Consider the following 57,671-nt stretch of genomic DNA (forward strand, 5'->3'; position numbering starts at 1 on the left):
GCGGCCCGGCAGGCCATCGGCCTGCCATGAAGGCGGCCTGAAGCCGGGTCTCGCCTGCCGGGTTCGGCCGCGTCCCGGGTCCCGGCGGGTGGGACTCCCCGGGCACGGGGCGCGGTGGACCGGATCCGCCACACCGGCGGGCCGGGCTCAGTTCTTCTGGCCCGTCTCGTGCTCGTACGCGGTCAGCTGCTGTTCGAGGGCCTTCATCAGCTCGAAGACCTGGCTCGGGGGGATGCGGATCCGGCTGACGATCCGGGTCGGCACGCTCACGAAGTGATGCCCCGAGGAGGGGTCGTTGGCCAGCTGGGGTGGTCGGGTGATCACCGCGAAGTCCAGGACGAACCCATCCTGGGTGTGCCACACGGAGGCGAAATTGGCGTACTGCCCCATTTCTACCTCGGCGGAGATGCTCACCTCCAGGCGGTTCTCCGGCTCGTCGTTCACCATTCTCTTTCCTCCGGCCAGGTTGACTCCATGCTGCCCTGGCCGGAGACCGGCCACACAGGGACGCGCCGACGCTATTAAAGGATGGAAGGCAGCCGCTGGGCGCCGCGCTGCCGCAACATGTCGGTCATCAACTCGATCTCGCCTGTCTGGCCGTCGACGATGTGCTGCGCCATGGTGGCCACCTCGTCGCGGTCGGACAGTTTCAGCAGCCCCCGGCCCATCTGCACGCCGCCCTCGTGATGGCGGATCATGAGCTGCAGGAAGAGGATCTCCTGGTCCTTGCCAGTGGCCTCACGGAGCTTTTTGAGCTCGTCGTCGCTGGCCATACCGGGCATCGTGGTAGAGGCTCCCGGCGTTACAGAGTGGCCGCCGTGACCGGCCATCCACGCCATGACCGGTCGCTCCGTCGACTGGTTCAACCCCCACTGCTGCAGCCAGCCCGTGAAGATGCCGCGCTGGGCCGTCTGGGTGACGATGATGTCGTAGGCCAGTCGCCGGAGCGCCTCGTCCTCGCTCCCGTCCCTGGCGACGAAGGACATCTCGACGGCCTGGGCATGGTGGACGGCCATGTCGCGGGCGAATCCCGCCTCTGCCGAGGCGTCGGTCGGGGATGCCGTCCTGCCCAGGACGAACAGCAGCGTGATCGCCACGGCCAGGACACCGAGCAGGACGCCGAACAGGACGCCGCGCCTGGACTTTGCACTGTTTTTCACCGGAGTTTCCATTGCCCGCCCAGCGTACCCACTGCCGCGAATCATCGCTGTATCACGTGTTATGAGCCCTTTATTCTCCACATACGCCGGTAGGGCATAGGGTGACCGGAGTTGTTTGCTGGCTGGAGGGTTGATGACCAAGGAAAAGGCGCAGGCGAGGCGAGAGCACCTTGCCCGGATGCGTGCGGAGCAGCAGCGCAAGGAGCGCAGAACGGCCTTCCTGATGTGGGGGGCCGGAGGCCTCGTCGTCGTTCTGCTCGTCGGGCTCGTCGCCTTCTACATGGTCAACGAGCGGGCCGCGACCTCGTTGGACAACGTCACCAGCGCGAAGTACGTCGGCAGCCAGCACACCCAGACCAAGGTGACGTACAAGGAGAGCCCTCCGCTCGGCGGTGAGCACAACCCGGCCTGGCAGAACTGCGGTATCTACGACCAGCCGATCAACAACGAGAACGCCGTCCACTCCATGGAGCACGGCGCCGTGTGGATCACCTACCGGCCCGACCTGCCCAAGGCCGAGCTGAACACGCTGAAGGAGCTGGCGTCCAAGGACTACATGCTGCTGAGCCCGTACCCGGAGCTGCCCGCCAAGGTCGTGGCCAGTTCCTGGAACAAGCAGCTCAAGCTGGACAGCGCGGAGGACCCGCGGCTGCCCAAGTTCATCACCAAGTACAAGAACGGCCCGGACACCCCCGAGCTCGGTGCCTCCTGCAGCGGCGGCGTGGGCAGCACCACCGCCGAGGCGCCCATCCCGGCGAGCGCGCCGTCCACGGATCCCAGCCAGAGCGCTCCGGCCAGCGACGCTCCGGCCACCGACGCCCCGGTTCCCAGCGCCACCCCGGCGCCCTGACCAGGTCCTGATCTAGGCCCGCAACGCCCACTCCAGGGGCACCGCCTCCAGCCCGTGAGCCTCGGCCACGGGCCGGTTGGTCAGGTGCCCCTCGTGCGTGTTCAGGCCCCGTGCCAGCGCGGGGTCGCCCAGGAGGGCCTCCCGCCAGCCCAGGTCGGCGATCGCGAGGGCGTAGGGGACCGTCACGTTGGTCAGGGCGTACGTCGAGGTGTGCGGGACCGCGCCCGGCATGTTGGCCACGCAGTAGAACACCGAGCCGTGCACCCGGTACGTCGGATCGTCGTGGGTGGTGGGCCGTGAGTCCTCGAAGCAGCCGCCCTGGTCGATGGAGATGTCCACCAGGACCGAACCGGGCCTCATCCGCGAGACCAGGTCGTTGTCGACCAGCTTGGGGGCTCTCGCGCCCGCGACCAGCACCGCGCCGATGACCAGGTCCGCGTCCAGCACCGCCCGTTCGATCTCGTAGGCGGTGGAGGCGACGGTCCTGCAGTGGCCCCTGTAGATCATGTCCGCCTGGCGGAGCCTGTCGATGTCACGGTCCAGCAGCAGCACCTCCGCCTGCATGCCCAGCGCGATGACCGCGGCGTTCATACCGGAGACCCCGGCACCGATCACGACCGCGCTGGCCGCGTGCACGCCGGACACCCCGCCCATCAGCACGCCTCGCCCGCCGCCCTGGCGCATCAGGTGATAGGCGCCCACCTGCGGGGCGAGCCGTCCGGCCACCTCCGACATGGGGGCCAGCAGAGGCAGGGAGCCGTCCGCGTTCTGCACCGTCTCGTAGGCGATGCCGGTGATCCCCGATTCGAGCATGGCCCGGGTGCAGGCCGGCGACGCGGCCAGGTGCAGGTAGGTGAAGAGCACCTGCCCCTTGCGCATCCGGTGGTACTCCTCGGCGACGGGCTCCTTGACCTTCAGGACCAGGTCGCCCTCGGCCCACACGTCGTCCGCGGAGTCCAGGATGGTCGCGCCCACGCGCCGGAAGTCGGCGTCGGGAATGGCGGACCCCACCCCGGCGTCCTTCTCGACGAGGACCTCGTGGCCGTGCCGGATGAGCTCATGGGCTCCGGCGGGAGTCAGGGCCACACGGTACTCGCGATTCTTGACCTCGCTGGGAACAGAGATCTTCACGGCTCCTCCAGGGTGGGCACGTGTCCTCTTCTTCACGTTGCGTTCCCCGAAAGTGAGTAATCACGCGCAAGGTGGCAGGAAAGGGGCGGCGCCGGTGGCATACCGTCAGCGGTCCGTCGACGCCCGGCCTGTCGGTGTCCATCCTGACTTGCGGGGTTACCGGCTTCCCGCGCTGATCGATAGGCTCGCCGCGAACAGATGCGAGGAATACGGGGATATGACGATGGGGATGCACGCGGGGCAGGGTGGGCCGCCCATACCGCAGGGACCTCCAGCAGGGTCTGACGAGCCCGCCGGCGCGTCATGGGGACCCTCATCCTCCTACGACGCCTTCACGCCGCCGGAGCGCCGTGACGCCTTCACGCCGCCCGAGCGTCCCGGCGCCCCAACCGGACGCCATGCCCGTGGCCCCTGGGAACCGGGCGCTGAGCCCCCCGGCGAACCTGGTCCCGGCGGCCCTGATTCCGGTGGTTCCGGCCCCGCTGGTCCGAGGCCCGGCGATCCCGGCTCCGAAGGTCCGGGGCCCGGTGGTTCGGACCCCGGTGACACGAGGTTCGCCGGCCCGGGTTTCGGCGACCGTGGACCGGATGGCCCAGGTCAGGGCGTGCCGGGTCAGGGCGTGCCGGGGCCGGGTGGTCAGGGTCCGGGCGGTCCGGGGCTGGGTGGCCCCGGAGCGGGCGGTCCGGGAGCGGGCGGTCCGGAGGCCGGTGGCAGGCAGGCCGGAGGTCCGCCGAACGGGGCGCCGGGGGTGCCCAGGGCGAGCCGGATCACGACCGCGATCCTGTTGACCACCCTGGTCGTCGTCGTGCTGATCACCGGCGTGCTCGGCACCATCGCGGTGCTCATGACCCGCAACCCCGACATGCCGCTCGGCGCCAAGCCGCCCAGCCGGCTGGCGGTTCCCATCCACTTCGCCCCGGTGACCGAGGCGAAGGCCGGAGCCTGCACGCTTCCGGAGACCTACCCCGACGACCTCGGGCAGAACTGCTACTCGGTCGCCGCCGGGGTCACCGTGAACGCCGTGCGGAAGATCGAGGCGATCAAGGAGAAGAACGGCACCTACTCGGTCAGGATCGCGTTCGCGCCCACCTTCCGCGAGCAGATCACCGACCTGACCGAGGAGGTGGTCAAGGAGGACGACCCGGTCAGGCAGCAGATCGCGATCGTCGTGGGGGAGAAGGTGGTGGCGGCCCCCCGGGTCGCCCAGGCGATCACCGCCGACAGCCTGAGCATCGCCGGCTCCTTCACCAAGGAGCAGGCGGACGCGATGGTCGTCCGGCTGCTCGGCTCAAGCGGCATCGGCACGGAGTCGACCGCCGGCCCCCGGCCGGACGACACGTCGGTCTTCACCCCGCCGGCCGATCCGGCCACGGACCCGCAGCCCAACCAGCCCGTGAGCCCGTCGAACAACGGCGTCCCGGCCGCGACCAATCCGGCGGGGACGGACCCGGCCGCGACCAATCCGCCAGGGACGGACCCGGCCGCGACGACCCCGCCGGGAACGGACGCTGCCGCCACCAACCCCGTCACCCGGAACACCGCTCCGGCCACGTCGGGCGACGGAGACCTCGACCCCAAATACCGCACCTGCAAGGAGGCGAACGACAACGGCTACGGCCCGTACCACAAGGGGATTCACAAGGAGTACGACTGGTACATCGACGGGAACAAGAACGGGATCGCCTGCGAGCTGAACGACAGGTCCTGAGAGCGGCCCCGTGCGATCCGGGCCGGCTCAGAAGAACAGCGTTCCGATGCCGTCGACGCCGAAGTAGACCGCGAAGATCAGGCTGACCACCCAGAGCAGCCACGGGATCCTCCGGGCCCGGCCGAGGGCCGTCTGGACAATGGCGTAGGAGATCACGCCCGCGCCCACCCCGTTGGTGATGCTGTAGGTGAACGGCATCAGCACGATCGTCAGGAACGCCGGGATCGCGATGCCCAGGTCCTCCCAGGGCACCTTCCTGACCTGGGTCATCATCAGCGCGCCCACCAGGACCAGCGCGGGCGCCGCCGCGGCGGCGGGGACGACGGTGGCGACCGGGGTGAAGAGCAGGGTCAGTGAGAACAGGGCACCGGTGACGACGGACGCCAGGCCGGTCCTGGCTCCCTCGCCGACCCCGGCCGCCGACTCCACGAACACCGTGTTCGCCGAGGAACTCGTGAGACCCCCGATCGCCGCGGACACGCCGTCCACGGTGAGGATCGCTCCCAGCCGGGGCACCCGGCCCTGCTCGTCCACCAGGCCCGCCTCGTCGCTCACCCCGATGATGGTGCCCATCGCGTCGAAGAACCCCGACAGTACGAGCGTGAACAGCACGATGGTGGCGGTCAGCGCACCGGCGCGGGCGAATCCGCCGAACAGGTCCACCTGGCCGACCAGCCCGAAGTCGGGCGCTCCGACCACCGCTTCCGGCATCCGGGGGATCACCACACCCCAGAGTTCCGGCGGGACCGTGGTGAACGTGTCGATCACGACGGCGAGCACGGCGGTGATCACGATGCCGATCAGGATGGCGCCCCGGGTCTTGCGCACGAAAAGGGCGATCATCACCAGCAGCCCCAGGCAGAACAGCGCCACCGGCCAGCCCGTCAGGCGCCCGGTGGTGCCGAGCTGGACCGGCGACCCCGTACCCCTGCCGACGAAACCCGCGTCCACCAGCCCGATCAGCGCGATGAACATGCCGATACCCACGCTGATCGCGTGTTTCAGCGCCAGCGGGATGGAGTTCATGATGAGCTGCCGCAGCCCGGACACGGCCAGCAGCACGATCACCAGCCCCTCCAGCACGACCAGCCCCATCGCCTGAGCCCACGTCATGTGCGGCGCGGCCTGGTAGGCGACCACCGCGTTCAGTCCGAGCCCGGTCGCGACCCCGAGCGGTGCGTTGCCGATCACTCCCATGAGCAGCGTGCTCACCGCCGCCGCGAGGATCGTCGACGTGGTCAGCTGCTGGGTCGACAGCCTGGCCCCCGTGACGTCCGTCGCCCCGCCCAGGATGATCGGGTTCAGCAGGATGATGTACGCCATCGCCATGAAGGTGGTTATCCCGCCCCGGAGCTCGCGGCCGACCGTCGTCCCCCTGGCCGAAAGCTCGAAGAAGCGATCCATGGTCTCCCCTCCGGACGTGGAGGGGATGGGCGGTTCTTACCCGTTCAAGGCGATGTCATGGGGGCGAATGGGCACCCGGGGCAGCGGCAGGCCGGTCGCGGCCCGTACGGCGGCGGCCACCGCGGGGGTGGACGAGAGGGTGGGCGGCTCGCCCGCGCCGCGCAGGCCGTAGGGGGCGTGCGGGTCCGGGTTCTCCAGGATCGACACCCGCATCGGCGGCATGTCGAGGATGGTGGGGATCAGGTAGTCGGTGAACGAGGGGTTTCGCACCACCCCGTCCTGGACCTGGATCTCCTCCATGAGCGCCAACCCCAGCCCCTGGGCCGAACCGCCGTGGATCTGGCCCTCCAGCGCGAGCGGGTTCATGATCCGGCCCACGTCCTGGACCGCGGCCAGCTCCACCACCTTGACCAGGCCGAGCTCCACGTCCACGTCCACGACCGCGCGGTGCACGCACAGCGCGAGCTGGGTGTGGGAGTCGCCCTGCCCGGTGAGGGGATCCAGCGGGAAGGTGGGCCGATGCCGGTACTCCCTGGTCTCCTCCACGGCCCCGGCCAGCTCCAGAGCCTGCACCAGCGACGATCCGTCGGCCCGCAGCTTGTCCAGCCGCTCCCGCACGGCCTGGCAGGCAGCCCTGACCGCACCACCGGTGACGTAGGACTGGCGGGACGCCGACGAGGACCCGGCCGACCCGACGGAGGTGTCCGCCCGCGCGACCGTCACCGTGTCGATCCCCAGCTCGGTCCTGGCGATCTGCTCCTGGACCACCAGCAGACCCTGTCCCACCTCGGCCGCCGCCGTGTGCACCAGGACGTGCGGCTCCCCGCCGATCAGCTCCACCCGCACCCTGGCGGTCGAGTGGTCGTCGAAGCCCTCGGAGAAGCAGATGTTCTTGATACCCACGCCGTAGCCGACCCCGCGCCGCACGCCCTCGCCGTGGGTGGTCTGTGAGATGCCGCCCGGCATGTTCAGCAGGTCCGTCCCGCCCGCGTCGTCCGAGGCGGTGGGGGCGGCGGGGGCGGCGGGCAGCGGCATCGCGGCGAGTTCCGCGAGCATCTCGGCCAGCGGCGCGGGTGAATCGATCACCTGCCCGGTGGCCAGCCTCGACCCCTGGGAGACCGCGTTGCGGATTCTGACCTCGACGGGGGAGATCCCGCACGCCTCGGCCAGCCTGTCCATCTGCGACTCGTAGGCGTAGCAGGCCTGCACCGCGCCGAAACCGCGCATCGCCCCGCAGGGCGGGTTGTTGGTGTAGACGCCGTAGGCGTCGATCCACACGTTGTCCACCTCGTAGGGGCCGACCCCCAGCGAGGCCGCGTTGCCGACCACGGCCGGGGAGGTGGAGCAGTAGGCGCCGCCGTCCAGCAGGATCTCCGCCCTGACGTACAGCAGCCTGCCCTCGCGGGTGGCGCCGTGCTCGTAGCGCATCCGGGCCGGGTGCCGGTGGACGTGGCCGTAGAAGGACTCCTCGCGGTTGTAGACGATCTTCACGGGACGGCCCGTGCGCAGGGCCAGCATGCACGCGTGGACCTGCATGGACAGATCCTCACGGGCGCCGAACGCGCCGCCCACCCCGGCCAGCGAGAGCCGCACCTTCTCCTCGGGCAGTCCCAGGCACGGCGCGATCTGGCCCCGGTCGGCGTGCAGCCACTGCGTGGCGACGTACAGGTCCACCCCGCCGTCCTCGGCGGGTACGGCCAGCCCGGACTCCGGGCCGAGGAAGGCCTGGTCCTGCATGCCGACCTCGTACTCGCCGGTGACCACCACCGGGGCCTCGAACGTGGAGCCGACCCGGATCGGCTGGTGGCGCAGCACGTTGCCGCGCTCGTGGACCGCGGGACAGGAGGTGTCGAAGGCGGCCCGGCGCGGGTCGGTGACGGCCTCGCGGACCTCGTACTCCACGATGACGGCCTCGGCCGCCCTCCTGGCGCGCTCGGGGTGGTCGGCGGCGATCAGCGCGACCGGCTCACCCTGGTAGCGGACCTGGTCGATGGCGAGCACCGGCTGGTCCCTGTGGTCCAGCCCGTAGAACCTCTCGCCGGGCACGTCCTCGTGGGTGAGCACCGCGTAAACGCCGGGCATGGCCAGCGCGGGGCCGACGTCGATCGAGCGGATCCACGCCGACGGGTGCGGGCTGCGCAGGGTGACCCCCCAGATCATGTCCGCCAGATACAGGTCGGAGGAGTAGGCGAACTCGCCCGTGACCTTCAGCGTCCCGTCGGGACGCAGGACGCTCTCGCCGATGCCCAGGCTCTGCCGCGTTTCGATGCCGCTCACTCTGGTAGTACATCAGCCGGGTACGGGGCCGGACATGGCAGACCCGGGGGAACGCGGGAGGCGGTCGTTAGCGACTCTTACGGTTGTGCCCGGCCGGGTGCGCGTGATCAGCCCGTTGGGCTCGCGGTCCTCAGAGAGCCATCATCCGGCCCGGGGCGGTGGACGGTTTCTCGCGGGTGGCCCCGATGGCCGCCCGCTCCGCCGACGCCTCCTTCTCCACCTCGTCGTTCCCCGTCGCCCTGGCGGACGCGACGGAACGCCCCAGGTAGGTCACGGCCTGCTCCACCTCGCCGAGGAGCCGCAGGGAGCGGGCCAGGCCGAGCAGCAGGTACGGTTCGGCGACGACCACCTGTGCGGCGCGCGCGCAGTCGAGGCCGGCCTCGAAGGAGGCCCTGGCCGCCGCGGCGTCCCCCAGGTCGAGGTGAACGCCGCCGAGCCTCTCGTGCACGGCCGTCTCCTGATACAGGTTGCCGTCCCTGCGGCACTTGAACAGGGCCTCGTCCAGCATGGCCAGTGCCTGCTCGAACCGGCGCAGGCCGTGGTATCCCGAACCGATCATGGTGAGCGCGTAGTGCTCGCCCGACCTGTACCCGATCGCGTCCGCGACCTCCCGCTGCTTCTCGGCGCAGTCGATGCACTTCTCGTAGCAGCCGAGTGCGAGGTAGTTCATGGCGAGGTTGCCCAGCGCCTTCTGCTCACCATGCCGCTCGGAGAGCCGACGGCACAGGATCAGGTGCTGCCGGAAGTGGCGCAGGGCCTCTTCGAGACGGCCGACCATGTTCAGTGCGAGGCCCACGAGGCTGTGCGCCCCCGCCTCAAGCCGGCGATCCTCCAGCCGCTGCCCGGCCACGAGGGTCCGCCGGCTGATGGTGAGGAGACGAGCGGGAAGGCCGGCGTGGTGGAGGTGCCAGAAGAGCGCGAAGACCAGGGCGACGCCGAGACGCGATGTCCGCTCCCGGGGAGCGGACATCGCCTGGAAGGCGGCGGACAGGAGATTGGCCTGTTCCCGGTTCAGCCACTCGTGGGCCTCCTGGTACGAGCCGAGCGGGAGAGGATCGGCACCGAGATCGACGTCCGCCGACTCCGCGCGAGGGTAGCGGGCCAGCTTCACGGCCAGCCGGGTGGTCCCGACATAGAAGCTCAGCGCCCGGTCCAGCATGGCGTCACGATCCGTCTCCGTCTCCTCGCGTGCGACCTGCTCGCCGGCGAACAGCCGGATCAGGTCGTGCGGCCGGTACCTTCCCGGCTCGTCCTCCTCCAGCAGGTGCGCGTCGACCAGCCGTTCCATCGCGCGCTCCGCGGTGTCCGCGGGGACATCCAGCAGGGCGCCGACGACAGGTGCCGTCACGTCGGCCGTCTGCAGCACGCCGAGCGCGCGCAGCGCGCGGGCGGCCGTCCGGTCAAGGTGGTGGTCGCTGCCGGCGAGCATGTCGTGACTGACCGCGAGGCTGGATCGGACCGCGAGATCGCCCGCCGCCAGCTCCCGCAGCCGCCCCCGCTCGTCCTCCAGCCGGCTCACCAGATCGACAACGCCCCAGCGCGGCCGGTTCGCCAGCCGGGCTCCCGCGATGCCGACGGCCAGTGGCAGGCCTCCGCAGAGGTCGATCAGGCGCGCCGTCGCCTGAACGTCCTCGGCGACCCGCTCCTCCCCGATCAGTCTCGCGAGCATCGTGGAGGACTCGGCGCGCCGCATCCTGGAGATCGGTATACGGGCACAGTCGTCGAGCAGGGTGAAGCTCTCCCGGCTGGTCGTCAGGATCGTGTTGCCCATCGGCACCGACAGCAGCGGGCGGATCTGGGCCTCATCGGCGGCGTCGTCCAGCACGACGAGGGTCTCGCGGCCGTCGAGTTCGCCGCGCCACAGGGCGGCGGCCTCATCGAGGTCGGCGGGAATGTCACGCTGGGGCGTACCAAGATCGCGCAGGAACCTGCTGATCACCTCGATCGGTTCCAGCCGCCTCATGCCCGGCGTCGCCCCGCGCAGGTTCACGTACAGCTGCCCGTCGGGGAAACGGTCGCGGACCAGGTGCGCGGCCCGGAGCGCCAGGGTCGACTTGCCGGATCCGGGTGCCCCGGTGATCGCGACGACGTGCCGGGGCGGGCGGCCGTCCCAGGGAGAGAGCAGCGTTCTCAGCCGCACGAGCTCCTCCGCACGTCCGACGAAGTCGGTGGGGTCGCGCGGCAACTGGTGAGCCACCTTTCCCCGGGCGGCGGCGCGGTGCCGCGAATGCGAGGGCTCCCGGAGCGGGGGAACCCGCTCCGGGAGCGTGGGGAGCGTCGCCGAGGGCAGATCGAGCAGGGGGTCGGCGCGTAAGATCAGCTCATGGCACCTGCGGAGACTCTCGTGCGGCTGGATGCCGAACTCCTCGGCCAGCAGGTGCCGGATCTCCTGATAGACCTTCAGCGCCTCCACCTGCCGGCCGCAGCGGTAAAGCGCGACCATGTGCAGCTCGCGGAGCCTTTCGCGCAGCGGGTGCTCGCGGATCAGGGGGGCCAGCCGGGCCGCGGCCTCCTGGGGGCGCCGGAGCAGGAGCAGCAGGTCCGCGTGCAGCTCCAGCGAGGTCAGGCGTAGTTCGTTCAACCTGTGCCGCTCGAACTCGGCGAACGGACCGGGAATCCCGCCCAGGCACGTGCCCCGCCACAGTTCCGAGGCCCTGTTCAGGGAGTGCAGGGCGGTCTCGTACGAGTCCTTCGCGTGCGACTTCCTGGCCAGGTCAAGGCAGCGCTCGAAGACCAGGGCGTCCACCTGCTCCGGCGCGAGCCGCAGCGAGTATCCGCCGGGGACGGAGACCAGCGGCCTCGAAGGTCTCCGCGGATCCCGGTCCGGGTCCAGTGCCCGTCTCAGCCTGGACACGTACGTGTAGACGCTCTGTTCCGCCGTCTTCGGCGGCCGCTCTCCCCATACTCCGTCGATCAGCCGGTCTCTGGTGACCGGCTGTCCCGCGTTGATCGCCAGGATGCAGAGGACGGCCTGCTGCCTGGGCTCTCCCAGGTCGAGCTCGAGTGAACCCCTCCGGCCGGTCACCGGTCCCAGAACGTCGACGCCGAGTCTCTCCGCGGGAAGGTCTTCGCCGGTGGTGGTAATGGCTTCCGTTTCGTCCACCAGGCCTCCACACGCGGTTGGGCATGACACAGCGAAGTCGAGGAGAACGACCTTATCTGACAAGTTCGCGGCGCGGAGTCCCCCGCTGATCGCCTAGACGATCCCCGCCTTGGCGATACGGACTCCCGCCTGGAATCTGCTCTGCGCTCCGACCCGCTCCATCGCGGTGGCCATGTGGCGGCGTACGGTGCGGGAGGTCAGGCCGAGGTGGCGGGCGATCACCTCGTCCGTCAGGCCCTCCGCGGACATCCTTAGAACGGTCCTTTCCTGGTCCGTCAGCGAGGACAGCGGCTCCCGCTCGCGGCGTGGTGCGGCCTGTGACCAGACGCGCTCGAACAGCTCTCCCAGCAACGTGACCAGTGCGGGGGTGCGCACCACCGCCATCCGGGAGGTGTGGCCGGTCATGGCGACGAGGCCGTCGATCATCAGGAATCTCTCGGAGATCAGCGGATCGACCCTCAGTTCCACCGACTCGGGGAAACCGGCCGCCCCGGACGATGAGCCGATGACGACCCTCGTCCGCACGCCAGGTGGAATGACAGCCGAATTGAAGATGCGGGAAAACGCGACGCCGGTTCTGGGATTGGGCAGGAGAACGGCCACGCTACGCCTCGCGGACGAGCAGAGGGTGTTGATATCGGGCCGGATCTGGTCTCTCCCTCCGGCCGAGGGAGAGGTCAGGAAAGAATGGGTCATGTGCCCCTCGCGAACTGCGCTTGACCGAACACCCGCGTGTTCCTCCCGGCAGGTGACGCCGCTCTCGGATCGGACTCCGATGAATTTCCGGGGTGATTCGCGATGCGGAAGGGGAGGCACGTGGCACGTGTGCTGGATCCACCGTCGTACGCGCGTGAAGGAGAGTCGTCCATCGATCGTCCCTCCGTCCTGTCGTTCCGGTCCGCGATGACGAGAGAGCCGCCAGGAAAGGGATTCTCGGACCGGAGGCCCGGAGCAACAGAATCCCGGCCGGTGGTCCTCGCCGGATCTTTCTGGAATTCCCGCCTTCCGACTGTCGCAGGCGATCCTAGAGATCATCTAGAGATGCCCGGGGACGGGCCGCGTGGGGCCGAGCAGGAGGCCGGGATCCGAGGGGGACGAGGCGAGGGCGGGCACGGGGGGCGGGCCGTCCCGCGACCTCTCCCCGGGCAGGCCGCGCTCGCGGCTTCATCCGGGGGGGCTTTTCCCTGCCTGAAGTGGACAGGCCGCTCCGTCTTCGGGGAAGTCGGCTGACCGGTTTAGGACATTGACTTGATAGCGGATTAGTTCAATGTATTTCTAGAGTAATGGCTGGTTTAAAAGCGGGGTGTCGAGAGACGCGGCCGGTGACACGGGGGGCGGCGACATGGATTCCGTGAGTCGACAAGCCCGCGGACCGGTCGGCGGCACGGGGAGGCGGCTCGAATTCCGCGAGCCGACCGGCCCGCGGGCCGGTCGGCGATGAAAGGCGGGCGGAAAGGCATGGCCGATGAGAGGGGGCGGGTGGGCGCCGCTGCCCCCCTCGGTTCGAGCCGTGACCTGCAATAAAATCTATACGGATGTAATGGGATCTATATGTAGGTGTTGCCTGCGGCCGGGATCCTCCGTGAAGGGTGATGGTCTTCCACGGAAGGGGGCCGGATCCCGGCTCCGCCGCTACCCGCGGGTCCCGTCTCGTGGCGCGTGCACGCCGGAGGCCTGCACGCTCACACCGGTGCGGGCCGCACCGGTTCCGCCAGGTGGAGTGGCTCGCCGGCTGGAAGCTCTCCACGAGGGCGGGAGGGGTTCTTTCCGTTCCCTGTCTTTACGGCGGGCTGAGCCGTCGCTCAGTCCGGGTAGCCCCAGCCCAGGTAGGCCTGGGCGGCGCTCGTCTGCAAAGAATACTTACCGGTGTCCTTCGGGGGGGCAGACGAATCAGCACTCGCGGTCGTAGCATTGCCAGTGACGGCAAAAGCAGCCGTAAATAGCATGGCGAGGGCAGACAAGGCAAGACGTCGGCGCACGGGGAGACTCCTGTCGTAGGTTCTGCTGCTCAAATGATATCTTTCAAGGGGTAACGTGACTGGTCAAGACTTGGTGGGGCAGCGCATCAAAACCGTCCGCCGGCAACGTGGTTTTTCCCAGGCGCAGCTCGCCCATCCAGAACTGTCGGACAGTTACGTATCTCTCATCGAGAGTGGCAAGCGTACTCCGACCCCCGCGGTGCTGGAGCTGCTGGCCGAAAAACTCGACTGTTCCCTTACGTATCTGATCAATGGTGTCACGGCCGAGCAGATGCAGGAGATCGAGCTCGCGCTCAGCTACGCGCAGCTGGCCATGGACAACGGCGAGGTCGTCGAGGCTCGCACCCGTTACGCCGAACTCCTCGCCGACGGCGGGCTGGCGGGCCTGCCCCAGATGCGGCAGGACGCCGAGTACGGCCTGGCCCTCTCGACCGAGGCCTGCGGCGACCTGGAGCAGGCGATCGTCCTGCTCAACGGGCTGCGCGAGAGTGACGAGGCGGCTCTGAGCCCCGAGCGTCACGTCGCGGTCGCGGTCGCGCTCTCGCGCTGTTACCGGGAGAGCGGGGACCTGGCCCGGGCGGTGCACGTCCCCGAGGAGATCCTCACCGGCGCGGTCCGGCCGGCCTGGACGGACGGTCTGATGCGGTTGGGCGGCCAGCTGCTCGCGGCCTACATCGAGCGCGGTGACCTGCTCCGGGCACGTCACTTCTCCGCCGAGATGATCGCCGCCGCCGAGCTCCTCGCCAGCCCGCAGGCGCTCACCCTGGCGCACTGGGGCGCCGCGATCGTCGCCGTCGAGAGCGGCCACGCCGACGAGGCGGTCACGCAGGCCGAGCGTGCCCTGGCCATCCAGTCCGAGTACGGCGACGCCCGAAGGCTGGCCCGGCTGCGCGGCGACTACGCCCAGGTCCTGCTGATCGTGCGGCCCATGGAGGCCGAGGCCTGGCGTGATGTGCTGTTGAAGGTGGAGAAGGAACTGGCGGAGAGCTCTGCCAGCTCGATAGACAAGATGCGCTGCGCGATGAACCTCGTCCGGGCGGAGCTGCTGCTCGCCCAGCCCGAACGGGCCGAGGAGCGGATGCGCTTCGTCTGCGATCTGCTCGACGGCATGCCGAAGGTCATGCAGGCGGAGGCCCGCCTGCTGCACGGTGAGACCCTCGCGGAGCTGGGCCTGCAGGAGCAGGCCTCGCAGGAGCTGCTCGCCGGGACGGAGTGCCTGGAGCAGGCGCCGGAGACCCGCTTCACCGCCCATGCCTGGCTGACCGCGGCCCGGGTCCTGGAACGTATCGACGAGCCGGACCGGAGCGTCGACGCCTACCGGCGGGCGCTGGCCGGCGTCGGGCTGTAGGGCGGGGCAGAGAACCCGCGCCGAAGGTAGATCGGACAGGGGGGTCGAGACCGCGCGGTCACCTGGGTAGCCTTGTGGTTGCCATGAAGACTTCCCCTGTCGCGGTCGCCCTCGCGCTTCTCGTCGCCCTCGTGCTCGGCACGGCCTTCGCCTCGCCGGCCCTCGCCCATGACCGGCTCAAGAGCAGTGACCCCGCCAAGGGCGCCAAGGTCGAGAGCCTGGAGGAGGTGAAGCTGACGTTCACCGCCTCGGTGCGCTTCCCGAACGTCGTCGTACGTTCCGGGGACGAGAACCACCAGGACGGCAAACCCGTCGTCGACGGCACGGTGGTGACCCAGAAGGTCAAGGAAGATCTCCCTCCAGGTGACTATGTCATCGCCTATCGCGTCGTCTCCTCCGACGGCCACCCGATTGAGGGTGAGATTCCCTTCACCCTGCTCGGCTCCGCCTCCCCGTCGGAATCGGCGTCGGAATCAGCGTCGCCGTCCGCCGCCGCCTCCGAGTCCCCGGTGGCGGCCGAAAGCCCGGTCACCGCGGAGACCCCGGCCGAGAACGCGCCGTCCGCCGCGCTCAGCCCGGTCGCCGCGGTCGGCGACGAGGAGCCCGGCTCCTCGCAGGGCGTGCCCGGCTGGATGTGGATCATCGTCGGAGGCGTGACCGGAGTCGGCATCGGCATGTTCCTCAGCATGCGCAACAAGAAGCGGCCATGAGCGGGCCCGCGCGGGCCGCGCAGACGGCACAGAGCGAGACGCCGGGGAACAGCCGGGCCGTGCGGCTCGCCCTGGCGGCCGCGGTGGCGGCCGCCGCCGCCCTGGTGATCGCCATGATCGCCGGAGGCGCCGCGACCCCGCGCATCATTCCCGGCCTGCCCGACCAGGGGGCCTTCACCCGCTGGGGGCTGCCGCTGGCGAAGCTGGCGATGGACGCGGCGGGCGTGCTCACCGTCGGTGTACTCCTGGCCGCCACGATCCTGCTCCCCAACGACAAGGGTCTGCTGGGCAAACCCGCGCTCGGCTACGTCAAGGCCGCCTCCTGGATCGCCCTCGTCTGGGCCGGGGCCGCCGCCGCCACGATGGTGTTCAGCCTCTCCGAGGCGCTCGGGCTGCCGGTGGCCGACGTGCTCGGCGGCAACGAGCTCACCAGCTTCGCCAGCCAGGTCTCCCAGGGCATCGCGCTGACCCTGGTCGTGCTCTTCTCGGTCGCGATCGCGCTCTTCGCCCGAGGGGCGATCACCGCAGGCGCGGCCGGCGGCCTGCTCATCCTCGCGCTGGTCACCCTGCTCCCGCCCGCGCTGACCGGCCACTCCGCCTCCTCGCCCAATCATGACCTGGCCACCACCGGTGTCGCGCTCCACCTCGTCGTCCTCGCGCTCTGGGTGGGCGGCCTCGGGGTGCTCTGCGCGCACGCGCTGCGCCGGCAGCCGTACCTGGAGATCGCCGCCGCCCGCTTCTCGACCCTGGCGCTGTGGTGCTTCGTCGGAGTGGGGCTGTCCGGCCTGTTCAGCGTCCTGGCCAGGCTCACCTCGGTCTCCGAGCTCTTCACCTCCGCCTACGGCCTGCTGCTGCTGGCCAAGACCGTCGCGTTCGCGCTGCTCGGCGCCGTCGGCTGGTGGCACCGCAAGCGGACCCTGCCGTCGCTCGCCGCGGGCGGCCCCGGCACCTTCGTCCGCTTCGCCACCGGTGAGATCGTCGTCATGTTCGCGGCCATCGGGCTGGCCGTCGCGCTCTCCCGCACCGCGCCGCCCCCGGCGGTGCTGCCCGTCGACAGGGCCTTCGAGGTGCTCGGCTACACGATGCCGCCGGAGATCTCGCTGGCCAACCTGGCCTCGCTGTGGTGGTTCGACCTGTTCTCCGGCACGGTCATCGCGCTGCTGGCCGGCCTCTACCTCGCCGGTGTCGTACGGCTCACCCGGCGTGGCGACTCCTGGTCCAAGGGGCGTACGGCCGCCTGGTTCACCGGTGTGCTGATCCTGCTGATCGCCACCCAGAGTGGCGTCGCCCGCTACGCCAAGGTGCTGTTCAGCGTGCACATGGCCGAGCACATGACGCTGTCGATGATGGTGCCGATCTTCCTGGTGCTCGGCGCGCCCGTCACCCTGGCCCTGCGTGCTCTCAAGCCCGCCGCCCGCAGGGGCGACCGAGGGCCCCGCGAGTGGCTGACCACGATCCTGCACAGTAGGTTCGTCCGCTTCGTCACCCACCCGGCGATCGCTACCGCGATCTTCATCGTCTCCACCTACGCGCTGTACTTCACGCCGCTGTTCGCCGCCGCGATGGAGGAGCACCTCGGCCACATCGTGATGACCGTGCACTTCCTGATCAGCGGCTCCCTGTTCTTCTGGGTGATCATCGGTATCGACCCGGCTCCCTACCAGTTGCCGCACGTGGCCCGGCTCCTCCTGCTGTTCGTGACCATGCCGTTCCACGCCTTCTTCGGCATCGCGCTGATGAGCATGACCACCGTGCTGGCCTCCGACTGGTACGACCAGCTGGGCAGGACGTGGGGCGCCTCCGCGGTCGAGGATCAGCAGACCGGCGGGGCCATCGCCTGGGGGTTCGGCGAGATCCCGACGCTCGTCGTGCTCCTCGCGCTGGCCTTCCAGTGGTGGCGCGCCGACGACCGCAAAGCCCGCCGGGCCGACCGCCGGGCCGACGCCGCCGCGGCCCGGACCGGCGGCAGCGGCGACGCCCAGCTCGATGCCTACAATGAATACCTGGCCAAACTCAATAAGCGCGACGGCGTGAAATAGCCGGACGGCCACGGCCTGCTATCTTCCAGCCCTCTCTCGGACGCCTCCCGGTAGCCTGGTGTTTCAGGGGGCTCGTGCTCACCGCAGCGGGCGCAGCGCTTCGTCATCGCGCGCCACGCCCAGTCACATATTCGGTCGGGGGGCCGGTGGCTGCAACGTGCATCAGGAAGGTTGAGCAGTGTCCGAGGAACTGCGCGTACGTGAGGGCCGGAGTCGTAGCCTGGCCCAGGCCCTTGAGGGGCATCTCACCGAATGGTCCGAGCGCACCGGGACCACCGTCGAGATCTGGGCGCTGCCCGCCGGCGACGTTCCGGCCGGGATCACCAGGGCCGTGATGGCCACGCTCGAGGAGGCGCTCGCCAACGTCGAGCGGCACAGCGGCGCGCGGGTCGTGGCCGTCGCCGTCACCCTCGGCCCCAGTGGCCTGCGCATGACGGTCAGTGACGACGGCGTCGGCTTCTTCGGCCCGGCCGAGGGCCGGGGCATCACCGCAATGCACGCCCACTTCGACCAGGTCGGCGGCACGCTCAGCGTCAACGGTGTTCCCGGCGCGGGAACCACGGTCACCGGAGTGGTGCCCCGCCAGGACTAGCCGGCACGAAAACGGGCGCGGCGCCGGGCGAGCGCCCCTAGGGCCTGCCCCGCGGATCTTGCCGTGGCGAGGATCGGCCAGGTGGTGCCTCGCGAGGCGGAGGAGGGAGCCGCAGCGTGCTGCGGTGACCGACGACAACGCGGCGAGGCGCCGCCTGGGCGACCGCAGTAGGCAAAAGATCCAAGGGACAGGGCCTTAGGGCAGTGTCAGGATCTCGTGGCCGGTCTCGGTCACCAGAATGGTGTGCTCGAACTGGGCGGTCCGCTTGCGATCCTTGGTGACGGCGGTCCAGCCGTCGGGCCAGACGTCGTAGTCGATGGTGCCGAGCGTCAGCATGGGCTCGATCGTGAACGTCATGCCCGGCTCCAGCGTGACCGCCAGTGACGGGTCGTCGTAGTGGGGGACGATCAGGCCCGAGTGGAACGTGGTGCCGATGCCGTGGCCGGTGAAGTCACGGACCACGCCGTAACCGAACCGCTTGGCGTAGGCCTCGATCACGCGACCGGCCACGTTGAGCTGCCGGCCGGGGGCGATGGCCTTGATGGCCCGGTTGGTGGCCTCACGGGTGCGCTCGACCAGCAGCCGTGACTCCTCGTCGACGTCGCCGACCAGGAAGGTGGCGTCGGTGTCGCCGTGCACGCCCCCGATGAAGGCGGTGATGTCGACGTTGACGATGTCGCCGTCGCGCAGCACGGTGTCGTCAGGGATGCCGTGGCAGATCACCTCGTTGATCGAGGTGCACAGTGACTTGGGATATCCCCGGTAGCCGAGCGTGCTGGGATAGGCTCCCCGCTCGCAGAGGAACTCGTGGCCGATCCGGTCGAGTTCGTCGGTGGTGACGCCGGGCGCCACGTGCTTGCCGACCTCTTCGAGCGCCTGAGCCGCCAGCTTGCCCGCGATCCGCATCCGCTCGACGATCTCGGGGGTCTTGACGTCGGCCTCTCCGGTCTTCGGGGTTTTCTTCCCGACGTACTCCGGCCGCTGGATGTGAGAGGGAACCCTGCGGAGGGGAGAGATCCGCCCGGGCTGGAGCAGTGTCGTCATGGTTCCACAGTCTAGTTGCGCTTCCCACTGGGCAGGATTGCCGCATGAGTGACCAATGGTGGTTCTGCCTGAAGCACATGGCCGTCGAACCCGACGAGGGTTGCCCGAACAAGGACCGGATGGGACCGTACCCGACGCGCGAGGCCGCGGCCAACGCGCTGAAGACCGCGGCCGATCGGAACGAGGACTGGAAGAAGGAGGACCAGGCCTGGGAGGACGACGACTGAGGGCGGAGCGCGGCCGGTACGCCTAGTCGGTGACCTGCGGGCCGCTGACCCGCTCCAGCAGCCCGGCCAGGCGGTCACGCAGGGTGGGGCGCCGTTCGACCTCGCCCGCGGCCATGCTCACCAGATGCTGCGCCCCGTCGAAGGAGAACGGCGCCCGTTCGGGGACCGTCAGCGCGTCGTGGGCCAAGCCGGTAAGGTCCGTGTCACCGCCGTCCAGGGCCAGGATCGTCGTGCCGGTCCTGCGGGCGTCGCTCACCCGCTCCAGCAGCGCCTCGGGAGCGCGCTCCTCGGCGACCACGAACAGGGTCTCGCCCCGTCCGGCCTGCCGGATCCGGTCCAGCCCGACCCGCAGGTGCGCGGGCGCGTCGGGGGCGGGCGCCCAGCGGACCAGCGTCGGGGAGAGCTGGGGCAGCCCGGAGAGCCTGGCCTCGTCGCTCAGGTGCGCGGTCAGGTGCCAGGGCTCCTCCTCGGGCGTGCCGACCACCAGCAGGCCGCCGGCCGAGCGGGTCGCGCGCAGGGCGAGGCCCAGCTCGCGGGTCCGCTCGATCCAGCCCGTCGAAGCCAGGATCTCGCGCAGCAGTGTCACCGACCCAGCGTCCATGGCACCATCGTGCACCAGCCCCCCCGCAATGATCCTGGGAATGCGCCCCTGAGAGGATTCGGGGCAGACGATATGGTCGATGAAGTCCGATCTTGAGGGTCGGGGATGATGAGGAGCGGTGAGTGAGCACTGATATTCCGGACGTGGGGGGAATCTCGATCGGGATCCTGGGCGGGACCGGGGACCAGGGCAAGGGGTTGGCGCGGCGGTTCGCCCTCGCCGGGCACAGCGTGCTGATCGGCTCACGCAGCGCCGAGCGTGCTCAGGAGGCGGCGGCGAGCATCGGCGGATCGGTGCGCGGCGCCGACAACCCGACCGTGGCGGCCGAGGCCGACGTGGTGATCGTGGCCATTCCCTGGGACGGGCACCGCTCCACGCTGGAGTCTCTCCGTGCCGAGCTGGCCGGAAAGATCGTCATCGACTGCGTCAACCCGCTCGGCTTCGACAAGCAGGGCGCGTACGCACTCGCGGTCGAGGAGGGCAGCGCCGCCCAGCAGGCGGCCGCGGTCCTGACCGAGAGCCGGGTGGTCGCCGCCTTCCACCACGTCTCCGCCGTCCTGCTGCTGGACCCCGAGGTCGACAAGATCGACCTGGACGTGCTCGTGCTGGGCGACGACCGCGAGGCCACCGACACCGTCCAGGCGCTGGCGGGCCGCATCCCCGGCATGCGCGGCGTGTACGGCGGTCGCCTGCGCAACGCCCACCAGGTCGAGGCGATGACCGCCAACTTCATCTCGATCAACCGCCGCTACAAGGCTCACGCCGGCCTGCGGGTCACCGACATCTAGGGCCTGTACGGAGTTGAGGTCAGAGGGATTCACCTGCGCATTGGCCTCCGGTCCTGGTAGGCCGTTGCCATGGCGCGTGGAGACCTCTGTCCACCGTCTACGACCGGTTCCGCTCATGGGCCACGGCGGGCGTCTTCGAGCACCTGATGCAGGCGATGATCACCGAGGCCGTGGCCCGTGGGCAGGCCGACCTTGACCTGGTCAGCGTGGACTCCACCACGCCGCAGGGATGGTCCTGGACGGCGAGCTGGTGAAGGCGCTGGAGGAGGCCGCCCGCGCACCCGCCCACCGCGGCCATCACCGCACCAGGGCGGTTCGCCGACCGGCCTCGACGCCGACTTTCAAGCACCACTCGGCATCACGGCGGACCCGTCAGGATCGCAGGTCGGCGGTGAGTTCATCGGTGCGCGACTTGCTACCCCAAAACCATTCCACATGCGCGTGCCGACGCTGTTCCCGCAGCCATTCGTCTAAGAGCCGCTCTTCGATGAACTTCCGGGTGAACCGATCCAGCACCGCCGGTTCCACGGCCAGCACGTACGCGAAGCAGAAACCACCCTCCAGAGCGGCAGGCCCGATGACCGTCCCCGCCCGCGCTTCCACGGCCTTCGCACCGTAGGAGGTGATGAGATCCTCCCGGTAACCGCCTTCTATCCGAGAGGTGGCCAGTCCAGCCAGGGACTCCTCGGTGGCCATGGCGACCACTTCGGCTCCCCGCACATCCGCGGCGCGAAGCCGGGCCACGGCGGCTTCGGCGTGAGCCTGGTCGGCATACCGTGATCTCACGACCCGCAGCCGGTCGAACGCGTCACGATGATCGGCGAAAAAGTCCTCCACCCGCTCACCGGCCACTCTCTGCCGCAGGGCCGCCACCGTGGCCTCAACGGCGACGATCCTCTCCAACTGGGCATGGCTGACACCGCGCTCCGCCATCCATGCCCTGGTCGCCTGCGCGGTCAGCAATCCCCGAGCCCGGCGGAAGGCGTCCATGGCCTCCTGCAACCGGTCGTCGGGCAGGTCGATGTCCTCGACATCCGCGGCCTGTCCTATCAGGCAGGCGTTGACCAGACGCCGGGAAAGAGCGGCGTCGTCCCACAGGACGTCCAGCAGGGAGATGACCTGCTCGATGAGCATGTCGGTGCCGTTGACCCGGAGCACCAGTTGCTCACCTGCTCGCTGGCTGTTCCGCAGTGGCCATGGAATGGCCCGGTCCGGGGCGAACGCCAGCGAGGTCGTACCCTCTGCCGAGGGAAAAAGCAGATCGTAGTGGTACTGGTCTGTGGCGGCCTCACGCTGCCACACCAATCGCATGGCGATGCCCGGATAGCGGGCGCGTAGCGCGCCAAGTCGTTCGCGTGCCTCCTCTGGCCGTACGTCGCCCAACTCCCTCAACCACTCCAAGGCGTTTTCGAGCAGCTCGGCGGTCACGATGAGGCTCCTTCCAATAGCACGTCACAGATGGCCTGGCTGATCGGCAGACCGGTCAGCCGCTCGATCCACAGCCATTGGCCGTTGGGGTTGACCTCCAGGAACACGTACTGGTCGTCGGGGGTGAGGATCAAGTCGAAAGCCCCGTACAGGAGCCCCAGGCGTTCTGTCATATCCAGGCAGCGCCGAGCCACCTTGTCCGGAAGCCGGTGTATGCGGTGTGGGGTGGTCTCGATGTCGTACCGGCGCCAATCCAAACTGGACCGGTTGGCCACCTGGGAATGGATCTCCGCGGCGAACACCTGTTCACCGACGACCGTGACCCGCAGTTCCAGGCGTTTGGGAACGTACTGTTGAACAATGACCGGGCAGAATCGCAGAGCGGCCGCGTACGCCACGTCACGAGCGGAGACCGGCTCGCAGAACCGGGCGATCGTGCCGCCCCCCACCAGGTTCTCCGCCCACGGCTTGCCCAATGGCTTGGTCACGACATGACCGTCATGGCGCTCATGGAACTCCCAGAACGCCTCGGCCTCGGTCGCGATGAGGGTCTCCGGGATCGCGAATCCCAGTTCCGCCGCGAGGAGAAGCTGGGAGGGCTTGCGTCCGGCCCGCCGGATCACCGAATCGTCCGCGGGCATCTTGCGGCACGGCAGGTGCTCCCACAGATCTGTGAGCAGGTCCTGACACTCGCGTGCGGCGTAGTCGGCCACCGCGGGATCGGTAAGGTCGGGATGCGTCGCAGGTGGTGTCGGACGCCGCCACCACAGGGCTGTCAGAGTGTCCAGATCGAGTGTGCCTGTTTGAGTGCGCAGAAGGCGCCGGGCAAGACCACGAGCGGTGTACGCCAGTTCCACGCGCGCCTTGACGGGGTAGTCACCGGGATCGAAGATCGTGATCTGGGCGCCGCGGTCGGCGAGCAGGGCGCGGACATGTAAGGCGTGCGGATCCTCTTCGCTGGTGAGGATCAGGACACCCGGTATCGGCATGGGGGGCGCTCCAGGAAAGCGAGACGGCGCGGGAACGCCACGACGGCATCCCCGCACCAAATGATCATTTAGCCGTAGACATCTGTTTTGCAGACGCCGGGCGGGTCTTGCCAGGTCTGCAGCTCGGCCGGGAGACCGCCGTTGATGGTGCGCAGCGTGCTCTCCTCGAGCTCCGCACCGACCGGCGCGATATCACCGATCTGGGTGCGCGGTTCGTCGCTCATGCGGGTCCTCTCTTCTTCGGAAGCCCGGGAAGGGCTACATGTGGGTTCACTCTCCGGCATGGGGCTATTGATTCCCTTGTGATTCGCTTGGGGGATCACGATGCGCGCGTGGTCGAGCGCGACCACCTCGACGACGGATCCAGGCGGTCAGGACTCGTCGAACGGAACGGCGTTCGGAACGGGCCAGGTAGTGGCCCGGCTCCAGGCGGCGGCGGTCCGGCTCCAAGTGAAACGCAAGGAGAGCACCCGACACTGATTGTTCTGTGAGAGTTCCGATCATCCTTCAGCACAGCGCGGTCGAGTGCGGAGCGGCCTGCCTCGCCATGGTCCTCAGCGCTCACGGGCACCGTACCTCCGTGCGCGCCCTGGCTGAGGAGATGGACATCGGACGGGACGGGGTGAGCGCGCTGACCCTGGTCCGCACGGCTCGGGCGCGTGGGCTGACCACTCGTGCGCTGTCCACCCCAGCCACGGAGATGGCCTCGATTCCGCTGCCCGCCGTGGCCTACTGGCGTAACAGTCATTTCGTGGTGGTCGAGCGCGTGAGCGAAACCCGCGTCACCATCGTCGATCCGGGGCCGGGCCGGGTACGCCTCACTCATGAGGAGTTCGCTCGAAACTACAGCGGTGTGGTGCTCACCCTCGAGGCCGGGGCGGACTTCTCTAGAGGGCGGTTCGGCGAGCGCGGGAACTGGTGGGTACGGTACTCTCGCGTCCTGCTGTCACGTCACCGCGGCGTGCTGGTCCTTCTCGCGCTGCTCAGCGTTGTCATGCAAGCCCTGGGGCTGGTCCTGCCCGCCGTGACCGAGCTGGTCGTGGACCACGTGCTGGCCGCCGGCGAGATCGACCTGCTGTCCTTGCTCGGGTACGGCGTGGCCGCGGCGGTATGCGCTCAGCTCGTGGTCGGCGGGGTGCGGACATGGGCACTGGTCAGATTACGCACCCGAGCGGACACCGCGCTGCTCGACGATCTGGGGAAACGTCTGCTCGCGCTCCCTTTCCGGTTCTTCGCCCATCGAAGCTCGTCCGACCTGGTCTCGCGGATCTCAAGCGTCAGCGTTCTGCGGGAGATGCTCACCGGTCAGGCCCTGACCGCTCTGCTCGACGGGCCTCTCGCGGTCGGCTACATGGTGGTGGTGACCGTGCGCTCCCCGCTCCTGGGTGGAGTGCTCATCGCCTTCGCGGTGGCACAGATCCTTCTGCTCGTCGGCACCCACCGGTGGCTCTGTGAGCTGGCCCATCGGGAGCACGAGGCACGGAACGACGCCCAGGGACAGTTGATCGAGGCCGTCCGGGGAATCGAGACGATCAAAGCGTCGGCGGTCGAGCCTCATATCCTTGACCGCTGGGTGCGTCTGCTCGGCGTTCAAATGCGGCAGGTATGGCGGAGTGGAGTCGCCCAGGGAGGCCAGGACACCGCCCTGGCCGCGCTGCGGTTCGGCGCCCCCCTGACCCTGCTGTGGGCCGGCGCCTGGCAGGTCGTCACCCACCACCTCAGCCCCGGCACCATGCTCGGCCTCCTCGCGCTGGCCGCCGCGACCCTGGCACCGCTGGCATCGCTGACCGGCAGCATACGAGCCGTCCAGATGGCCCGCGTGCAGGCCGAACGACTGGCCGACATATTGGACACCGATCCTGAGTCCCCCTCATCAGGTGTCGCTCTCCCGCCCCGTCAGGCCGATGGCGCGGACAGCCCGATCGAGCTGCGTCAGGTCGGTTTTCGGTACACGCAGGAAAGCCCATGGATCGTGCGGGGCGTCGATCTGAGAGTTCGCGCCGGGCAGAAGATCGCCCTGGTCGGACGGTCCGGGTCGGGGAAAAGCACCCTCGCTCGCCTGCTGCTCGGGCTGTTCCCGCCGACCGAGGGAGAGATCTCCTACAACGGAGTCCCGGCCGGCCGCCTGGATCCAGGCCTGTTGCGCCGCCGGTTCGGAGTGGTGACCCAGGAACCCGCCCTGTTCACCGGAACGATCTTCGACAACATTTCCCTTGGCTCGCCGGAAGCCTCCCTGGACGAGGTGGCGGAGGCGGCCCGACTGGCCTGCGTGCACGAGGACATCGCGGCCATGCCCATGAGGTACAAGACGCTGCTGACCGAAGGCGGCGGTCTCTCCGGCGGACAACGGCAGCGCATCGCCCTGGCCCGGGCGCTACTCGCCAAGCCGGAGATCTTGCTGCTCGACGAGGCCACCAGTCACCTGGACACCATGACCGAGGCCGAGATCGAGGCCAACCTGACCGGGTTCGAGCAGACACGCATCGTGATCGCACACCGGCTGAGCACCGTCCGGGACGCCGATGTGATCCTTGTAGTGGATCGGGGTCGCGTCGTCGAGGCGGGCCGCCACGAAGAACTCCTGGCAGCCGCCGGGCCGTACGCCCGGCTGGTCGACGCGCAGACCCTGCCGGGCGACCTCCAGGCGCGCCGGTGACGAACAGACCCTGTACGTCCAGCGCCGCGCCGCGAGCTGACGGCCTGCCCACGCCGATCATATCCGGATGGGGAGAACAGCCTCGACCACGATGCCGCCGTGCTCGCCGCCACGGTGGCCTTTCCGGTGTCCTGGGCCAGGGTGACCTGTGCTTTTGATGACGAACATCGCACCAACCAGATCTGACAAACAGCCTGTTAACCGGACATTCTTATCTCATGACTGATTTTCGCCCGGAGACCCGCACCGTCCACCTTCCCCAGCCGCAGCTGAACGGCAGCCGTTCCATCACGGTGCCGCTCTACCAGACCTCCGGCTTCGTCTTCGACGACCCGGCCGTCTTCGCCGACGGGATGGGCCGCCCGGACGGGGCCTTCGTCTACGGGCGCCTGTCGAACCCGACGGTCCGCTCCCTGGAGGAGGCCGTCGCCGGCCTGGAGGGCGGTGCCGGGGCCGTGGCCACCGGTTCCGGAATGGGGGCCATCAACTCGGTGCTGCTCGCGCTGCTGGAGCCCGGTGATCACCTGATCGCGCAGCAGGCGCTCTACGGCGGCACCGCCTCGATGATCAACGACCTGGAGCGGCGCTTCCGGATCTCGGTCTCCTACGTCCCCGAGGACGACCCGGCGGCGCTGCGCGCGGCCGTGCGGCCGGAGACGAAGCTGGTCTACCTGGAGACCATCGCCAACCCGGTGACCCAGGTCGCCGACCTGCCGGGCATGTGCGCGGCGGCACGCGAGGCCGGACTCGTCTCCGTGGTCGACAACACCTTCGCCTCACCGATCCTGTGCCGGCCGCTGGAGCACGGAGCCGACATCGTGGTGCACTCCACGACCAAGTACCTGAGCGGGCACACCGACGTGCTCGGCGGGATCGCCGTCTTCGCCGCGGAGGAGATGTACCGCAGGGTGTGGGCCTACAACGTCAAGCTGGGTGCCACCGCGGATCCGTTCGCCGCCTGGCTCACCCTGCGCGGCATCCAGACACTGCCGCTGCGGATGGAGCGCCACTGCTTCAACACCCGCGAGCTGGCCACCCGGCTGAACGACCACCCCGCGGTCTCCGTCGTGCACTGGCCGGGCCTGCCCTCGCATCCCTCGTACGAGCTGGCGGCCAAGCTCCTGCCGGACTTCGGGGGTGTCTTCTCGTTCGACCTGGTCGGTGGCCAGGCGGCGGGCGAGCGGTTCATGAGCTCGGTGCGGCTGGCCCTGCTGGCCCCGTCCCTCGGCGGTGTCGAGACGCTCATCCTGCACCCCGCGACCACCTCCCACCGCTCCCTGACGGCCGAGGAGCTCGCCCGGCACGGGGTCGGTGCGGGCACCGTACGGGTGGCGGTCGGCATCGAGCACATCGAGGACCTGTGGGCCGATTTCGAGCAGGCGCTCGCCTGAGGGATCCACGCTGTCTCCTAGACTGCGGCACGGGGCCGCAGGAAGGGTGGCCGCTTTCCGAGCCGCTTTGTGGGAAGGGGACGCGCGTGAGCGTGTCGATCGGGGACGTGCGGCGGGCCGCCGAGCGCATCGCGGGGTACGTCCGGCGCACACCGGTGGTCGAGGTGTCGCCGGGGCTGTTCTTCAAGCTGGAGGGGTTGCAGCACTCGGGGTCGTTCAAGGCGCGAGGAGGTTTCAACCGCGCCCTGTCCATGGGAGAGATCCCCGAGGCCGGGTTGATCGCGGCGAGCGGGGGCAACCACGGCCTGGCGGTGGCGTACGTGGCACGCGGTCTCGGTGTCCCGGCGGAGATCTTCGTGCCCACGGTGTCCAGCCCGGTGAAGGTGGCCGGGCTGCGCGCGCTGGGCGCGCGGGTGGCCCAGGTCGGTGCCGTCTACGCCGACGCCTACGAGGCGTCTGTCAAGCGCGCGGCCGAGACCGGTGCCCTGGACGTGCACGCCTACGACCAGGCGGAGGTGATCGCGGGGCAGGGCACGGTCGGCCTGGAGATCCTGGAGCAGACCGGGGGAGTCGACACGGTCCTCGTCGCGGTCGGCGGCGGCGGGCTCGTCGCCGGGATCACCGTCGCACTCGACGGCCACGCCCGCGTGGTCGCCGTCGAGCCCGAGCTCATCCCGACCCTGCACCGGGCGCTGGAGGCCGGTCGGCCGGTCGGGGTCGAGGTCGCGGGGGTGGGGGCCGACGCCCTGGGCGCGAGCCGGGCGGGCGAGATCGCCTGTGAGATCACGGGCGCGGCGGGGATACGGAGCCTGCTGGTCTCCGAGGAGGCCATCGTCGAGGCACGGCGCGAGATGTGGCGGGAGCACCGGATCGCCGCCGAGCACGCGGGCGCCACCGCGTACGCGGCTCTGCTGTCCGGCGTCTACACCCCGGCCGAAGGGGAGCGGGTGGCCGTGGTCGTGTGCGGCGCCAACACCGACCCCGCCACGCTCGCCTGATCTCGCGCCGCGCCTGAACGCCCCAGCGCCGCCAGGGTTTCCTGGGACGCCGGGGCCCGGAGTCGTCAGCTGTAGCTGTGCTCGGGAGCGGGGAAGGCGCCGGTCGACACCTCGTCGGCGAAGCTGCGCACCGCCCGGTCCATCTCGTGGGCCAGGTCGAAGTACTTCTTGACGAACCTGGCCGGGCTGGCGGTCAGGCCCATCAGGTCCTGCCAGACGAGGACCTGCGCGTCGGTGCCGGGCCCGGCACCGATGCCGATCGTCGGGATCGACAGGGAGGAGGTGACCCGCTCGGCCAGCTCGGCGGGAACGCACTCCAGGACCACGGCGAACGCTCCGGCGTACTCCAGGTCCTTGGCGTCGGCCATCAGCTCGTCACCCGACTGGCCGCGGCCCTGCACCCGGTAGCCGCCGAGCGCGTTGACCGACTGGGGGGTCAGGCCCAGGTGGGCCATCACCGGAATGCCCGCCGAGACCAGCGTCTCGACCTGGGGGAGCACCCGCCGCCCACCCTCAAGCTTGATCGCGTGGGCACCGGCCTCCTTCATGAACCTGGCGGCCGTCTCCAGGGCCTGCTGGGGAGATGCCTGGTAGGAGCCGAACGGCAGGTCGGCCACGACCATCGCGCGGGAGGAGCCGCGCACCACGGCCGCGGTCAGCGGCATGAGATCGTCCACCGATACGGGGAGCGTCGAGTCGTAGCCGTACACGACCATGGCCGCCGAGTCGCCGACGAGCAGCACGGGGATGCCGGCCTCGTCGAAGACCCTGGCGGTCATCGCGTCGTACGCGGTGACCATCGGCCACCGCTCGCCGCGCTCCTTGGCGGCGGCGACGTCGCGTACGGTGATCCTTCGGCCGGCCTGGCCGCCGTAGAGCGAGGTCGGCCGGCTGGGGGAGGAAGAGGACATGGGACCTCCAGTGAAGTCTCGAGGCGCCCCTGATGGCGTCCCCGGACGGTTCCGATGATTGCACGCGTTCGGCAGGTTCAACAGCCCCGACCGGCCGGGTAATCCGATGGCGGGGGTGTGGGTGGCGTACCGCACACCCGCGAGGTAAATCCGGTGGCGGAAGTGTCGGGTGCGTACGGCACAATGCTGGCGGAGGTAAGTAATCAAAATGGCTGTAGAACCTTACCGCCGCCTGCTGGCACTGCCGGGCGTGCGGTCGTTGCTGCTGGTGGGGCTGCTCGCCCGCATTCCCTCGACCGCGGTCGCCCTCACGTTGACGATGCACGTCGTCGACCCCGGCGGCCTCGGCCTCGGCTTCGGCGCGGCCGGTCTGGTGGCCATGACGAGCACCATGGGGATGGCCGTCGGCTCACCGCTGGCGGGCAGATTCGTCGACAGGCACGGCCTGCGCCCGGTGCTGGCGGTGACCACGCTCGCCCAGCTCGTCTTCTGGTCGACCGCGTGGGCGATGCCGTTCCCGGTGCTGCTCGCCGCCGCGGTGCCCGCGGGCCTGCTCGCCCTCCCGGTGTTCAGCGTGATCAGGCAGTGCCTCACGGCGCTGGTCCCGGTCGAGCAGCGCCGGATGGGTTTCTCCCTCGACTCCATCATCGTGGAGCTCTCCTACATGGCCGGTCCCGCCCTGGCGATCGCGGGGGTGACCCTCCTCGGCAGCATCCCCACCATGGGCCTCGTCGCGGCCGGCCTGGTCGCGTCGGGGACGACACTGATCGTGCTGAACCCGCCCGTCCGCTCGGCTGAGGAGCTCCGTGAGCCGGCGGAGAGGGTCGCGCGGCGCCAATGGCTCACCCCGGGCATGTTCGGACTGCTCGGCACCGTCATGGCGGCGATGTTCGTGCTGGCCGCCACCGAGCTGTCCCTGGTGGCGACCATGAAGCAGGGCGGCGACACCGCATGGATCGGGCTGGCGATCGCCCTGTGGTGCGCCTACTCGCTGATCGGCGGTTTCGTGTACGGCATGCTGCCCCGAGGTCTGTCGCCGCTGGTTCTCATCGGTGCCATGGGGGTGCTCACCATTCCGGTAGGGCTGGTCGGCGGCGACTGGCACTGGCTGGTCCTGGCCCTGCTGCCGGCCGGTGTGCTCTGCGCCCCCGCGCTGTCCTCCTCGCTCGACACCGTGAGCCGCTGGGTTCCCGCGGCGGCCCGTGGTGAGGCGATGGGCCTGCACGGCACGGCGCTGTTGATCGGCGGCGCCTCCGCGGCGCCCATCGCGGGTGTGATCATCGACGGCCCCGGTCCCGGTTGGGCCTTCGCCGCCGCCGGGCTGGGCTGCGTGCTGATGGTCCTGGTCGCCGTGCCGTTCTGGCGGCGCGCCGAGAGCTCGGCCGAGGAGCCGCTCCCGATCGCCGCCTGAACCCCGGCGCACTCCCAATGGTGCGTGTATCACGATATGTCCTGATAAATACGAAACGACACGGTTGCGTATCGAAAAAGGCGGCGCTACGGTAGTGTTTCGAAACTCATACGTATCGAAAAACGGGGCCTTCGTGGAACAACAGCTTGGTCACCCGAGACGGTGGCAGATCCTGGGAGTGCTGGTCTTCAGCCTCCTGGCGGTCGTGCTCGACAACACCATCCTCAACGTCGCGCTGAAGACGATCGCCGACCCGAAGGTGGGCCTGGGAGCCAGCCAGAGCCAGCTGGAATGGGCGATCAACTCCTACACGCTCGTCTTCGCGGGCCTGCTGTTCACCTTCGGGGTGATCGGCGACCGTACCGGCCGCAGGCGCATGCTCATGGTGGGCATGGTCCTGTTCGGCCTGGCCTCGCTGGCCAGCGCCTACGCCCAGGACCCCATGCAGCTGATCGTCGCCCGGGCGTTCATGGGCATCGGCGGTGCCGCGATCATGCCGGCCACGCTGGCCATCATCTCCAACGTCTTCCCCCCGCAGGAGCGTGGCAAGGCGATCGGTGTCTGGGCCGGCGGCGTGGGTCTGGCCGTGGCGATCGGGCCGATCACCGGGGGGCTGCTCATCGAGCACTTCTGGTGGGGGTCGGTCTTCCTGATCAACCTGCCGATCGTGCTGGTCAGCATGGTGCTGATCGGCCTGGTCGTGCCCGAGTCGCGTGACCCGCACCCGTCCAAGCTCGACCCGGTCGGTGTGATCCTCTCCATCGTCGGTCTGGTCGCCGTCACCTACGGCATCATCCGGGGCGGCGAGCTGGCCACGATCGCCAGCGCGGAGGTGCTCGTCCCGACGATCCTCGGCGTCGTCGTGCTCGGTGTCTTCGTCTGGTACGAGCGCCGCATCGACCACCCGGCCTTCGACGTCCGCTACTTCCGCGACCCGCGCTTCGCCACCGCGGTCGGCATGGTCGGCATCGTGTTCTTCGCGATGATGGGCGCGATGTTCTTCCTGGTCTTCTACCTGCAGATCGTGCTGGGCTTCAGCGCGCTGCAGGCGGGCGCCCTGATGATCCCCTTCGCCGCCGCCCAGCTGATCTTCGCCCCGCTCAGCCAGCAGATGGCCACGCGCTTCGGCGGCAGGCTGACCGCCACCGTCAGCATGGTCATCGTGGCCGGCGCGCTGGCCTCTTACTCGCTGATGGACCAGCACACCCCGATCCTCGTACTGGAGATCGTGTTCTTCGTCCAGGGTGCGGCGATGGCCAACATCATGCCCCCGGCGACCACCGCGATCATGGAGGCGCTCCCCAGGGAGAAGGCGGGCGTCGGGTCGGCCATGAGCAACACGGTCCGCCAGGTGGCCGGCGCGCTCGGCGTCGCGCTGCTGGGCTCGCTGCTCTCGGCCACCTACCGCGACCAGATCGCCCCCGCGCTGACCGGTCTGCCCGATCCGCTCAGGCACATCGCCGGGGAGTCGCTGACCGGAACGCTCGGTGTGGCCCAGGGCCTCGGCGAGCGGGGTGCGGCGCTGATCGAACCGGCGAAGCTCGCCTTCGTCGAGGGCATGCACGTCACCGCCCTCGTCTCCGCGGCCATCGCGCTGGTGGGAGCCCTGGTGGTGCTCAGGTGGCTGCCCGGCAGGTCCTCCGGGACCCCCGCCCCGCGGGGCATAGATCGCGATAAGGAACCGGCAGTAGTGTAGGTGTGCGATGACGACCACCGACGAGACCCAGATGGCCGAGGCTCGGACAGCCCAGGCTCAGACGACCCGCCCCGCGGGCCGTCCCCGCAGCGCCAGGGCGGAGAAGGCCATCATCGACGCGACCCTCGATCTGGTCGGGGAGAGCAGCGGCCTCTCCGAACTGTCGATCGAGGGCATCGCCGCTCGCGCGGGGGTCGGCAAGACCACCATCTACCGGCGCTGGTCCAGCAAGGAGGACCTGCTCGTTGACGCGCTGGCGACCCTCAAGAGGCCGTTTCCCGCGCCGGGGGGCGTCTCGGTCCGTGAGGATCTGATCACCTACATGCGGGTCTTCCAGCAAGACGCGTGCGACGCGCGCAACCGCTGCGTGATGAACATCGCGATGAACGAGGCCGAACGGCACCCGCGCCTGGTGGAACGCATCCGCCAGGCGACCATCGAGCCGCGCAGGACGGCGATGGCCGCCCTGCTGCGGCGCGGCATCGCCACCGGCGAGCTCCGGGCCGACCTCGACGTTCGCATCGCGATGGCGACGGTGGTCGGCACCATCATGTGGTACATCCGCACCGAGGGCCCGGAAGAGAACGGCGAGCTCCCCTCCGACCTGGCCGAACGGATCGTCGACCAACTCCTGACCGGCCTCGGCCCCGGCTGAGACCCGGCGCGGCTCTGCCTCGCCCGGTGAGACACACGACGTCGGACCGGACTTCCGCCCCCGCCCGCGTTCTCCAACCCCACCACGCCGACGTCCGGCCGGTCGCGAAGGGAGCCACGGTCGCGGGCCGGGACCGTGGGAGATCCCGGTCAGCCGGTGGTCTCGCGCCAGCGGTTGGTGATGGGGAGGCGGCGGTCGCGGCCGAAGTTCTTGGGGGTGATCTTGGGGCCCGGGGGATACTGGCGGCGCTTGTACTCGGCCAGGTCGACCAGGCGGATCACCCGGGCGACCAGCGCGGGGTCGTGTCCGGCGGCGATCAGCTCGGCCGAGCCCATGTCCTTCTCGACGTAGTCGCCCAGCAGCCGGTCCAGGACTTCGTACTCGGGAAGGGAGTCGGTGTCGCGCTGGTCGGGGCGGAGTTCCGCGCTGGGCTCCTTCTCGATCGAGTTCTCCGGGATCGGCGGCACCGCGAAGGGGTGCAGGAACTCACCCGAGCGGCCCGCCTGGGCGTTGCGCCAGCGCGACAGCTCCCAGACCAGGGTCTTGAGCACGTCCTTGATGGGCGCGAAGCCGCCCGCGGAGTCGCCGTAGAGGGTGGAATAGCCGGTGGCCAGCTCGCTCTTGTTGCCGGTGGTGAGGACGAGGTGGCCGTGCTGGTTGGACAGGCTCATCAGGAGCATGCCGCGCACCCGGGCCTGGAGGTTCTCCGCGGCCAGGCCGGAGAGCTCGATCTCCTTCTCGAAGCCGTTGACGATGTCGGCGATCGGCACGGTGCCGGCGTTGATCCCCTGCCGGTCGACCAGCTCCTGGGCATCGCTCAGCGAGTGGTCGGAGGAGTAGCGCGACGGCATCAGCACCGCGTGTACCCGGTCGGGGCCGAGGGCGTCGGAGGCGATCGTGGCGGTCAGCGCCGAGTCGATGCCGCCGGACAGGCCCAGGATGACCGACCCGAAGCCGTTCTTGGCGACGTAGTCGCGGACCGCGAGGACCAGCGCCGAGTAGATCTCGGCGGTGTCGTCGAGCTGCTCGGCGAGCATGGGGGGCTCCGGCTCGTACGGCTCCAGGGGGTGGGGCGACAGCTCCAGCCGCTCCACCGTGATCACGGTGTTGTCCCCGGCGTCCACCTGGAACTCCCCGAGTCCTCCGTACCTGGCCTCGGGCAGCTCCAGGTCCGTGACCAGCAGTTCCTCGGAGAAGCGCGCCGCGCGCGCGATGAGCTCGCCGGAGGCGGAGACGATGAGCGAGTCGCCGTCGAAGACCAGCTCGTCCTGGCCGCCGACCTGGTTGACGTAGGCGAGGACGCAACCGGCCTCGCGGGCGCGCCTGGCCACCAGCGCCAGCCGTACGTCGTCCTTCTCCTTCTCGTAGGGTGAGGCGTTCGGCACCACCAGCAGCCCGGCTCCGGCCTCGGCCGCCACGGCGACGGGGCCGCCCTCCTGCCAGAGGTCCTCGCAGACCGCGATCGCCACGTCGACGCCGTGCAACCGGAAGATCGGCAGCCGGTCGCCGCGGACGAAGTAGCGGTACTCGTCGAAGACGCCGTAGTTGGGCAGGTGGTGCTTGGCGGTCTTGACGACCACCCGGCCCCGGTGGAGCAGCGCCGCCGCGTCGAGCGGGGCGCCCTTGGGCTGGCCGACGCGCGGGGCGAGATTCGCGCGGTCCACGTAGCCGACGACGACCGGGATCTCGCCGAGTCCCGCCTCGTCCAGTCGTCGCGCGGCCTTCTCGATCGCGGAGATCGACGCCTCCACGAACGAGGTGCGCAGCACCAGGTCCTCGACGGGATAGCCGGTCAGGAACATCTCGGTGAAGACGACCAGGTGCGCGCCGCGGTCCGCGGCGCGCCGGGTCCACTCGACGAGCCTGTCGCTGTTGGCGGCCAGGTCGCCGACGGCGGGATTGCTCTGGGCCAGGGCGATACGGAGTTGAGCCACGTGCCCATCCTATTGGGACGTACCAAGAGATCACCGTTCAGGTGATCCCTCTGGGCGCGTTTTACCCACGTAACCTGCCGTATCAGGATGAAAGGCGCAGCCCAGGTCCGGCGGCCGCCCGGGAAGTCCGGTGAGGTGCGACGAGAACGGCACGTTCCGGGCTCTGCCGGCCGGTTGCCGGCCGGTTGCCGACCGGCGGGCAACGCGCGGGTCATCAAGATCGTAAAGTAACCTGCCGGCAGCGTCGTCTCACGCGGGGGGAGGCGTCAGTCGAGGACCCCGACCAGTCCGAGGTTCCTCGCCCCCGCCGGCTCGGCCACCCGCTGGAGCTCCTTGCCCGCGCGGGAGAGGATCACGATCGTGTTGGCGGTCGTGCCCTTGACGCGGACCGCCAGGCGGCCGTCGCGCAGGTAACGCGCGCCGAGCAGCCGTCCCTTGACCGGGATGGCGATCTTCGCCCCGGTCTTGGTGTCGTAGATCGACGGGGAGAACGACAGCGGCCAGGAACCGTCACCGCCCGGGGCGTTCGGGCCGATGGCGTTGACCACCACCCTGCGGCTGTCGGGCGACAGGCTCTCCACGTGGTTGGCGAGCTTGATGCCGGGGTTGCGGTTGGCGACACGCCGCCTGGTGTCCAGGAGGTAGACGCCGTTGACGTCGCCCGCGTACCCGGCGAGAGTCCTGCCGTCGGCCGACCAGGTCAGGTGACAGGGACCGAGGGTCTTGCCGGCGTTGAACCGGCCCTTGCCGTCGGCGCCGACCACGGCCACGGTGGTGGCCTCGGCAGTGCCCCGCACCGGGTAGGCGATCCGCCTGCCGTCGGCGGTCCAGGCGGGGGTCAGGCAGGGGCCGCCGTAGGCGGCGTTCTTGGCGATCACCTTGTCCCCGGCGGCCGACTTGACGTGCAGCCTGCTCTTGTCGTCGATCCAGGCGATCTTGCCGCCGTCGGGCGCGACCGCGAACTGACCGGCGAAGGCCCCGTCTCCGGCGGTCAGGCGGCTCCAGCCTCCCCGGTGGGTCAGCGCCTCGACCCCGCTGCCGGCGTAGCGGAAGTAGACGGCGCCCGCTACGGGAGCCGTCTGAGGTGAGGCAGTCCGGGGTGAGGCCACCGCGGGGGTGGCGGTGGCAGACACGGCGAGTGCGGCGCCGGCGGCCAGTGCCCAGTACTTCAAGGAGATCTCCTCGGGTCAATTCCTTAACGGAGTTAGAGTCCCGAAAGGGGCAAAAGGTTTACAAATGATCAACTGTGATCGGCAGCACGGCCTCCACGACCGTGCCGCCGCCGGGGGCCGCCCCGATCACGCAGGTCCCGCCCAGCTCGGCGGCGCGCTCGCGCATGGAGAGCAGCCCGACTCCCGAGCGGGGGCCGGTGGGCAGCCCGTGCCCGTCGTCCTGGACGCGCACCACCAGCGACTCCCCGCGCCGCAGCGAGATGACCGCGGAGCTGGCCCTCGCGTGCTTGCGGACGTTGGTGAGCCCCTCCTGCGCGATGCGGTAGGCGGCCACCTCGGCTGCCGCGGGCAGGTCGGAAAGGTTGCCCTCGGTCTCCACGGCGACCCTCGGTGTGCCTTCCTGGGCGAGGGCCCGCACGGCCCCCGCCAGGCCCAGATCGTCGAGGGTGGGCGGTCGCAGGCCGTACACCAGTTCCCTGATCTCCTCGCTGACCGCGTCCATGCCGTCGCGCAGCTCCGTCAGGAGCCGGTCGGCGGAGTCGGGGGCGGTGCGCAGGCTGATCCTGGCCATGTTGATGGCCATCGCCATGTCGGTCAGCGCGTGGCCGAGCCCGTCGTGCAGGTCCCTGCGCAGGCGGCGGCGCTCCTCCTCGCGGGCGGCGAGGATACGCTCCCGGGAGTGCTGCAGGTCGGCGGTCGTCCGCACCGCGTGTACCACGTCGGCGACGTACGGCGTGGCCACCGCGATCAGGCGGTCGTTGTACGCCGCGGCGAACCTGCGGGGGCCGGGGGAGCCCAGCAACAGCAGCCCGACCGGCTCGCCGTGCCAGACCAGCGGTACGCCGCGTGGCGCCGGGCCCAGCAGGCCGACCTGTACCTGCCTGGCGCCGGGGTCGTACACCTCGACCGCGACCCCGGTGACGCTCAGCCCGTCCTTGACCACCGCGGCGACGGCGGCGAGCGCGTTGGTCGGCTCGGTCTCGCGGACCTCCCTGGCCAGGCGCGCGGCGAACGCCCGCGGGTCGCCGTGCGTGCCGTACATGAGCCGGTCCACCAGGCCCCTGAGCCTGTGCCGGAGCGGGTGGAAGATCACTCCGGCGAGCAGGGCCGCGATCAGGCCGCCGATCCGGTCATATCCCGACAGGGCCAGCCCGGCGACCGCGCCCACCGCGTAGATGACGCTGATCGCGGCGATCAGCCCGGCGGCGACGAAGGCGCGGCTGACCACGGTGTCGATGCCGTAGAGCCGGTAGCGCAGCACGGAGAAGGCGATGGCCACGGGGACCAGCCCGGCCCAGGTCGCGGCGGCCGCCCACCAGTCGGGTCCGGCGAGCAGGCAGGCGACATGGATGGTGAACGCGAACAGCGGCCAGGCGATCTGGCGGCGCAGCACAGGATCGGCCCGCCGGAAACGCAGCACCAGGGAGACCAGCGCCAGGACCACGAGGGCCGAGAACAGGGGAGAGATCACCTGGCGTGTCGCCAGGTTGTAGGGAGCCAGGACATCCACTGCGAGCGGGTTGGGGATGATCCGCGGCCAGGGGTAGCTCGCCGGGTCCGGTGCCGGACGGGTGAGGTTGAGCAGTGTGTCCGCCACCAACACGACCACGGCGACCACCATCACCGGCCGCCAGCGCCGTGAGGGCAGCCGGCCGTCGGGTGAGTAGAGCGGGAGCAGGACCGCCAGCATGAATGGACCCGCTCTTCCCGCGGTCATGAACCAGCGGAGGTAGCCGGCGCCGGCCAGGTCGCCCGCCGCCGCGAGGGTGAACATGGCCGACCCGGAGAAGAAGCTGACAGCGCACATCAGGCCGCCCACGCACATCAGCCATGCCGTGGCCGGACGCGAGCGATGGGCCAGCAGGAAGGCACTCACCACGGGAAACATCAGCCCCGTTGTAAACTGGGACACGATGGACGGCTCCGGCTGCCAGTCGGGCGGCAGATCGAGGTAGAGCACGACCCCGCCCGTGATGAGTCCCACGGCGAGGGCGGCGCTCGCCACGGCGGCGAGCCGCCGTGGCGAGCGCAGCAGAGTGCGCGCGAGCGGCACGGCGGGCTCGACGGGGAGGCCCGCGGTCACGGTGAGCGCGTCGACGGCCCGCCTGGGCACGCCGCCGACGCCGTCGAGCACCCGGCCGTGCTCCCGTGCCCGCGAGTGCATCGCTATCTGCCCACGTCGCCGGGGTTGACCAGCCCGGACTCGTACGCGGTGACGACGAGCTGGGCCCGGTCGAACAGCCCGAGGTGGTCCAGCAGCTTGATCACCGACTGTGAGACCGACCGTTCGGAGACCGCGAGGGTCGCCGCGATCTGCCGGTTGGTCAGCCCCCTGGCGACCAGCTTCATCAGGTCGAGGTCCGCGTCCCCGAGACCGGCCAGGCCGGGTGGCGCGGACGGGTTGGTGCGCCCGGCGAAGGCCGCGATCAGGCGGGTGGTGACGGCGGGGTCGATCAACGCGTCCCCTGCCTGCGCGGCTCGTATCGCGGTGATGAGCTGCTCGGGCGCCGACGTCTTGAGGACGAACCCGCTCACCCCCGCGCGCAGCGCCGCGTAGAGGTTGTCGTCCGTGCCGAAGGTGGTCATCATGACGACCTTCGGCGGTGCCTCATCGGCCAGAATCCGTCGCGCGGCGGTCAGCCCGTCCAGCCTGGGCATCTGGATGTCCATCAGCACCAGGTCCGGAGCGGTCTCCCGGACCACGGCGATCGCCTGCTCGCCGTTCTCCGCCTCCCCGACGAGCTCGAAGCCGGGCTCGCTGTCCAGCACCACGCGCAGGCCGGTGCGGACCAGTGCCTGGTCGTCCACCACCACGATGCGCAGCCCGGGCAGCGCCCGCGCCCGCTCCTCGGTGGCCGTCGGGCGCGGTGCCGCCGGTTCCGCCGTGCGCGCGGCGACCGGCTCCGCGGGCGGGTCGAGGTGAACGGCCTGGGCCAGCATGTCGGACTCCAGGCGTTGCAGGGCGGCGCCGAGGTCGAGGCCGAGCTCGTCGCGGAGCATCCCCCTGGCCCGTCGGAGCGCTCCCAGCGCGTCCCCCTGCCTGCCGTTGCGGTACAGGGCCAGCGCGAGCAGCCGCCAGGCCTCCTCCCGCAGCGGGTGCGCCGAGGCGTGCGCCTCCAGGTCGGCGACCAGGGCACCGGAGTGACCGAGGAGGAGTCCCGCGTCGGCGCGGCGTTCGACCGCGATCAGCCGCAACTCCTCCAACCGGCCCGCCTCGGCCACCGCCCACGGCAGGTCGGAGAACTCGGCCAGGGCCGGACCACGCCAGAGCGCGAGGGCGGTCTCCAGGCGCCCCCACACCTCGGCGGGTTCGCCACCGGCCTTGACCGCGCTCTCGAACATCCAGGAGTCCACCTGGTCCGCTGAGGCGCGCAGCGCGTAGCCCGGCGGGGCGGAGACCAGTACCTCGGCCTCCTCCCGCGGCGCGCGGCCGGGTTCCAGGGCGCGCCGCAGCCGCGACACGTATCCCTGGATGGTCGACAGGGCCTGGGTCGGAGGCTCACCCGGCCACAGCTCGTCGATCAGCATGGTCACCGGGACGGCGCGGCCACCGGCTACGAGGAGCCGGGCCAGCACCGCCATCTGGCGCTGGCCGCCGAGATCGAGCAGCGTGCCGTCGTGGCGCGCCTGGAACGGTCCGAGAGCACGAAATGTCAGCATTGCAGGCGTAAGGCTAGAGCTACCTGGGCCAACGTCATAGGGCAATACTCACCATCGTTCGCAGGCTGTAAGAAATCATCGGTGGTCACATCTCCACATTCAAGTTCACCGGAAGAACAGCTTCGACCGTGGTGCCCCCCTCGGGCGGTGCCGTGATCATGCATGTCCCGCCGAGTTCGGCGGCCCGCTCGCGCATCGAGGCCAGCCCGATCCCCGCGCGACGCTCCGCGGGAATGCCGATCCCGTCGTCGTGCACCCGGATGCTCAAGGAGTCCTCGCCGCGTTCCAGCGACAGCCGCACCGTCGCGGCACCGGCGTGCTTGCGGGCGTTGGTCAGTGCCTCCTGTGCGATCCGGTACGCGGCCACCTCGGTGGCGGCGGGCAGCCCCGACAGCTCGCCCCTGACCTCCACGGTGACGCCGGGGCCCGCCATCTCCGCCAGCGCGCCGGCCAGGCCCAGCTCGTCGAGGGTGGGCGGTCGCAGGCCGTACACCAGGTGCCTGATGTCGCTGGTGACGCTGTCCATGCCGGATCGCAGCTCGCTGAGCATACGCTCGGCCGTCTCGGGGGAGACGCGCAGGGAGTGCCTGGCCGCGTTGATGGACATCGCCATCCCGCTGAGTGACTGGCCGAGGCCGTCGTGCAGGTCACGGCGGAGGCGGCGGCGTTCCTCCTCGCGGGTGGTGACGATCCGCTCCCGGGAACGCCGCAGCGCGCCGACCAGCCGGACCGCGTGGGCCGCGTCCGCCACGTACGGCGTGAGCACGGCGATGACCCGCTCGTTGTGCGTGGCCGGCAGGCGCCTGGCCCCCGGCGGGCCGATGAGCAGGCGGCCGACAGGCTCGCCGTGCCACACGAGCCGGATGTCGCGCGCCACCTCCTCCAGTGTCCCCGCCGTCGCCTCCTCGGGCCAGCCGCCGGAAAAGCGCACGCCCGTACCGGTGACGGCCAGACCGTCGCGCAGCACCTCCAGGGCGGCGGTCAGCCCGCCCGCCGGATCGGTGTGCTGCAGCCTGCGCCCGAGTTCGGCGGCCAGCGTCACCGGGTCGCCCTTGCTGCCGTAGAGCAGGCGATCGGCGCCGCGCTGGAGCACCTGCCGTATCGGGTGGAAGAACGCCCCCGCGCAGAGCGCGGCGACCAGGCCGCCGATCCGGTCCACGTCCGACAGGAACAGGCTGGAGGCGGTACCCACCGCCACGTACACCCCGCCGATCACGCCGACCAGGCCCGCGCCGACCAGAGTCCTGGTGATCAGCGTGTCGATCCCGTAGAGGCGGTACCGCAGTACCGAGAAGGTGATCGCGAGCGGGACCAGCGGGATCGTGAACGACGCCAGCCACCACACCGGGTTGCCGAGCACCCAGGGGACGACGATCGTGGCGATCGCGACCAGCGGCCACAGGATCTGCCTGCGCTCTTCGGCGTCCGCCCGCCGAAACCGCATGGCCAGCGAGGCGAAGGCCAGGAGGATCACCGCGTTGGTGAGCATGTCCAGGGAGAACCTGAGGGGGTACGTGTCCCCTCTCCCCGGCAAGGACATGAAGTCCGTGACGAGTACGTCGAGCGCCAGGAGGGCGACCGAGGCCCAGATCAGTGGCCGCCAGCGCGGGGAGGGCAGCCTTCCGTCCGGGTAGAGCAGCGGCAGCAGCACGACCAGGAACAGGATGGTCAGTCTCCAGTTCAACCCCGCGAGCGTCCAGATGGCCTCGGACGGAACCGCCCACTCCCGTGCCGCGCCCAGGAGGGCGAGGTTCATGGTGAGGCTGTTCAGCGCGGAGAACAGCCCGCCCAGGCAGAGTAGCCAGCCGATGACCAGCCGGGGCCGCTGGAACACCAGCAGCGCTCCGAGGATGGGGAACGCGGTGCCGGCCACGTCCTCCGGCGCGAACGGCAGCGGCGTGTAGGAGGGCTGTGGGAGCAGCGCCGTGGCCCAGACGTTGACGCACACCATCGCGACGGACGCGCTGGTGATCAGCACCGCCGCGACCCGCCCCCGGACAGGCGTCACCCTTTGGATCAACAGGTTCAGCCCGCGCATGGTGGTTCAGGCCCTTCATTTGGTACTTGGAAGGACTTTAACCGGCTTGAGGCGCAACCCAATCAATAAGCGATCAAAGCAGGGCGTATCTCGTACGGAGCCCTAGAGCCGGTCCGATCGCCGGCGGGGCTTGGGGCAGGACACGCTCCCACCCGGGCGGGCTCGCCCGGGTGGGCCCGCCCGGGTGGGAGCGGGCCGGTCACGGCACGTCGTACCGGCTGGACTCCAGGAGCCATTCCAACTGTGCTCTCGGCGCCGCGAGGAACGCGCACGCGACCTTGCTGACCTCCCTGGCCTGGCCGATCGACAGCTCGAACCGGTCGAACAGCGCCGGCAGCCGGCGCGCGGAGATCCGCAGGTCCTCGGCGCGGGCGGCGATCCGGTCGTTCACCCAGGTGACGGCGGCGCCGTCGGAGAGCCCGAACGCGGTCGCGGCGACCGTCACATAGTTGTGCACGTCACCGTTGGCCCGCTCCTTGTGATGCGAGGCGACGTCGTTGCACCACGCGGTGACGTCGTTGCAGGCGTCCACCAGCGTCCGCCAGGTCGTGCTCTCGCGCAGTCCCGCGGGCACCTCCACCCCCAGGCAGGGCTCCACCAGGTCGAACAGGTAGGGGCCCGCGGTGCCCCGCCGCAGCCGCGGATACTCCGCGGGGGAGGGCACCCGGCCCGCGCACCGGTTCTCGGCCTCGGTGCGGCATGCCTCGCCCTGCGCAGCCAGCCCCGCCAGGAATCGGTGCCGCCACCGGGTGCTCATCCGCCCCGCGGTGATCTCCCAGAGGTCGGCGAAGGCGATCTCGACGGGCGAGGAGGCGTGGACGGGAGCGCGCGCGACGAGGTCGAGCCTGGCGAAGGTGGCCTCCACGATCTCGGCCGCGCGCCCGGCGGGCTTCTCGTCCCACTCGTCGTCGAAGTGGAACAGCCAGGTCAGCCATTTGGCGAACAGCAGCGCCGCCTCCACGCCGAACCCGGCGAAGGCCCGGCCCGCCATCCGCTCGAACCCGGCGCGCGGGGGAGCCTCCAGCCCGGCCTCGCGGGCCCAGCCGGTGAGCTCGGCGCCGATCAGGTCGACCGAGGGATGCATCCGGCACGGTGCCGACATCGCCGGTACGAGTTCGGCGAGGGGGAGCAGCGAAGCCGCGGCCACCCCGGAGGGGGGTGGCGGCTTCGGGCATCCCGCGGTCCCGGGGGGCGGGGCGGCGAAGGGACGCGTGACGGGTGAGGGGGACGGGTGCAGGGAGTGCGACAAGGGTTGTGAGTGGGGTCGGGGAAAGGTCAGGGGATCGCCGAACGTTGGGGTGAGAGCCACTACAGCGGACCGAACAGCCAGTTGCCGGCCACGTCCGGATCGGTGCCCGTGTAGAACTGCCGGGTCGCCTCGACCAGTTCGCCCACGGACACCGCGCCGTCGCCGTCGCCGTCGAGCCGCTCGAAGGCGGCCGTCACGTCCTCGCGGGAGGTGCCGAACGCGGCCATCATGACCCAGAACTCGTCCAGCCCGACGGCGCCGTCGCCGTCGGTGTCGCACAGCCAGGCCACCGCCTCGGCCGCGGGTCCGAAGACCGCGTCGAACCGGTCGCCCTCGACGAACGCTGAGGTCATGCCGGCGCGGAACTCCTCCGGGGAGATCGCCCGGTCGCCGTCGGTGTCGATCTCCGCGGCCAGTGTCCGCCAGATCCCCTCGAAGCCCTGGGCGAGCCTGCTGCCGGCCGGGGAGGTCGGCGACTCACCGAAGCCGACGAGGATCCGGGCTCCGAGGCCGAGAAGGTCCTCGCGCTCGATCGATCCGCTGCCGTCGACGTCCATGTGCTCGAAGGCACGGTCAAGCTTGCGATTGAGGAGCCTGGTGCTCATCGTTTACTCCGTCGTCACTTGATGAACTCGAACTGTTACCCTAAGTGACGATAGCGGGGTGTTTCCAGGAGCCACTCCAGATAAGCCCTCGGAATGGTCAAGAAAGCACATGCCACCCGCGTCACCTCCCGGGAGGCGGCGAAGCCGAGATCGTGCCGCTCGGTGAGCGCCGGGATCGCGCGGGCCGCCGTCCACAGCTCCTCCATCCGGGTGGCTACGCGGTCGATCACCCACTCCTCCGCCATCCGGTTGGAGCGTTCCAGAAAGGCGCCTCTCGCGCCGTCGTGTTCGGCCGCCGCCTCCGCGCACCAGGTGGTCACGTCGCCGCTCGCCTCGACGAGCGCCCGCCAGCGCGGGCTCCGCCGTACCGGGGCGGGCACCTCCACCCCGTAGCAGGGCTCCACCAGGTCCAGCAGCCGGCGGCCGAAGGCGTTCGCGTGCTCGCCGGCCGGATGCGCGCCGGCGGCCAGTCCGGCGGTGAAGCGCTCGCGCCACGCGTCACTCATCCGGGGGGCGCACGCTCCCCAGAGACCGGCGAAGGCCCGCGTCAGCGGTGCCGTGCCCGGCTCGCCGCCCGCGGCCACGGCGAGGACCGAGGTGAGCGCCGCAGGCTCCTCGCGCAGGCGTGCCTCCCAGGTCAGCCAGCGGGCGAGCAGCGTGACCGCGCGGGTTTCGCAGCGGGCGAAAGCCCGCCCGGCCAGCCAGGAGGCGGCGGGGTCGGGGGTCAGCCCGGCCGCGTGGGCCCAGTCGGACGCGGCGGCCTCGACCAGGTGTATCGACGGGTGGACGGGGCAGGGCATCGTCAATGCCGCGAGGCGTTCGGTGAGCCTGACCGGTGACGAGACCGCGTACGGTGGTTCGTGAACTTCAGTGCGCATCATCGTTTCCCCCCCGGATCGAACTTCCAGCGGCTCCGGTCGCACACTGTAAGAGGAGACGGGGTCTGTCGAGCGGAGGCGCGACGCGCATCTCACTGTTCTTCCTCGTAACGTGTGCGAAACACTTAGCGGGCAAACTGATAGACCACCAGGCGTGTCGCAGCACGTCAGCAATGAAGGAGAAGCCTTGGACCGCCAGCAGGAGTTCGTTCTCCGCACCCTTGAGGAGCGCGACATCCGGTTCATCCGGCTGTGGTTCACCGATGTGCTCGGGTTCCTGAAGTCGGTGGCCATCGCCCCGGCCGAACTTGAGGGAGCCTTCGCCGAGGGCATCGGCTTCGACGGTTCGGCGATCGAGGGCTTCGCCCGGGTCTACGAGTCGGACATGCTCGCCAAGCCCGACCCGTCGACCTTCCAGATCCTTCCGTGGCGCAGCGAGACGCCGGGGGCGGCCCGGATGTTCTGCGACATCCTCATGCCGGACGGCTCGCCTTCGCACGCGGACCCGCGCTGGGTGCTCAAGCGCACCCTGTCGAAGGCCTCCGACATGGGCTTCAGTTTCTACACCCACCCGGAGATCGAGTTCTTCCTGCTGAAGAACCGGCCGGAGGGCAGTGAGCGGCCCGAGCCGATCGACGGCGGCGGCTACTTCGACCACACCCCGCACAGCTCCGGCCACGACTTCCGGCGTAACGCGATCATGATGCTGGAGTCGATGGGCATCTCCGTCGAGTACAGCCACCACGAGGGCGGTCCGGGCCAGCAGGAGATCGACCTGCGCTACGCCGACGCGCTCACCACCGCCGACAACATCATGACCTTCCGCCTGGTCATGAAGGAGGTCGCGCTGGAGCAGGGCATCTGGGCGAGTTTCATGCCCAAGCCCTTCACCGAGCATCCCGGCTCCGGCATGCACACCCACATGTCGCTCTTCGAGGGCGACCGTAACGCCTTCTACGAGCCGGGCGCCGACTACCAGCTCTCCAAGATCGGCCGCTCCTTCATAGGTGGCCTGCTGGCGCACGCCGCCGAGATCACCGCGGTCTGCAACCAGTGGGTCAACTCCTACAAGCGGCTCTGGGGCGGCGCCGAGGCGATCGCCGGAGCCGGCGGCGAGGCCCCGAGCTACATCTCCTGGGGCCACAACAACCGCTCGGCCCTGGTCCGGGTGCCGATGTACAAGCCGCACAAGGGCGGCTCGACCCGCATCGAGTTCCGCTCGCTCGACTCCGCCTGTAACCCCTACCTGGCCTTCGCCGTGATCCTGGCGGCCGGTCTGAAGGGAATCGAGGAGGGGTACGAGATGCCCCCCGGAGCCGAGGACGATGTCTGGGCGCTGACCTCGGTCGAGCGCAGGGCGCTGGGCATCCAGCCGCTGCCCCAGTCGCTGGACGAGGCCATCGCGGTCATGGAGCGCAGCGAGCTCGTCGCCGAGACCCTCGGCGAGCACGTCTTCGACTACTTCCTGCGCAACAAGCGCGCCGAGTGGAACGAATACCGCCGCCAGGTCACCGAGTTCGAGCTCGGCCGCTACCTGCCGGTTCTCTAGCCGCTTCCGCGTTGCCGGCACGGCGGGCGTCGTGGGCTCCCGTCGTGCCTGGAACGACCGCGCGGACCGTGCCGCACGGTCGTTGCCGGCGGCGTGCCGACACGCCGCGGAGGCGGGTAATCCGACGCCGCCCGCCGAACGTCATACCGGTGTTACCCGCTGCTAATCGAGGCGTCATCGACCCCGAGTTGGCTGTATGTACAAGCAGTCCGGTAAAATCGGCTAGTCCGAATACCGTTATTTTTGAGGATTAATCGCCATAAAAGGCGACAGGAGGTGCGGCATGACGACGGCTGCCGAGCTGCAGACCGTGCTGACCGTTCCGGCGCGTTTCCGCGGCCCCGAGGGCTCCGCGAACGGCGGATGGATCGCGGGCACGGTCTCCGAGGCGTTGCACGGCGCCCGGCACGACTCGGCTGTCGAGGTCACGCTGCACGCGCCCACGCCACTGGATACCGAGCTGTCCCTGCGCCACCTCGCCAACACCACGACCCTCACCGACGGTGAGAGGCTCCTCGTCGAGGCCATCACGGTCACCGAGGAGTTCGACGTACCGGCCTTCGTGCCCTTCAACGAGGCGGCGCGGGCCGAGGGCGGCTTCGCCGGCCTCGTCGAACACGCCTTCCCCGGCTGCTTCGCGTGTGGTCTGCGCGATCCCGGCGACGGCCTGCGGATCTTCCCCGGCCCGGTGTCCGGCACCGGCCTGATCGCCGCCGGCTGGCGGGTCCCGATGACCGTCACCGACGAGGACGGCGCCGTCCCCGACGCGATCGTCTGGGCCGCCCTCGACTGCCCCACCGGCTGGGCGCACTTCCAGCCGGGCGAGTTCGCCCTGCTCGGCCGGCTGACCGCGCGGCTGCACCGCCGGATCTATCCCGGCGGCACCTACTCCGTCGTCGCCCGCGCCAGCGGCCGCGAGGGACGCAAGCTCTTCGGGGAGAGCGCCATCTACGAGGTCGACGGCACCCTGGTCGCCGCCGCCAAGGCCGTTTGGATCGCTCCCGCCTAGGTCCTGCCCCCTGGGTCCTTTGCCCGCGGCCGCCTTACCAGGCCCCGCTCGACCGATCCTCGCCACGGCGGGATCGGCCGGGCAGTGCCTGGTACGGGTGCCCGTCGTTCCCTGCGGTCAACGGGTGAGATGATCGGCGATCAGCGAGGCGCAGCGGTCGTCGAAGAGGATCGTGTAGTGGTTGCAGTCCTCGACCACCTCGTCCTTCAGCGAGGGCACCCGCGCGGTCCACTCGGCGGCGAGCTCGTCGGGCAACATGCCGACCGGCTGGTTCAGCAGCCCCCTCGGGGCGCGCAGCAGTGACAGGGGCGAGGTGATCGCCCGCAGCGCGGCACCGATCGCCTCGCCCTCGGTGAGCATCCACCGGCCGTCCTCGCGGACCGGCTCCTGCCGCGCCCGCGAGCGCACCGCGCCTTCCGGCCCCGAGGCGTCGTAGCGGACGTACTCCTCCGCCTCCTCGGTCCACGCGCCGACGAAGGCCGGGTGGGCCTTGAAGAAGTCCACGTACGCGTCGACGCTCGGGAAGGTCTGGGCCAGCCGGGCGATGGCGGGCCCGAGCGTGGCCTCGATGACCGCGTCGGGGTCCGCGCCGGGAGGCATCGGCAGCGGGAGCCCGCCGTCGACCAGCACCACCTTGGCGTAGTCGTGGCCCGCCGCGGCGAGCGCGGTGACGTAGGCGCCCATCGAGTGGCCGGTGAGCACGATGTCGGACTCCGCGCCCACGGACCGGGCGACGAGGTTCACGTCCTCGGCGTGCCCGGCCAGGCCGTACGGGCCGGGGAGCCCGGCGCTGTGGCCACGGCCGCGCAGGTCCATCGCGACCAGCGACCATTCGGCGGGCAGTCTGCGGGCGACGCCGGTCCAGGACATGAGCGAGGCGGTGATGCCGTGCACGGCCACGATCACGCGCGGCCCGGTTCCGAACCTGGCGACGCGCAGCGCGCCGCCGGGGACCTCGACATCACTCAGGACGGGATTCATGGCACTCCTTGGAACTGGAGACCTCCGCCTGCTTCCGGCGAAGGGGGGAACGCGGCCCTTCGGCAATGTATCTGGATCCGGTCAGGTCACCGAGAGCGTGACGGCGGCGGGTGCTCCGCTCAGGGGCGGCGGTTCTCCGGTTTCTTACGTCCGCTCTTGTGCCTGTTTGAGCCCATAATTGCCGTATGAGAATTACCGTCATCGAGCACGAGGCGGATGCGGGCCTCGGGTTCCTCGCCGAATGGCTGTCCGGAGCCGGGGTCGCCTGCGAGGTCGTCCGGCCCTACCTGGGCGAGGCCGTGCCCGAGCGGGCCGCCGGCGGGCTGATCGTCCTCGGCGGCGAGGCGGCGGCCTGGGAGGACGAGCAGTACCCCTGGCTGCCCGCCACCCGAGACCTGATCCGCGGCTGTGTCGAGGCGGGCGTGCCCACCCTGGGGATCTGCCTGGGAGCCCAGCTCATGACGCTCGCCTGCGGTGGCGCCGTCGAGCGCGGAGAGCACGGGCTGGAGGTGGGCGCGACCGAGGTCGTCCCGCTGCCGGCCGCCGGGGCGGACCCGCTGTTCACCGGCCTCGCCCCCGCTCCCGCCATCCAGTACCACCGCGACGCGATCACGCGGCTCCCCGCGGGCGCGGTGCCGCTGGCCACCGGCGACCCCTACCCCAACCAGGCCTACCGGCTGGGGGAGAACGCCTGGGCGGTGCAGTTCCACCCCGAGGCCACCCCGGAGATCTTCGCCGGCTGGACGGCCGGCTCGGCCGACCGCCTGACCGACCTGGGCCACCCGGTCGAGGAGCTCAACACGCAGGTGAAGGAGGCCAGAGAGCGGCTCGTCGCCGCCTGGAGGCCGCTCGCCGAGCGATTCGCCACCGCCGTCCAAACCGCGTGACTGAGCGATTACGTTCCGAATCCGCTAACGACGCCGCACAGTTTCAGGATTAGCCTGTGCGGCGACGCTCCGAATGCCCGAGGTGCGCGCCGAGGCCGACGCGACCGTGAGGGGCGTGCACCTTTGATCGCTCGGGGTAAGGATTGAGGAAGGGCACCCGTGCCTGTGATCGAGGACCATGGAGGGTCGGTGGAGACCGTGCCCCGGATGCAGACGACTGCCGGGCGTCTGGCCAGGCTCGGCTTCGCCGACGGGGCCAGGGCCGAGCGGCTGCTCGACGAATTGGGGCCGGAGGCCTTCGGAGACATCGACCTGCTGACCTCGCTGGTCGCCACGGCCGATCCCGACCTGGCGCTCACCTCGCTGAACCGGCTGGCCGAGCAGGACCCCAGCGTTCTTGGAGCGCTCCGATCGGATTCCGGGCTGCGTGCCCGGTTGCTCGGCGTCTTCGGCGTCAGCGCCGCGCTCGGCGACCATGTCGTCAGGCACCCGGAGCACTGGCGCCTGCTCTGCGGGGTGTCGGCGATGGAGCGCCCGGGCGAGGGGGAGCTCCGCGCGGAGCTGCTGCTCGCGGTCGGCGCCGAGCCCGACGACCCCGAGCCGAGGGCCGCCGACGCCTCCACCGCCACCCTCTCGGCGCTGCGCGTCGCCTACCGGGGCCGCCTGCTCCACCTCGCCGCGCGCGACGTCGCCGGGGCCGTCTCGCTGTCGGAGGTGACCGCCGAGCTGTCCGACCTGGCCGGGGCCGCGCTGGAGGCGGGGCTCGCCGTCGCCAGATCGGAGCACCCGGAGGCGGGGGCGGTGCGGTTGGCCGTCATCGGCATGGGCAAGTGCGGGGCACGCGAGCTCAACTACATCAGCGACGTCGACGTCGTCTTCGTGGCCGAGCCGAGAGAGGGGGCCGACGACTCCCTCGACGAGCACGGGGCCATCAAGCTCGCCACCCGGCTGGCCCAGGGCATGATGCGCGCCTGTTCGACCAGTACCCCGGAAGGGGCGCTGTGGGAGGTCGACGCGGCGCTGCGCCCCGAGGGCAAGGCCGGGCCGCTGGTCCGCACCCTCGCCAGCCACCTGGCCTACTACCGGCGCTGGGCCAAGACGTGGGAGTTTCAGGCACTGCTGAAGGCACGGCCGATCGCGGGTGACACCGAACTCGGAGAGCAGTACGTCGCCGCGGTGAACGAGATGGTCTGGCAGGCCGCCACCCGGGACAAGTTCGTCGAGGACGTGCAGGCCATGCGCCGCCGGGTGGAGGAGCACGTCCGCGGCGGCGAGGCCGAGCGCCAGCTCAAGCTCGGGCCGGGCGGGCTGCGCGACATCGAGTTCGCGGTGCAGCTGCTCCAGCTCGTCCACGGCCGTCTCGACCCGCTGCTGCGCCGCCGTGCCACGCTTCCCGCGCTCGCCGCCCTCTCCCGCGGCGGCTACGTGGGCAGGGACGATGCCAAGGCCCTCGCCGAGGCGTACACCTTCCTGCGCCAGGTCGAGCACCTCATCCAGCTGCACCGGCTCCGCCGCACGCATGTGGTGCCCGATGGCAACGCCGACCTGCGCCGCCTCGGCAGGAGCCTGGGCATGACCGCCGACCCGGTGGGAGAGTTCACCACCAGGTGGCGGCGGCACGCCATGGAGGCACGGCGCCTGCACGAGAAGCTGTTCTACCGGCCGCTGTTGCAGGCGGTGGCCCGGCTGCCCGAGTCCGAGGACCGGCTCTCCACCGCCGCGGCCAAGGCCCGCCTGGAGGCGCTCGGCTACACCGACCCGGCCGGGGCGCTACGCCACATCAGCGCGCTGACCACGGGCGTCTCCCGCCGTGCCGCGATCCAGCGCACTCTCCTTCCGGTCATGCTCGGCTGGTTCGCCGACGCCCCCGACCCCGACGCCGGCCTGCTCGGCTTCCGTCAGGTCTCCGACAAGCTCGGCTCCACCCCGTGGTACCTGCGACTGCTGCGCGACGAGACCGCGGTGGCCTCGCAGCTGGCCCGGATGCTCGGTACCAGTCGCTACGTGACGGGACTGCTGATGAACGCACCGGAGTCGGTCGCGATGCTCGGCTCGGACACCGAGCTGGCCCCCAGGCCCGCCGAGGCGCTGCTGTCGGAGGCGCGGACCGTGGTCGCCCGCCATCCGGGGGACGCCGAGGGCGCGGTGGCCGCGGTCCGGGGGCTGCGCCGCAGGGAACTGCTCCGCACCGCCGTCGCCGACCTCGCCGGGCTCATCGACATCGAGGAGGTCGGCCAGACGCTGTCCGGGCTCAACGACGTGACGATCCAGGCCGCGCTCGACGCCGCGATCGACAAGGTCGAGATGGAACGCCGCACCCCGCTGGGCACCAGGTTCGCGGTGATCGCGATGGGTCGCCTGGGCGGGATCGAGTCCTCCTACGGCAGTGACGCCGACGTGATGTTCGTGCACTCTCCGCTGGCGGGGATGGCCGAGCGCGAGGCCACCGAGATGGCGTTCGAGGTGGCCAACGAGCTGCGCCGGCTGCTGGCCCTGCCCGCCCCCGACCCGCCGCTGCTCATCGACCCCGGCCTGCGCCCCGAGGGCAAGGCCGGGCCGCTGGTCCGCACCCTGGCCTCGTACGCTGCCTACTACGAGCGGTGGTCCTCGCCGTGGGAGTCGCAGGCGCTGCTGCGCGCCCGCTTCTCCGCCGGGGACGCCGAGCTCGGGGTCGGCCTGCTGCACCTGGCCGACCCGCTGCGCTATCCGCCCGAGGGCATCTCCGAGGCGGCGGTGCTGGAGATCCGCAGGCTCAAGGCCCGGATGGAGGCCGAACGGCTCCCGCGCGGCACCGATCCCGCCCTGCACACCAAGCTCGGCCCCGGCGGGCTGTCCGACGTGGAGTGGGTGGCCCAGCTCATCCAGCTCCGCCACGCCGGGCGCCTCCCGGCGCTGCGGACCACCCGCACCCTGGAGGCCCTGGGCGCGGCGGTCGCCGAGGGCCTGCTCGCGGAGGCCGACGAGGCGATGCTCGCCGAGGCATGGCGGTTCGCCTCCCGCATCCGCGACGCCATCGTCGTGGTCCGGGGCCGGGCCTCGGACACGATCCCGGTGGACGTCCGCGAGCGCATGCTCATCGCCCGCGCCCTCGGCTACCCGCCCGACGGTACGGAGGACTTCGTGGACGACTACCGCCGAGCCACCCGCCGGGCCCGCCGGGTCGTGGATCGCGTCTTCTACGAGGGCTGACCGTTCTCGCGGCCGGATGGGACCGGCACCTGTTCCGGCCACGCGCGAGGAGGCGGCGACCCACCCCCCGGGGTGGAGTGGATGCCTGTCACCCGACCTGGATCGTCACGAAAACCGACCCGTTTTGGTGATCTCGTTGCGCCGCCGGGGGCGGGCGTGTATCAACGGTCCGGGTGATCCTTTTGATATCGGTTTACATTGATCTGGCCATCGGCCTGATCCTGGCCTTCCTGCTCCTGTCGCTCCTGGTGAGCGGGATCAACGAGGCCATCGTCCGGCTGCTCGGGATCCGCAGCAAGTTCCTCTGGGCCTATCTCAGGGACACCCTGGACGGCTCATCAGAGGACGGCAGATCGTGGATCCCGTCGAAGGTGGCCGACGTCTTCGCGAAGCTGCCCTTCTCCGGTAACGATCCGCGCCCGGCGCACAGCCCCGATCCGGCGCCCGCCGTGGTCGAGCCGATGCGGGTCGACTCCGCCACGGTCCTGGCCACCGAGAACGCCGAGGAGAAGGTCTCGGAGGAGATCGCCGAAGGGATCGCCCCGGAGGGCATCGCGGGAAAGACCGCCGAGGAGATCGGATCCGACGAGACGGGCGTCGGTGGGCCCGCAGCCGAGGACCGCGCGGAGCCGCCCACGCCGGCGGTCGACATGACCGCGCGGCTGTACGAACGGCTCCAGGAGATCGACCACCCCAAGGGCACCCGCACCAGCATCGCGAACATCCCGCCCGAGCGGTTCTCCGGTGCCGTCATGGAGCTGGTCGCCGCGGAGGAGGGTGGGGTCGACGGCCTGCTCGCCAAGCTGGAGGCCATCCGCAGCCCGCTCGCGGGCCATCTCAAGGGCGTCTGGCAGGGTGCCCAGCGGGACGCGCAGAAGTTCCGGCAGGGCGTCGAGGACTGGTTCAACGGGGAGATGCAGCGCCTGTCCACCCTCTACGCCCGCTACGTCAGGTGGGTGGTGTTCGCGCTGGGTCTGGTGCTGACCCTGCTGTTCAGCATGGACGCGCTGGAGTACGGCAAGACCCTGCTGCGCGACAACGCCTACCGCGCCGGGGTGGCCGCCATCGCGGGCGGCGGCGGGGAGGGGTACGCCGCGCTGAAGGACAAGTGCGCGGGAGCAGGGAGCGGTCTCGCCGAGCCGTACCAGTGCGTGACCGAGTCCCTCAGCTCCCCGGCGCTGGTCAAGATCTTCGACCACGCGATCGTGAGCATCACGATCCCGCCCGACGGCTCCGACGATCCTTCCTTTCACTGGAACGGCGGAGCCTGGTGGGATCGGCTCGTCACCCCCGGCCACTGGCCGGGTTACCTGCTCACCATGGTGGCGCTGCTGTTCGGCGCCTCGTTCTGGTGGGACGTGCTGCGCCGCCTGACCGGCGTCCGGGGCAACCGCTCCTAGCCCTGGCCGTGCCGCTGTCCGGTGCCCGGGGCGACCCACCTAGCGGAGCTCGGCCAGCAGCAGGTCGACCTGGGGGAGCGGGTCGGGTCCGAACGGGCGGACCACGACGGTGCGGGCACCCGCCTCCCACAGTGACCTGACCTGGTCGGCGGCCTCCTCGGCGGAACCCACCGCCATCACCACCTCGTCCGGGGCGACCTTCAGGAACTCGGCGGAACCCTCGGCCAGCGCGGTGACCGTCGCGGCGTCGTCGCCGATGTAGAGGTTGACGAAGACCACCAGCTCGTGATCGCCCCCGCCGGTCAGCGTGAGGGCCTCCTCGATCTTCCCGGAACCGACCCCCTCGGGCAGGATCGTGCCCTGCGCCACCCGTCCCGACAGTTCCAGCGAGCGGGGCCGCAGCACCCCGGCCAGCAGCGGCGGCACGACGGTGGGGGGATGCACCAGGCGCACCCCGTCGAGCCGTACGGCCTTGCCCTCCAGGGTGACCGTCTCACCGCGCAGCAGCTCGCGTACCGCCGTGATCGTCTCCTCCAGCAGTGCCAGCGGGGAGGGCGCGAGTGCGCCCACCTGGCGCATCCAGTCCTGGACGCCGTGCCCGATGCCGGCCGCGAGCCGGCCCGGGTGCAGGCGGGCCAGGTTGCCCAGCTCCATGGCCAGCAGGGCGGGGTTGCGCAGCGGCGCCGGGGTGATCCCGATGCCCACCCGCAGGTGCTCGGTGACGGCGAGCGCGGTGGCCGCCGACGAGATCGCCCCGGTCCAGCCGAGATCCTCCACCACCCAGACGTCGTCCACCTCGGCCGCGTCCAGATGGCGGCAGAAGGGGATGAGCGACTCGGGGGGAAGGTCGCGATCGAACATGACGCCCAGACGCATGTCTCTCCTACGGTTGATATGTCTTTCCCGGTGCGGGATCCCGGGTGTTCCTGCCACGCGGTTTCCGCGGCACCTCATCTTCGCGGCATCCCGCTTTCGAGGCACCTCAGAGGGCTCCCGCGTAGCGGAAGTAGCCGGCGAGGTCGTCGAGGGCCGCGACGCGATCGATCCGCACCTCGGTCCCGGTCCTCCGTGCATTGATCATCTTGCCCTGGCCGACGTAGACGCCGACATGATGGGTGCTGACCTTACGCTTGCCGATCTTGCCGTAGAAGACGAGGTCTCCCGGCCTGGCCACGGCGGCGGGGACCCTCTTGAGTCGCTTCACGTGGTCGTCGGTGTTGCCGGGCCCCAGCACGTCGCGCCCGTAGGCGAGATGGTAGACCCAGCGGGTGAGACCGGAGCAGTCCAGGCCGAGGGTCCGGGTGGCCGGGCAGGGCCGGATCGCCCCCGTGTAGCCCTGGCAGGTGCCGAGGGAGGGGCCAGGCCTCTCGCCGTGACCGCCGCCCCAGGAGTACGGGATCCCGCCGCCCTTCCAGCCGGGTTGGTGCCATCCGGCCTCGATCGCGTACGCGATGGCGGTGATCCGGTTGAGGGCGACCGGCAGGGTCGGCACCGAGGCGCTCAGCAGCAGGAGCATTCCCAGCAGCGCGGCCGCCGCGGCCTGCCGCCGGTGTCCGAGAAGATCGCGAAGTCGGTGAGGGCCGGCCTCTGTCACGTCACCTCGCCAGACTTGTCGATATAGGTCATGACAAGTCTGCCCAACAATCCGGCCCCGTGCTGGGGGCGCCACTCCTGCGGCAACGGCGCCGAAGGAGTGGCGTTGCCAGGTCCGGCTCTATCCGGCCTGGTGGTGGTACGTGACCCTGACCATGCTCGCTCGGCCTTCCTCCGGCGGCCTCAGCCCCCGATCGCGGGCATGCTCCCGGGAACGGTCTCCGCCGCCGCGTCCGGTCTCGGAGTCGTGAGAAGCCCCACTAGGTGGTCCGCGATCGCGGAGATGGTGGGCTGCTGCCACAGCAGGGTCGCGGGGAGACGGCAGCCGAAGCGCTTCTCCAGGCGCCGCCGGACCATGACGGTCATCACCGAGTCCAGCCCCTGCTCGACAAGGGGACGCCGGGTCGCCAGGTCCTCGGGGGCCAGCCTCATCACGGCCGCGATCTCCGCGCGGATCTCGGGCAGGACGCGCTCGCGCAGGTCCTCGGGCGCCAGGCCGGCGAACGCCTCCGCGGGCCCCCGGAGATCCTCCTCGGCCGAGGCGGGCGCGTCGATCACCGGATAGCGGAGTCCCGTAAGGTGTCCCACCACCCGGCCGTCCACATCGGCCAGGAGCGCCCGAACGGTGTCGTCGGCGGCCGGGTCCACGGCCGCGTTGATGATCACCGTCGAGGGTGGCGTGCCGGTCAGCACCATCTCGTCGATGTGCACGACCATGCGCAGCACCGGATCGCCGGGGAACACGCAGGGCGCCACGGACATCGCCGCGTCCAGCGCCGGCGCCCAGCTCCCCGGTTCCTCGGTGCGGACCGTGGCCCGCAGCACGCCGTCTCCGCTCAGCAGCGTCTCGATCGTCCAGTCGAAGCCCGTCGAGGGCACGCCGACGGTGGCCAGCCGCTTGTGCACGAACCCGGGATCGATCGGGGTGAGAGCGCCGGCGTCCGGCAGCACGTCGGGTTTCACCTGGCCCGGAGCAGCCACGTCCGCGGTGACGTGCACCAGCCAGGCGGGTTCGGGCTCGTCGGGGCCGGCCGGTGTACGGGCCGCGAGCCGTACCACTGGAGGCTCGTGCACGACCTGGATCTGCCTGCGTTCCGCGGTCATCAGCGGATGCATCATCTCCACGTCGGTGAGCGTGACGTCCTCGTCCTCGACCGCGTGCAGGAACGTGTTGACCAGCACGGCGGCGGGCACGATCTCGACCCCGTTGAGGGCGTGGCTGCCCGGGTAGGGCCGGTTGGCGTCCTCCAAGCTGGTCCGCCACACCCGGGTCCGGCTGCCCGCGAGGCTGGTCCCGGCTCCGAGCAGGGCGTGGGAGTGCACGTCGTGCCCTCGGTTGTCGTCCTCGGTGTACGCTTCGCGCCAGTGGCGGCGGTGCTGCCAGGCGTACGGCGGCAGATCGGCCAGGCCGCCGGACGGCTGCAGCCGGCTCCAGTCCACATCGACGCCGTGACAGTGCGCCGTGCCCAGCGCGATGAGGAAGGTCGGCGACTCCGGCTGGTTCCGGCGCAGTGACGTGCCGACGAACACGTCCTCGAACCCGTTCTCCGCGAGCGTCTCGGTCACTGAGTGCGCGACCACGGGGTGGGGGGAGATCTCCAGGAACACGCGGTAGCCGTCCTGCGCCGCGGCCGTCGTCGCCGCGGCCAGCCGCACGGGGTCCCGGAGGTTCGCCGCCCAGTACGCGCTGTCCAGGACGGGCGTCGACCGGGGGTCCGCCAGCGCGGTCGTGTACATGGGGATGCGAGGCGCCCCGAACGAGAGATCGGCGGTGGCGGCGGCCAGTTCGACGGCCAGCGGCTCCATGTGCGGGCTGTGGAAGGCGACATCCGACGCCACCCGCCGCACCACGATGCCCTCGGCCGGCCACTCGTTCACCACCGCCTCGACCGCGGCGACGTCGCCGGACAGCACGGTGGAGCCGGGTGCCGACGAGATCGCGGCCACCAGGTCGGTACGGCCGGCCAGCCTCTCCGCCGCCTCCTCGAAGGACAAGTCGACCATCACCATGGCCCCCTTGCCCTCGGCCTGGCGCAGCAGCCGGGAGCGGCGGCAGATCAGGCGGGCGCCGTCGGCGACGGTCATCGCGCCGGCCGTCACCGCCGCCGCGATCTCGCCGACGGAGTGGCCGATGACGGCCTTCGGAGCGACCCCGTAAGCGTTCCAGAGCCTGGCGAGGCCCAGCTGCATCACGAAGATCATGGTTTGCACGCGGTCGATGGTGTCGAGATCGCCGTCGGCCAGGACCTGCCGGGGAGAGAAGCCGATCTCCTCGACGAAGATCGGCTCCACCTCGTCGACCAGGGACGCGAACTCCGGCACGGCGAGCAGCTCCCGCCCCATCCCGCGCCACTGGCAGCCCTGCCCGGAGAAGACCCAGACCGGCCCGGGACCGAGCTCGGGCAGCACGTCACCGGTGAGGACGGCCTCG

General features: G+C 70.5%; 45 protein-coding genes (2 of these 45 cut by a window edge). 20 read left to right on the forward strand and 25 right to left on the reverse strand.

What is annotated here, in order from left to right:
* Window positions 1-30, forward strand: partial view of a tryptophan--tRNA ligase gene (trpS, locus tag ACWD3H_RS10355; protein WP_355564598.1) — the 3' end only. It extends 936 nt beyond the left edge of the window; 30 of the gene's 966 nt are visible here — the last part of the coding sequence; the start codon falls outside the window, past its left edge; it ends in the stop codon at window positions 28-30.
* A 117-nt stretch (window positions 31-147) separates the two neighbouring features.
* On the opposite strand, the gene ACWD3H_RS10360 is transcribed toward trpS, so the two are convergent.
* A complete protein-coding gene (locus ACWD3H_RS10360; protein WP_030921269.1) occupies window positions 148-447 on the reverse strand; it encodes a DUF3467 domain-containing protein in 300 nt (99 codons plus the stop codon).
* A gap of 74 nt (window positions 448-521) precedes the next feature.
* Window positions 522-1,160 carry a DUF305 domain-containing protein gene (locus ACWD3H_RS10365; protein ID WP_451954724.1) on the reverse strand — a complete coding sequence of 213 codons (639 nt, stop codon included), beginning with the start codon at window positions 1,158-1,160 and terminating at the stop codon, window positions 522-524.
* A 133-nt stretch (window positions 1,161-1,293) separates the two neighbouring features.
* On the opposite strand from ACWD3H_RS10365, the gene ACWD3H_RS10370 reads away from it, so the two are divergent.
* Entirely contained in the window at window positions 1,294-2,010 is a 717-nt protein-coding gene (locus tag ACWD3H_RS10370; protein ID WP_451954725.1) for a DUF3105 domain-containing protein, read from the forward strand.
* A gap of 12 nt (window positions 2,011-2,022) precedes the next feature.
* Here ACWD3H_RS10370 and ald read toward each other — a convergent pair whose 3' ends face one another.
* Window positions 2,023-3,141 carry an alanine dehydrogenase gene (gene ald, locus ACWD3H_RS10375; protein ID WP_451954726.1) on the reverse strand — a complete coding sequence of 373 codons (1,119 nt, stop codon included), beginning with the start codon at window positions 3,139-3,141 and terminating at the stop codon, window positions 2,023-2,025.
* 604 nt (window positions 3,142-3,745) lie between these two features.
* Here ald and ACWD3H_RS10380 point away from each other — a divergent pair.
* Window positions 3,746-4,849 (forward strand): excalibur calcium-binding domain-containing protein, encoded by a 1,104-nt coding sequence (locus ACWD3H_RS10380; protein WP_451954727.1) that lies wholly within the window; start codon window positions 3,746-3,748, stop codon window positions 4,847-4,849.
* A 27-nt stretch (window positions 4,850-4,876) separates the two neighbouring features.
* Here ACWD3H_RS10380 and ACWD3H_RS10385 read toward each other — a convergent pair whose 3' ends face one another.
* The 4 genes from ACWD3H_RS10385 to ACWD3H_RS10400 all read right to left on the reverse strand — a co-directional run bounded on the left by ACWD3H_RS10385 (window position 4,877) and on the right by ACWD3H_RS10400 (window position 12,158).
* The gene (locus ACWD3H_RS10385) at window positions 4,877-6,253 is read right to left on the reverse strand and encodes an NCS2 family permease (protein WP_451954728.1); all 1,377 of its coding nucleotides are present in this window, start codon (window positions 6,251-6,253) and stop codon (window positions 4,877-4,879) included.
* 36 nt (window positions 6,254-6,289) lie between these two features.
* Window positions 6,290-8,530 (reverse strand): xanthine dehydrogenase family protein molybdopterin-binding subunit, encoded by a 2,241-nt coding sequence (locus ACWD3H_RS10390; RefSeq protein ID WP_451954729.1) that lies wholly within the window; start codon window positions 8,528-8,530, stop codon window positions 6,290-6,292.
* Between the two features lie 130 nt (window positions 8,531-8,660).
* Complete coding sequence (locus ACWD3H_RS10395; RefSeq protein WP_451954730.1) at window positions 8,661-11,633, reverse strand: BTAD domain-containing putative transcriptional regulator; 2,973 nt, start codon at window positions 11,631-11,633, stop codon at window positions 8,661-8,663.
* Window positions 11,634-11,726: 93 nt separating this feature from the next.
* Complete coding sequence (locus tag ACWD3H_RS10400; protein WP_451954731.1) at window positions 11,727-12,158, reverse strand: helix-turn-helix domain-containing protein; 432 nt, start codon at window positions 12,156-12,158, stop codon at window positions 11,727-11,729.
* Between the two features lie 1,509 nt (window positions 12,159-13,667).
* On the opposite strand from ACWD3H_RS10400, the gene ACWD3H_RS10405 reads away from it, so the two are divergent.
* From ACWD3H_RS10405 to ACWD3H_RS10420, 4 genes are all read left to right on the forward strand, one after another.
* Window positions 13,668-14,960, forward strand: a complete 1,293-nt coding sequence (locus ACWD3H_RS10405; protein ID WP_451954732.1) for a helix-turn-helix domain-containing protein — start codon at window positions 13,668-13,670, stop codon at window positions 14,958-14,960.
* An 83-nt stretch (window positions 14,961-15,043) separates the two neighbouring features.
* Window positions 15,044-15,670, forward strand: a complete 627-nt coding sequence (locus ACWD3H_RS10410) for a copper resistance CopC family protein (protein WP_451954733.1) — start codon at window positions 15,044-15,046, stop codon at window positions 15,668-15,670.
* Window positions 15,667-17,709 (forward strand): cytochrome c oxidase assembly protein, encoded by a 2,043-nt coding sequence (locus ACWD3H_RS10415; RefSeq protein WP_355569223.1) that lies wholly within the window; start codon window positions 15,667-15,669, stop codon window positions 17,707-17,709. Before ACWD3H_RS10410 ends, ACWD3H_RS10415 begins: the two co-directional genes overlap by 4 nt.
* 178 nt (window positions 17,710-17,887) lie before the next feature.
* A complete protein-coding gene (locus ACWD3H_RS10420; RefSeq protein WP_350914935.1) occupies window positions 17,888-18,301 on the forward strand; it encodes a sensor histidine kinase in 414 nt (137 codons plus the stop codon).
* A 195-nt stretch (window positions 18,302-18,496) separates the two neighbouring features.
* On the opposite strand, the gene map is transcribed toward ACWD3H_RS10420, so the two are convergent.
* Window positions 18,497-19,345 carry a type I methionyl aminopeptidase gene (map, locus tag ACWD3H_RS10425; protein WP_451954734.1) on the reverse strand — a complete coding sequence of 283 codons (849 nt, stop codon included), beginning with the start codon at window positions 19,343-19,345 and terminating at the stop codon, window positions 18,497-18,499.
* A 44-nt stretch (window positions 19,346-19,389) separates the two neighbouring features.
* On the opposite strand from map, the gene ACWD3H_RS10430 reads away from it, so the two are divergent.
* Window positions 19,390-19,572: a hypothetical protein gene (locus ACWD3H_RS10430; RefSeq protein WP_355570007.1), complete on the forward strand. Its 183-nt coding sequence runs from the start codon at window positions 19,390-19,392 to the stop codon at window positions 19,570-19,572.
* A 22-nt stretch (window positions 19,573-19,594) separates the two neighbouring features.
* Here ACWD3H_RS10430 and ACWD3H_RS10435 read toward each other — a convergent pair whose 3' ends face one another.
* Window positions 19,595-20,173, reverse strand: coding sequence for a hypothetical protein (locus tag ACWD3H_RS10435; protein ID WP_451954735.1), 579 nt, complete (start codon window positions 20,171-20,173; stop codon window positions 19,595-19,597).
* 122 nt (window positions 20,174-20,295) lie between these two features.
* Between ACWD3H_RS10435 and npdG the strand changes: the two genes are divergently transcribed.
* Complete coding sequence (npdG, locus tag ACWD3H_RS10440) at window positions 20,296-20,961, forward strand: NADPH-dependent F420 reductase (RefSeq protein ID WP_451954736.1); 666 nt, start codon at window positions 20,296-20,298, stop codon at window positions 20,959-20,961.
* Window positions 20,962-21,333: 372 nt separating this feature from the next.
* Here npdG and ACWD3H_RS10445 read toward each other — a convergent pair whose 3' ends face one another.
* The 3 genes from ACWD3H_RS10445 to ACWD3H_RS10455 form a co-directional block, all read right to left on the reverse strand.
* On the reverse strand, window positions 21,334-22,389 hold the full coding sequence (locus tag ACWD3H_RS10445; RefSeq protein ID WP_451954737.1) for a TIGR04500 family putative peptide maturation system protein: 1,056 nt from the start codon (window positions 22,387-22,389) through the stop codon (window positions 21,334-21,336).
* Window positions 22,386-23,378 (reverse strand): MvdC/MvdD family ATP grasp protein, encoded by a 993-nt coding sequence (locus ACWD3H_RS10450; RefSeq protein ID WP_355552237.1) that lies wholly within the window; start codon window positions 23,376-23,378, stop codon window positions 22,386-22,388. The genes ACWD3H_RS10445 and ACWD3H_RS10450 overlap by 4 nt, the downstream gene beginning before the upstream one ends.
* A gap of 68 nt (window positions 23,379-23,446) precedes the next feature.
* Window positions 23,447-23,602, reverse strand: a complete 156-nt coding sequence (locus tag ACWD3H_RS10455) for a hypothetical protein (RefSeq protein WP_451954738.1) — start codon at window positions 23,600-23,602, stop codon at window positions 23,447-23,449.
* A 263-nt stretch (window positions 23,603-23,865) separates the two neighbouring features.
* On the opposite strand from ACWD3H_RS10455, the gene ACWD3H_RS10460 reads away from it, so the two are divergent.
* The 3 genes from ACWD3H_RS10460 (at window position 23,866) to ACWD3H_RS10470 (ending at window position 28,423) form a co-directional block, all read left to right on the forward strand.
* Window positions 23,866-26,034, forward strand: coding sequence for a peptidase domain-containing ABC transporter (locus tag ACWD3H_RS10460; protein WP_451954739.1), 2,169 nt, complete (start codon window positions 23,866-23,868; stop codon window positions 26,032-26,034).
* A gap of 218 nt (window positions 26,035-26,252) precedes the next feature.
* Complete coding sequence (locus tag ACWD3H_RS10465; RefSeq protein WP_451954740.1) at window positions 26,253-27,425, forward strand: trans-sulfuration enzyme family protein; 1,173 nt, start codon at window positions 26,253-26,255, stop codon at window positions 27,423-27,425.
* An 86-nt stretch (window positions 27,426-27,511) separates the two neighbouring features.
* The gene (locus ACWD3H_RS10470; RefSeq protein WP_451954741.1) at window positions 27,512-28,423 is read left to right on the forward strand and encodes a threonine/serine dehydratase; all 912 of its coding nucleotides are present in this window, start codon (window positions 27,512-27,514) and stop codon (window positions 28,421-28,423) included.
* 65 nt (window positions 28,424-28,488) lie between these two features.
* Here the strand turns inward: ACWD3H_RS10470 and panB are convergent, their stop codons facing one another.
* A complete protein-coding gene (panB, locus tag ACWD3H_RS10475) occupies window positions 28,489-29,334 on the reverse strand; it encodes a 3-methyl-2-oxobutanoate hydroxymethyltransferase (protein ID WP_350955344.1) in 846 nt (281 codons plus the stop codon).
* Window positions 29,335-29,542: 208 nt separating this feature from the next.
* Between panB and ACWD3H_RS10480 the strand changes: the two genes are divergently transcribed.
* The 3 genes from ACWD3H_RS10480 to ACWD3H_RS10490 all read left to right on the forward strand — a co-directional run bounded on the left by ACWD3H_RS10480 (window position 29,543) and on the right by ACWD3H_RS10490 (window position 33,096).
* Complete coding sequence (locus ACWD3H_RS10480) at window positions 29,543-30,745, forward strand: MFS transporter (protein WP_451954742.1); 1,203 nt, start codon at window positions 29,543-29,545, stop codon at window positions 30,743-30,745.
* Between the two features lie 133 nt (window positions 30,746-30,878).
* Window positions 30,879-32,441: an MFS transporter gene (locus tag ACWD3H_RS10485; RefSeq protein WP_451954743.1), complete on the forward strand. Its 1,563-nt coding sequence runs from the start codon at window positions 30,879-30,881 to the stop codon at window positions 32,439-32,441.
* A gap of 7 nt (window positions 32,442-32,448) precedes the next feature.
* A complete protein-coding gene (locus ACWD3H_RS10490) occupies window positions 32,449-33,096 on the forward strand; it encodes a TetR/AcrR family transcriptional regulator (protein ID WP_451954744.1) in 648 nt (215 codons plus the stop codon).
* Window positions 33,097-33,245: 149 nt separating this feature from the next.
* Here the strand turns inward: ACWD3H_RS10490 and ACWD3H_RS10495 are convergent, their stop codons facing one another.
* The 8 genes from ACWD3H_RS10495 to ACWD3H_RS10530 all read right to left on the reverse strand — a co-directional run bounded on the left by ACWD3H_RS10495 (window position 33,246) and on the right by ACWD3H_RS10530 (window position 44,635).
* Window positions 33,246-35,030: an NAD+ synthase gene (locus tag ACWD3H_RS10495; protein WP_451954745.1), complete on the reverse strand. Its 1,785-nt coding sequence runs from the start codon at window positions 35,028-35,030 to the stop codon at window positions 33,246-33,248.
* Window positions 35,031-35,296: 266 nt separating this feature from the next.
* Entirely contained in the window at window positions 35,297-36,202 is a 906-nt protein-coding gene (locus ACWD3H_RS10500; RefSeq protein WP_451954746.1) for a TolB family protein, read from the reverse strand.
* A 58-nt stretch (window positions 36,203-36,260) separates the two neighbouring features.
* Window positions 36,261-38,366 carry a sensor histidine kinase gene (locus tag ACWD3H_RS10505; protein ID WP_451954747.1) on the reverse strand — a complete coding sequence of 702 codons (2,106 nt, stop codon included), beginning with the start codon at window positions 38,364-38,366 and terminating at the stop codon, window positions 36,261-36,263.
* A gap of 2 nt (window positions 38,367-38,368) precedes the next feature.
* Window positions 38,369-39,862 (reverse strand): BTAD domain-containing putative transcriptional regulator, encoded by a 1,494-nt coding sequence (locus ACWD3H_RS10510; protein WP_451954748.1) that lies wholly within the window; start codon window positions 39,860-39,862, stop codon window positions 38,369-38,371.
* Between the two features lie 85 nt (window positions 39,863-39,947).
* Entirely contained in the window at window positions 39,948-41,870 is a 1,923-nt protein-coding gene (locus ACWD3H_RS10515; RefSeq protein WP_451954749.1) for a sensor histidine kinase, read from the reverse strand.
* Between the two features lie 229 nt (window positions 41,871-42,099).
* Window positions 42,100-43,047 carry a terpene synthase family protein gene (locus ACWD3H_RS10520; RefSeq protein ID WP_451954750.1) on the reverse strand — a complete coding sequence of 316 codons (948 nt, stop codon included), beginning with the start codon at window positions 43,045-43,047 and terminating at the stop codon, window positions 42,100-42,102.
* Between the two features lie 161 nt (window positions 43,048-43,208).
* On the reverse strand, window positions 43,209-43,754 hold the full coding sequence (locus ACWD3H_RS10525) for an EF-hand domain-containing protein (RefSeq protein WP_451954751.1): 546 nt from the start codon (window positions 43,752-43,754) through the stop codon (window positions 43,209-43,211).
* Window positions 43,755-43,789: 35 nt separating this feature from the next.
* A complete protein-coding gene (locus tag ACWD3H_RS10530) occupies window positions 43,790-44,635 on the reverse strand; it encodes a terpene synthase family protein (RefSeq protein ID WP_451954752.1) in 846 nt (281 codons plus the stop codon).
* Window positions 44,636-44,819: 184 nt separating this feature from the next.
* On the opposite strand from ACWD3H_RS10530, the gene ACWD3H_RS10535 reads away from it, so the two are divergent.
* On the forward strand, window positions 44,820-46,181 hold the full coding sequence (locus ACWD3H_RS10535) for a glutamine synthetase family protein (protein ID WP_355552188.1): 1,362 nt from the start codon (window positions 44,820-44,822) through the stop codon (window positions 46,179-46,181).
* Window positions 46,182-46,464: 283 nt separating this feature from the next.
* On the forward strand, window positions 46,465-47,190 hold the full coding sequence (locus ACWD3H_RS10540; RefSeq protein ID WP_355552185.1) for a hypothetical protein: 726 nt from the start codon (window positions 46,465-46,467) through the stop codon (window positions 47,188-47,190).
* Window positions 47,191-47,307: 117 nt separating this feature from the next.
* Here ACWD3H_RS10540 and ACWD3H_RS10545 read toward each other — a convergent pair whose 3' ends face one another.
* Window positions 47,308-48,171: an alpha/beta hydrolase gene (locus ACWD3H_RS10545; RefSeq protein WP_355552182.1), complete on the reverse strand. Its 864-nt coding sequence runs from the start codon at window positions 48,169-48,171 to the stop codon at window positions 47,308-47,310.
* 185 nt (window positions 48,172-48,356) lie between these two features.
* On the opposite strand from ACWD3H_RS10545, the gene ACWD3H_RS10550 reads away from it, so the two are divergent.
* The 3 genes from ACWD3H_RS10550 (at window position 48,357) to ACWD3H_RS10560 (ending at window position 53,647) form a co-directional block, all read left to right on the forward strand.
* Window positions 48,357-49,058 (forward strand): type 1 glutamine amidotransferase, encoded by a 702-nt coding sequence (locus ACWD3H_RS10550; RefSeq protein WP_355552179.1) that lies wholly within the window; start codon window positions 48,357-48,359, stop codon window positions 49,056-49,058.
* Window positions 49,059-49,265: 207 nt separating this feature from the next.
* Window positions 49,266-52,247 (forward strand): bifunctional [glutamine synthetase] adenylyltransferase/[glutamine synthetase]-adenylyl-L-tyrosine phosphorylase, encoded by a 2,982-nt coding sequence (locus ACWD3H_RS10555; RefSeq protein WP_451954861.1) that lies wholly within the window; start codon window positions 49,266-49,268, stop codon window positions 52,245-52,247.
* Window positions 52,248-52,420: 173 nt separating this feature from the next.
* A complete protein-coding gene (locus tag ACWD3H_RS10560; RefSeq protein ID WP_451954753.1) occupies window positions 52,421-53,647 on the forward strand; it encodes a hypothetical protein in 1,227 nt (408 codons plus the stop codon).
* A gap of 39 nt (window positions 53,648-53,686) precedes the next feature.
* Here the strand turns inward: ACWD3H_RS10560 and ACWD3H_RS10565 are convergent, their stop codons facing one another.
* From ACWD3H_RS10565 to ACWD3H_RS10575, 3 genes are all read right to left on the reverse strand, one after another.
* A complete protein-coding gene (locus ACWD3H_RS10565) occupies window positions 53,687-54,523 on the reverse strand; it encodes an LLM class flavin-dependent oxidoreductase (protein ID WP_451954754.1) in 837 nt (278 codons plus the stop codon).
* A gap of 106 nt (window positions 54,524-54,629) precedes the next feature.
* Complete coding sequence (locus ACWD3H_RS10570) at window positions 54,630-55,241, reverse strand: C40 family peptidase (protein ID WP_451954755.1); 612 nt, start codon at window positions 55,239-55,241, stop codon at window positions 54,630-54,632.
* Between the two features lie 182 nt (window positions 55,242-55,423).
* Window positions 55,424-57,671 carry the 3' portion of a type I polyketide synthase gene (locus ACWD3H_RS10575; RefSeq protein WP_451954756.1) on the reverse strand. 1,532 nt of this gene lie beyond the right edge of the window, so the window shows 2,248 of its 3,780 coding nt (coding positions 1,533-3,780); its start codon lies off the right edge, out of view — the gene reads right to left on this strand; its stop codon occupies window positions 55,424-55,426.

This window comes from Streptosporangium sp. NPDC002607 (assembly GCF_053592655.1).

Coding starts and splice junctions, on each gene's coding strand:
- ACWD3H_RS10530 (WP_451954752.1), bottom strand. CDS start 44,635: ATGATGCGCACTGAAGTTCACGAACCACCGTACGCGGTCTCGTCACCG.
- ACWD3H_RS10545 (WP_355552182.1), bottom strand. CDS start 48,171: ATGAATCCCGTCCTGAGTGATGTCGAGGTCCCCGGCGGCGCGCTGCGC.
- ACWD3H_RS10455 (WP_451954738.1), bottom strand. CDS start 23,602: ATGAGCGACGAACCGCGCACCCAGATCGGTGATATCGCGCCGGTCGGT.
- ACWD3H_RS10360 (WP_030921269.1), bottom strand. CDS start 447: ATGGTGAACGACGAGCCGGAGAACCGCCTGGAGGTGAGCATCTCCGCC.
- ACWD3H_RS10415 (WP_355569223.1), top strand. CDS start 15,667: ATGAGCGGGCCCGCGCGGGCCGCGCAGACGGCACAGAGCGAGACGCCG.
- ACWD3H_RS10370 (WP_451954725.1), top strand. CDS start 1,294: ATGACCAAGGAAAAGGCGCAGGCGAGGCGAGAGCACCTTGCCCGGATG.
- ACWD3H_RS10385 (WP_451954728.1), bottom strand. CDS start 6,253: ATGGATCGCTTCTTCGAGCTTTCGGCCAGGGGGACGACGGTCGGCCGC.
- ACWD3H_RS10550 (WP_355552179.1), top strand. CDS start 48,357: ATGAGAATTACCGTCATCGAGCACGAGGCGGATGCGGGCCTCGGGTTC.
- ACWD3H_RS10480 (WP_451954742.1), top strand. CDS start 29,543: ATGGCTGTAGAACCTTACCGCCGCCTGCTGGCACTGCCGGGCGTGCGG.
- ACWD3H_RS10540 (WP_355552185.1), top strand. CDS start 46,465: ATGACGACGGCTGCCGAGCTGCAGACCGTGCTGACCGTTCCGGCGCGT.
- map (WP_451954734.1), bottom strand. CDS start 19,345: ATGACGACACTGCTCCAGCCCGGGCGGATCTCTCCCCTCCGCAGGGTT.
- ACWD3H_RS10555 (WP_451954861.1), top strand. CDS start 49,266: ATGCAGACGACTGCCGGGCGTCTGGCCAGGCTCGGCTTCGCCGACGGG.
- ACWD3H_RS10465 (WP_451954740.1), top strand. CDS start 26,253: ATGACTGATTTTCGCCCGGAGACCCGCACCGTCCACCTTCCCCAGCCG.
- ACWD3H_RS10565 (WP_451954754.1), bottom strand. CDS start 54,523: ATGCGTCTGGGCGTCATGTTCGATCGCGACCTTCCCCCCGAGTCGCTC.
- ACWD3H_RS10435 (WP_451954735.1), bottom strand. CDS start 20,173: ATGGACGCTGGGTCGGTGACACTGCTGCGCGAGATCCTGGCTTCGACG.
- ACWD3H_RS10490 (WP_451954744.1), top strand. CDS start 32,449: ATGACGACCACCGACGAGACCCAGATGGCCGAGGCTCGGACAGCCCAG.
- ACWD3H_RS10410 (WP_451954733.1), top strand. CDS start 15,044: ATGAAGACTTCCCCTGTCGCGGTCGCCCTCGCGCTTCTCGTCGCCCTC.
- ACWD3H_RS10510 (WP_451954748.1), bottom strand. CDS start 39,862: ATGCTGACATTTCGTGCTCTCGGACCGTTCCAGGCGCGCCACGACGGC.
- ACWD3H_RS10525 (WP_451954751.1), bottom strand. CDS start 43,754: ATGAGCACCAGGCTCCTCAATCGCAAGCTTGACCGTGCCTTCGAGCAC.
- ACWD3H_RS10430 (WP_355570007.1), top strand. CDS start 19,390: ATGAGTGACCAATGGTGGTTCTGCCTGAAGCACATGGCCGTCGAACCC.
- ACWD3H_RS10450 (WP_355552237.1), bottom strand. CDS start 23,378: ATGCCGATACCGGGTGTCCTGATCCTCACCAGCGAAGAGGATCCGCAC.
- ACWD3H_RS10505 (WP_451954747.1), bottom strand. CDS start 38,366: ATGCACTCGCGGGCACGGGAGCACGGCCGGGTGCTCGACGGCGTCGGC.
- panB (WP_350955344.1), bottom strand. CDS start 29,334: ATGTCCTCTTCCTCCCCCAGCCGGCCGACCTCGCTCTACGGCGGCCAG.